The sequence below is a fragment of the Microcoleus sp. S13_C3 genome (genome assembly GCF_036700905.1).
GTDB lineage: Bacteria > Cyanobacteriota > Cyanobacteriia > Cyanobacteriales > Microcoleaceae > Microcoleus.
Window position 1 is genome coordinate 20,693 of sequence record NZ_JAUBPT010000007.1, and the last position, 52,225, is coordinate 72,917.

General features: G+C 46.3%; 49 protein-coding genes. 21 read left to right on the top strand and 28 right to left on the bottom strand.

The features are described from left to right. The 3 genes from QUA16_RS03525 to QUA16_RS03535 all read right to left on the bottom strand — a co-directional run. Positions 1-438: protein kinase domain-containing protein (locus tag QUA16_RS03525; protein WP_333181020.1), on the bottom strand; the 438-nt coding region annotated here is incomplete at its 3' end. Between the two features lie 18 nt (positions 439-456). Next, positions 457-1,413: an Rpn family recombination-promoting nuclease/putative transposase gene (locus QUA16_RS03530; RefSeq protein ID WP_333106162.1), complete on the bottom strand. Its 957-nt coding sequence runs from the start codon at positions 1,411-1,413 to the stop codon at positions 457-459. 159 nt (positions 1,414-1,572) lie between these two features. Next, positions 1,573-2,508, bottom strand: a complete 936-nt coding sequence (locus QUA16_RS03535; protein WP_333106161.1) for an NAD-dependent epimerase/dehydratase family protein — start codon at positions 2,506-2,508, stop codon at positions 1,573-1,575. Positions 2,509-2,779: 271 nt separating this feature from the next. Between QUA16_RS03535 and dnaG the strand changes: the two genes are divergently transcribed. Both dnaG and QUA16_RS03545 read left to right on the top strand, forming a co-directional pair. Next, on the top strand, positions 2,780-4,807 hold the full coding sequence (gene dnaG / locus QUA16_RS03540) for a DNA primase (protein ID WP_333106160.1): 2,028 nt from the start codon (positions 2,780-2,782) through the stop codon (positions 4,805-4,807). Between the two features lie 159 nt (positions 4,808-4,966). After that, positions 4,967-5,191, top strand: coding sequence for a hypothetical protein (locus QUA16_RS03545; RefSeq protein WP_333106159.1), 225 nt, complete (start codon positions 4,967-4,969; stop codon positions 5,189-5,191). 26 nt (positions 5,192-5,217) lie between these two features. Here the strand turns inward: QUA16_RS03545 and QUA16_RS03550 are convergent, their stop codons facing one another. The 3 genes from QUA16_RS03550 to QUA16_RS03560 form a co-directional block, all read right to left on the bottom strand. Then, a complete protein-coding gene (locus tag QUA16_RS03550) occupies positions 5,218-5,736 on the bottom strand; it encodes an SET domain-containing protein-lysine N-methyltransferase (RefSeq protein WP_333106158.1) in 519 nt (172 codons plus the stop codon). Positions 5,737-5,757: 21 nt separating this feature from the next. Next, positions 5,758-6,762: a DMT family transporter gene (locus tag QUA16_RS03555; RefSeq protein ID WP_333106157.1), complete on the bottom strand. Its 1,005-nt coding sequence runs from the start codon at positions 6,760-6,762 to the stop codon at positions 5,758-5,760. 298 nt (positions 6,763-7,060) lie between these two features. Continuing rightward, positions 7,061-7,576, bottom strand: coding sequence for a pentapeptide repeat-containing protein (locus QUA16_RS03560; RefSeq protein ID WP_333042425.1), 516 nt, complete (start codon positions 7,574-7,576; stop codon positions 7,061-7,063). A gap of 14 nt (positions 7,577-7,590) precedes the next feature. On the opposite strand from QUA16_RS03560, the gene QUA16_RS03565 reads away from it, so the two are divergent. Next, positions 7,591-8,199 carry a YraN family protein gene (locus tag QUA16_RS03565; protein ID WP_333106156.1) on the top strand — a complete coding sequence of 203 codons (609 nt, stop codon included), beginning with the start codon at positions 7,591-7,593 and terminating at the stop codon, positions 8,197-8,199. A gap of 335 nt (positions 8,200-8,534) precedes the next feature. Here the strand turns inward: QUA16_RS03565 and QUA16_RS03570 are convergent, their stop codons facing one another. Then, a complete protein-coding gene (locus tag QUA16_RS03570) occupies positions 8,535-8,924 on the bottom strand; it encodes a hypothetical protein (protein ID WP_006632408.1) in 390 nt (129 codons plus the stop codon). Positions 8,925-9,081: 157 nt separating this feature from the next. Between QUA16_RS03570 and queA the strand changes: the two genes are divergently transcribed. Beyond that, positions 9,082-10,224: a tRNA preQ1(34) S-adenosylmethionine ribosyltransferase-isomerase QueA gene (queA, locus tag QUA16_RS03575; protein WP_333106155.1), complete on the top strand. Its 1,143-nt coding sequence runs from the start codon at positions 9,082-9,084 to the stop codon at positions 10,222-10,224. A 42-nt stretch (positions 10,225-10,266) separates the two neighbouring features. On the opposite strand, the gene rpmF is transcribed toward queA, so the two are convergent. Both rpmF and QUA16_RS03585 read right to left on the bottom strand, forming a co-directional pair. Next, complete coding sequence (gene rpmF / locus QUA16_RS03580; RefSeq protein ID WP_006632406.1) at positions 10,267-10,440, bottom strand: 50S ribosomal protein L32; 174 nt, start codon at positions 10,438-10,440, stop codon at positions 10,267-10,269. Positions 10,441-10,616: 176 nt separating this feature from the next. Next, positions 10,617-11,093, bottom strand: a complete 477-nt coding sequence (locus QUA16_RS03585) for a TM2 domain-containing protein (RefSeq protein ID WP_333106154.1) — start codon at positions 11,091-11,093, stop codon at positions 10,617-10,619. Between the two features lie 445 nt (positions 11,094-11,538). Here QUA16_RS03585 and acsF point away from each other — a divergent pair, with 445 nt between their 5' ends. Then, positions 11,539-12,615: a magnesium-protoporphyrin IX monomethyl ester (oxidative) cyclase gene (gene acsF / locus QUA16_RS03590; protein WP_333102992.1), complete on the top strand. Its 1,077-nt coding sequence runs from the start codon at positions 11,539-11,541 to the stop codon at positions 12,613-12,615. Positions 12,616-12,757: 142 nt separating this feature from the next. On the opposite strand, the gene QUA16_RS03595 is transcribed toward acsF, so the two are convergent. Both QUA16_RS03595 and QUA16_RS03600 read right to left on the bottom strand, forming a co-directional pair. Next, a complete protein-coding gene (locus tag QUA16_RS03595) occupies positions 12,758-15,823 on the bottom strand; it encodes a tetratricopeptide repeat protein (protein ID WP_333102946.1) in 3,066 nt (1,021 codons plus the stop codon). A gap of 25 nt (positions 15,824-15,848) precedes the next feature. Further along, positions 15,849-16,082 carry a hypothetical protein gene (locus tag QUA16_RS03600; RefSeq protein WP_333102948.1) on the bottom strand — a complete coding sequence of 78 codons (234 nt, stop codon included), beginning with the start codon at positions 16,080-16,082 and terminating at the stop codon, positions 15,849-15,851. A gap of 87 nt (positions 16,083-16,169) precedes the next feature. Here QUA16_RS03600 and QUA16_RS03605 point away from each other — a divergent pair, with 87 nt between their 5' ends. Beyond that, entirely contained in the window at positions 16,170-17,684 is a 1,515-nt protein-coding gene (locus tag QUA16_RS03605; RefSeq protein WP_333102949.1) for a phospholipid carrier-dependent glycosyltransferase, read from the top strand. 200 nt (positions 17,685-17,884) lie between these two features. Here the strand turns inward: QUA16_RS03605 and trmB are convergent, their stop codons facing one another. The 4 genes from trmB to csaB form a co-directional block, all read right to left on the bottom strand. After that, entirely contained in the window at positions 17,885-18,517 is a 633-nt protein-coding gene (gene trmB / locus QUA16_RS03610) for a tRNA (guanosine(46)-N7)-methyltransferase TrmB (RefSeq protein WP_333102950.1), read from the bottom strand. A gap of 159 nt (positions 18,518-18,676) precedes the next feature. Further along, entirely contained in the window at positions 18,677-19,417 is a 741-nt protein-coding gene (locus QUA16_RS03615; RefSeq protein ID WP_333102951.1) for a Uma2 family endonuclease, read from the bottom strand. Between the two features lie 74 nt (positions 19,418-19,491). Beyond that, entirely contained in the window at positions 19,492-20,307 is an 816-nt protein-coding gene (locus QUA16_RS03620; protein WP_333102953.1) for a Uma2 family endonuclease, read from the bottom strand. Between the two features lie 22 nt (positions 20,308-20,329). Then, entirely contained in the window at positions 20,330-21,367 is a 1,038-nt protein-coding gene (gene csaB, locus QUA16_RS03625) for a polysaccharide pyruvyl transferase CsaB (RefSeq protein ID WP_333102954.1), read from the bottom strand. A 406-nt stretch (positions 21,368-21,773) separates the two neighbouring features. Here csaB and QUA16_RS03630 point away from each other — a divergent pair, with 406 nt between their 5' ends. After that, entirely contained in the window at positions 21,774-22,088 is a 315-nt protein-coding gene (locus QUA16_RS03630; protein WP_006632397.1) for a DUF2499 domain-containing protein, read from the top strand. 16 nt (positions 22,089-22,104) lie between these two features. Next, positions 22,105-22,524: a lysozyme inhibitor LprI family protein gene (locus QUA16_RS03635; RefSeq protein WP_333102955.1), complete on the top strand. Its 420-nt coding sequence runs from the start codon at positions 22,105-22,107 to the stop codon at positions 22,522-22,524. A gap of 140 nt (positions 22,525-22,664) precedes the next feature. Here QUA16_RS03635 and QUA16_RS03640 read toward each other — a convergent pair whose 3' ends face one another. Continuing rightward, complete coding sequence (locus QUA16_RS03640; RefSeq protein WP_333102956.1) at positions 22,665-23,534, bottom strand: DUF4037 domain-containing protein; 870 nt, start codon at positions 23,532-23,534, stop codon at positions 22,665-22,667. Between the two features lie 260 nt (positions 23,535-23,794). Here QUA16_RS03640 and QUA16_RS03645 point away from each other — a divergent pair, with 260 nt between their 5' ends. The 3 genes from QUA16_RS03645 to QUA16_RS03655 are packed head-to-tail and all read left to right on the top strand — an operon-like array spanning position 23,795 to position 28,887. After that, positions 23,795-26,455, top strand: coding sequence for a DNA polymerase III subunit alpha (locus QUA16_RS03645; RefSeq protein ID WP_333102957.1), 2,661 nt, complete (start codon positions 23,795-23,797; stop codon positions 26,453-26,455). Between the two features lies 1 nt (position 26,456). Next, complete coding sequence (locus QUA16_RS03650; RefSeq protein ID WP_333102959.1) at positions 26,457-27,245, top strand: LAGLIDADG family homing endonuclease; 789 nt, start codon at positions 26,457-26,459, stop codon at positions 27,243-27,245. Next, positions 27,229-28,887, top strand: a complete 1,659-nt coding sequence (locus QUA16_RS03655) for a helix-hairpin-helix domain-containing protein (protein ID WP_333102960.1) — start codon at positions 27,229-27,231, stop codon at positions 28,885-28,887. Before QUA16_RS03650 ends, QUA16_RS03655 begins: the two co-directional genes overlap by 17 nt. On the opposite strand, the gene QUA16_RS03660 is transcribed toward QUA16_RS03655, so the two are convergent. The 3 genes from QUA16_RS03660 to QUA16_RS03670 all read right to left on the bottom strand — a co-directional run bounded on the left by QUA16_RS03660 (position 28,864) and on the right by QUA16_RS03670 (position 32,723). Then, a complete protein-coding gene (locus QUA16_RS03660; RefSeq protein WP_333102961.1) occupies positions 28,864-30,951 on the bottom strand; it encodes a serine/threonine-protein kinase in 2,088 nt (695 codons plus the stop codon). The genes QUA16_RS03655 and QUA16_RS03660 overlap by 24 nt on opposite strands. A 533-nt stretch (positions 30,952-31,484) precedes the next feature. Then, positions 31,485-31,823, bottom strand: coding sequence for a DUF3593 domain-containing protein (locus tag QUA16_RS03665; RefSeq protein WP_333102962.1), 339 nt, complete (start codon positions 31,821-31,823; stop codon positions 31,485-31,487). Between the two features lie 297 nt (positions 31,824-32,120). Next, complete coding sequence (locus QUA16_RS03670) at positions 32,121-32,723, bottom strand: ATP-binding protein (protein ID WP_333102964.1); 603 nt, start codon at positions 32,721-32,723, stop codon at positions 32,121-32,123. A gap of 220 nt (positions 32,724-32,943) precedes the next feature. On the opposite strand from QUA16_RS03670, the gene QUA16_RS03675 reads away from it, so the two are divergent. Together QUA16_RS03675 and QUA16_RS03680 are read left to right on the top strand one after the other, a co-directional pair. Further along, a complete protein-coding gene (locus QUA16_RS03675; RefSeq protein ID WP_333102965.1) occupies positions 32,944-33,153 on the top strand; it encodes a hypothetical protein in 210 nt (69 codons plus the stop codon). A gap of 205 nt (positions 33,154-33,358) precedes the next feature. Next, positions 33,359-34,102: a pentapeptide repeat-containing protein gene (locus tag QUA16_RS03680; RefSeq protein ID WP_333157550.1), complete on the top strand. Its 744-nt coding sequence runs from the start codon at positions 33,359-33,361 to the stop codon at positions 34,100-34,102. Between the two features lie 104 nt (positions 34,103-34,206). Here QUA16_RS03680 and QUA16_RS03685 read toward each other — a convergent pair whose 3' ends face one another. Further along, positions 34,207-35,274, bottom strand: coding sequence for an alpha/beta fold hydrolase (locus QUA16_RS03685; protein ID WP_333102967.1), 1,068 nt, complete (start codon positions 35,272-35,274; stop codon positions 34,207-34,209). Positions 35,275-35,392: 118 nt separating this feature from the next. Further along, positions 35,393-36,853 (bottom strand): Asp-tRNA(Asn)/Glu-tRNA(Gln) amidotransferase subunit GatA, encoded by a 1,461-nt coding sequence (gatA, locus tag QUA16_RS03690; protein ID WP_333102993.1) that lies wholly within the window; start codon positions 36,851-36,853, stop codon positions 35,393-35,395. Positions 36,854-37,828: 975 nt separating this feature from the next. On the opposite strand from gatA, the gene QUA16_RS03695 reads away from it, so the two are divergent. From QUA16_RS03695 to QUA16_RS03715, 5 genes are all read left to right on the top strand, one after another. Further along, on the top strand, positions 37,829-38,002 hold the full coding sequence (locus tag QUA16_RS03695) for a hypothetical protein (protein WP_333181021.1): 174 nt from the start codon (positions 37,829-37,831) through the stop codon (positions 38,000-38,002). Between the two features lie 108 nt (positions 38,003-38,110). Then, on the top strand, positions 38,111-38,566 hold the full coding sequence (locus tag QUA16_RS03700; protein ID WP_333102968.1) for a helix-turn-helix domain-containing protein: 456 nt from the start codon (positions 38,111-38,113) through the stop codon (positions 38,564-38,566). A gap of 157 nt (positions 38,567-38,723) precedes the next feature. Continuing rightward, the gene (locus tag QUA16_RS03705) at positions 38,724-38,894 is read left to right on the top strand and encodes a hypothetical protein (protein WP_333181022.1); all 171 of its coding nucleotides are present in this window, start codon (positions 38,724-38,726) and stop codon (positions 38,892-38,894) included. Then, positions 38,857-40,083, top strand: a complete 1,227-nt coding sequence (locus QUA16_RS03710; protein WP_333181023.1) for a serine hydrolase — start codon at positions 38,857-38,859, stop codon at positions 40,081-40,083. Before QUA16_RS03705 ends, QUA16_RS03710 begins: the two co-directional genes overlap by 38 nt. Positions 40,084-40,139: 56 nt before the next feature. Further along, entirely contained in the window at positions 40,140-40,976 is an 837-nt protein-coding gene (locus QUA16_RS03715) for an alpha/beta hydrolase (RefSeq protein ID WP_333102971.1), read from the top strand. Positions 40,977-41,104: 128 nt separating this feature from the next. On the opposite strand, the gene QUA16_RS03720 is transcribed toward QUA16_RS03715, so the two are convergent. From QUA16_RS03720 to carA, 5 genes are all read right to left on the bottom strand, one after another. Beyond that, a complete protein-coding gene (locus QUA16_RS03720) occupies positions 41,105-41,383 on the bottom strand; it encodes a DUF1816 domain-containing protein (protein WP_333102972.1) in 279 nt (92 codons plus the stop codon). Positions 41,384-41,682: 299 nt separating this feature from the next. Continuing rightward, positions 41,683-43,122 carry a 23S rRNA (guanosine(2251)-2'-O)-methyltransferase RlmB gene (rlmB, locus tag QUA16_RS03725; protein ID WP_333102973.1) on the bottom strand — a complete coding sequence of 480 codons (1,440 nt, stop codon included), beginning with the start codon at positions 43,120-43,122 and terminating at the stop codon, positions 41,683-41,685. A 254-nt stretch (positions 43,123-43,376) separates the two neighbouring features. Next, positions 43,377-43,832: a ribonuclease III domain-containing protein gene (locus tag QUA16_RS03730; RefSeq protein WP_333102974.1), complete on the bottom strand. Its 456-nt coding sequence runs from the start codon at positions 43,830-43,832 to the stop codon at positions 43,377-43,379. Positions 43,833-44,216: 384 nt separating this feature from the next. Next, on the bottom strand, positions 44,217-44,573 hold the full coding sequence (locus tag QUA16_RS03735) for an STAS domain-containing protein (protein WP_015176627.1): 357 nt from the start codon (positions 44,571-44,573) through the stop codon (positions 44,217-44,219). A gap of 188 nt (positions 44,574-44,761) precedes the next feature. Next, positions 44,762-45,919, bottom strand: a complete 1,158-nt coding sequence (gene carA / locus QUA16_RS03740; RefSeq protein WP_333102975.1) for a glutamine-hydrolyzing carbamoyl-phosphate synthase small subunit — start codon at positions 45,917-45,919, stop codon at positions 44,762-44,764. A 147-nt stretch (positions 45,920-46,066) separates the two neighbouring features. On the opposite strand from carA, the gene QUA16_RS03745 reads away from it, so the two are divergent. Beyond that, positions 46,067-46,219: a hypothetical protein gene (locus QUA16_RS03745; RefSeq protein WP_333102976.1), complete on the top strand. Its 153-nt coding sequence runs from the start codon at positions 46,067-46,069 to the stop codon at positions 46,217-46,219. A gap of 7 nt (positions 46,220-46,226) precedes the next feature. Beyond that, positions 46,227-46,871, top strand: coding sequence for a retropepsin-like aspartic protease (locus tag QUA16_RS03750; RefSeq protein ID WP_333102977.1), 645 nt, complete (start codon positions 46,227-46,229; stop codon positions 46,869-46,871). A gap of 303 nt (positions 46,872-47,174) precedes the next feature. Here QUA16_RS03750 and trpD read toward each other — a convergent pair whose 3' ends face one another. Together trpD and QUA16_RS03760 are read right to left on the bottom strand one after the other, a co-directional pair. Continuing rightward, complete coding sequence (gene trpD / locus QUA16_RS03755) at positions 47,175-48,290, bottom strand: anthranilate phosphoribosyltransferase (protein ID WP_333102979.1); 1,116 nt, start codon at positions 48,288-48,290, stop codon at positions 47,175-47,177. 591 nt (positions 48,291-48,881) lie between these two features. Beyond that, complete coding sequence (locus QUA16_RS03760; protein ID WP_333102980.1) at positions 48,882-49,094, bottom strand: hypothetical protein; 213 nt, start codon at positions 49,092-49,094, stop codon at positions 48,882-48,884. An 83-nt stretch (positions 49,095-49,177) separates the two neighbouring features. On the opposite strand from QUA16_RS03760, the gene QUA16_RS03765 reads away from it, so the two are divergent. After that, positions 49,178-52,159 (top strand): PAS domain S-box protein, encoded by a 2,982-nt coding sequence (locus QUA16_RS03765; RefSeq protein ID WP_333102981.1) that lies wholly within the window; start codon positions 49,178-49,180, stop codon positions 52,157-52,159. The last annotated feature ends 66 nt before the right edge of the window (positions 52,160-52,225 follow it).

Sequence of the window (52,225 nt, forward strand, 5' to 3'; positions counted from 1 at the left end):
GTAAGGGGGGGAGCCAAGTCCAGCCCCCCCTTGGTAAGGGGGGGAGCCAAGTCCAGCCCCCCCTTGGTAAGGGGGGGAGCCAAGTCCAGCCCCCCCTTGGTAAGGGGGGGTTTGGGGGGGTATAATTTCTTGACTTAAATCGTGGCCTTCTATAAATTCTTGAACAAGATAAAACTCTTGATTCTCTTCAAAAAAAGCAAAAAGTCGGGGAATGCGATCGTGATTTCCCAACTTGTACAAAACTTGTGCTTCGGTATCGAATAAACGTCTTGCTACCTTTAGAGTTTCGGGATCTGTTGCGTGAGGTTTAAGCTGCTTTACGACGCAGAGGTGATTGCCTGGTAGCTGCTTATCTTCAGCTAAATAAGTTTGAGCAAATCCGCCGCCTCCCAAGTGACGGATAATACTGTAGCGATTGCCGAGTGTTATTCCAAGCATGAGATTTACCTAATATTCCTAGTCTTTTGGAGAATTAGCTTCCAACCAAGCTGTTAAATCTTCGGCATTAGAAAAATCTAACATGGCTTCTGCAAGATTCTCTAATTTGTCGATCGGCAATTGGCGAATGCGGCTTTCAATATCCGGGTTTATTTGACCTAAACGGCGACTCAGCAAACGCATAATTAACCCTACTTGTCCTTCTTGTCTGCCTTCTTGTCTGCCTTCTTGTCTGCCTTCTTGTCTGCCTTCTTGTCTGCCTTCTTCCCGACCTAAAGCCACTGAACCCTCTTGATCTTGAGCAAAAAACTCTTGCTGTTGTAATATGTTAAATTCCTCCTGTGTCAAACTAACTTGATTGGCAATTTCAAAAGCTTTCTGAATTTCCGGGACTGTGACCATTGTTTGAGGTACTTCATCCAAAGTGCCAGTAGTTTTGATAAAGTAAATCCACTTATCCGTAAGAGTTTCCAGTAGATCCAATTCTTTCTTAAATTTTGGCAACTCTACAAATACTAACTCAATGTCATTTTGTAGATAATCAGACAAGCGAGTTCTTTCTTTGAATACAAAATGCGAAATCACATCTTGCTCGCCACGAAACATTTCAAAATCAGTGATAGTCAAAGCAATCACAGGTCGCAGTTGCTTGTATAGTTCTCCCCTTGTTAATTGGAGTGCATAGGTTTTTGCTGCATTGTACAAAACTCGCTTGCCAAAGGCCTGTACCTTCAAAACTTGCATTTCGATAATCACATATGTGCCGTCATTAAGTAGCGCTTTGACATCTAAGTAGCTGTTTTTTACTCCCGCTATTTGAGGGCCAAGATAAGGGTCAAGGATTTCTAAACTTTCAATTATCGATCGCCCTTCATAGAGTAGGGCATTCAAAAAACTAATCAGAATGTCGGTACTCTGGGCGGAGCCAAATATTTTTTTGAAGGCAAAATCAATTTTGGGATTGATAAATCTCATGTTATTTTTCTCCTTCGACATTTGTACTTAACACGGCTGCCAACCTTACTGTGACAGTCTGTTTGCTTTCTTTCTTGTTCCCTCCCCTTACTAAGGGGAGGGTTAGGGTGGGGTTCTAGATTGTGGCTGGCATGGGGATGCTCCCACTATAACTTAACTTCAAACGGCTTTCAAAATCTCGTCATCGACTGAAAAATCTATCTCAGCTTTGTCCCGCCCCGAAACTACATAATCATTCTGAAAAGAATCTTTCAATCCAGAAACTAAGTCAAATTCCGGCTGCCAGTTAAGATCGGTGACAGCTTTATTAACTGAAGCGAAAAAGTGCTGCAATCGCATCGGAAAAGCTTTCTTCTTGCCGAAGTCAAATTGTTTCGGATCGTAGTGTACAATCTTAATAGCATCAGGGGATTTGCCTGCCGCTTGAATGCAGGCGCGGGCTAAACCGTCAAAGGTGACAAATCGATCGCCCGAAACGTTGTAAATTTGCCCGATCGCCCTAGAGTTCCCCAAAACCGCCGCCATTGCTTTAGCCAAATCCTGACAGTGCCCCAACTGCGTGAAGTGCATTCCGTTACCGGGAATCGGAATCGGTCGATCGCGCACAATGCGATCGAAAAACCAAGCCTCTAAATCGTTATAATTTTGAGGGCCGTAAATGTAAGTCGGGCGAATCGAAGTCCAAGGCAAACCGGACTCGGCCAAGTAATTTTCGGTTTCGCATTTACCCAAATGTCGGCTTTTAGGATCGGTAGCGTCCCCTTCAATATGAGGCATTTGATCCGATTTCAAATAAACCCCCGCAGAGCTCATGTAAACAAAGTGCTGCACCCGCCCTTTAAATATTTCAGCTAAAGGCTTTGTATCGCTGAGTTCACGGCCGTTGTTGTCAAAAACCGCGTCAAACTCGACCGTCGATAACTTGTCGTGCAATTGTTCAACATTTGTGCGATCGCCCTGAATCTGTTTTACGCCCGCAACCGGTACAGGCTTGTTGCCCCGGTTAAACAACACCACTTCATGCCCTTGTGCTGCTAAAATCTTAGTAAGATAAACCCCAATAAACCGAGTACCGCCCATCATTAAAATTCGCATTATTTTCGATGCTCCTTACAGTTAGTGTAAATATCTTACAATAAAGTTATGCCCTAGGGCGTGTTTTCTATCCCCGGAGACCCCCCTAAATCCCCCTTAAAAAGGGGAGTAGGGGTTGACTTTGACACTGATTATTTCACCTTTTTAAGGGGGCTGGGATTTTGAATCTCATGAGAAATCACTCAGACTAGATAATTCATCCGTGTATCCGTGTCCTCATCCGTGTAGTGCTTTCCTTCTCCAATAATTTCAATTTGCCTAAAATAGCCCTATGCAAGTTCCCCGGCTGCATCCAGAAACAATCGAAGAAGTCAAACAAAGAGCAGACATAGTAGACGTTATTTCCGGTCGCGTCGTCTTGCGGAAACGCGGGAAAGAATTCGTAGGTTTGTGTCCCTTTCACGACGAAAAATCTCCCAGCTTTACTGTCAGTCCCGGCAAACAAATGTATTATTGTTTCGGCTGCGGTGCAGGCGGCAATGCTTTTAAGTTTCTCATGGAATTGGAGAAACGCCCTTTCAGCGAAGTAGTATTAGAATTAGCTAAAACTTATCAAGTCCCCGTCAAAACAGTCGAACCAGAACACCGACAAGAATTGCAGCGGCAAATTTCTCTGCGGGAACAACTCTATGAAATCTCAGCACTAACAGCCAACTTTTACGAACACGCTTTGCGACAAACCCAAGGAGAAGAACCCTTAGCATATCTCAAATCCGAGCGCCAGCTAAGCGAAGAAACTATCCAACAATTTCAATTAGGTTATGCACCCCAAGGTTGGGAAGCACTTTACAGTTATTTAGTAGAACAGAAAAACTATCCGGCGCAATTAGTAGAACAAGCTGGATTAATTGTACCCCGAAAAAATGGCGGCAGCGGTTATTACGATCGCTTCCGCAATCGCATTATGATTCCCATTCGCGACACCCAAGGCAGAGTCATCGGTTTCGGCGGCAGAGCTCTCGGCGACGAACAGCCGAAATACCTCAATTCTCCCGAAACAGAACTCTTCGACAAAGGCAAAACTTTATTCGCCTTAGATACGGCGAAAACAGCCATTAGCAAAGCCGATCGCGCAGTGGTTGTAGAGGGGTACTTTGATGCGATCGCACTTCAGGCCGCCGGCATCTCCAACGCCGTCGCTTCCCTCGGCACAGCCTTAAGCTTAAACCAAGTGCGGCAGTTATTGCGGTACACGGACTCCAAACAAATTATCCTCAACTTCGACGCCGACAAAGCAGGAACTCAAGCAGCAGAACGCGCGATTGGAGAAATAGAAAAACTCGCTTATCAAGGAGAAGTGCAACTGCGGGTGCTCAACATTCCCGACGGCAAAGATGCCGACGAATATCTCAAAACCTACTCCCCAGAACAATATCGAGAATTGCTCGAAAATGCTCCATTGTGGCTCGACTGGCAACTGCAACAAATGCTCGTCAATCAAGATTTGAAGCAAGCCGATACTTCCCAGCAAGTCACCAAAAAAATTATTAATTTATTAACTAATATCACTGACGACAATCAGCTAGCACATTATCTGCAAAAGTGCGCCGAAATTCTCAGCAAAGGAGATTTTAGACTCACAAAAATGATTGCTGAAAACTTGCTCAATCAAGTAGTCAGCGATTGGGCAAAGCGCCAGAGTCAAGACGAATCTTTGACAATGCCCCTGTTAATTAGAAACAAGCTGAAGCCGAGCAAACAATATAAAAAGCAGCGTGCAAGCGGCGAAAACAAAAGCTCAAAATCAAGCTTATCTGCCGTAGCCCGCAGTCTTTTAGAAGAAGCCGAAGCGCAATTATTGCAGATTTATTTGCACTGTCCCGAATACCGCCAAGATGTCAGAGAAGCAATAGAAGCTAGAGACGTGCAGTTTAGCCTTTCTCACCACAGATTTTTGTGGCACCAGATTGTAAATGCTGAAATATTGCACAAAATGTCTTTACAAGTAGCGCCTTCTGAGTTAATATTGAAATTGCAAGATAGCTTCATTGAATATCCGAATCAACTCAATCAAATCTCGCATTTATTTCACTTAAATGAGTTCTCAGAAAGAAATGTTTATCGCGCACCTCTAGTAATTAGATCAGCCCTCGCCTGTATCGAGCAAATTATCAGCATGAAGCGCCGCCGAATTGCACTCAATATGTGGGAAAAAGCCAAGGCCGCTAGCAGTGGCGAAGAGGCTATAGAATATCACCAACTCTTCTGTGCCGAACAAGAATGGCTCAAGGAATTAGAGAGGCTGCGTCAAGTTAACTTTTACGATTTAACCTCCGTACCTTGGAGTGGAAATTTCTAGGAGCTAAGGACTTTAGTCCCTACTACGAACCAAAATCAGCTACCAACGAAACAGCCAGAAGATGGAAATGGAAGCAAACTTAGATGGGATATGCGATCGCCATTAGCATTGTTGTTGTTCGAGGATGACGAGTAGTTAGATCCTTGGGAGTCTGGTTCGGTGGTTGTCCAGGTTTTGTCTGCCACTCCGGCGAAATGGAAAGCTTCAACAAAGCGTACTTTGGAGAAGTTTCCAGTTCAAAGTTTTCGGACGTTAGTGACTAATTTATCGACGATCGCTAAAAATCGAGTTCAGCCTAAACTAGCGGGTGTTTCAGTTAGTTTCGACCTGACGACCCCAACTCCTTTACAGCAGAAAGCTTTCGATTTGCTGGGGTTTCGCTGACATTCTAGTCATGTATCCGGCGGGGGCTAAAGCCCGATCGCCCTACTGATGGGGGGAATACTAGGAACTTTAAGATCGCGCGGGGGAAGTTCCGCTTCAGGTGGCGTTACTCTGAGGTAATCGGCGATAAACTCACCATACGTTTTCCTGATTTCGTCAGGGAGAAATTTATATCCAAGGAGCTTCGATCGACATTCGGTGGAGCCACAACAACATTTGGGAATGTCAATGAAACTGTACTCTGTTGTAGAGTAATCCCATGTAATCTCGCTTCCCGAAGGAATATCAACCAATGCCACGAAATCGTAGGCTCCGAATTGATTATTCCTCACCCCTGTGTTTGGGCTACAAGAATGATTGATCAATAATCCCGGTTCATCTATGTCTATATGCAGGTCAAAGTCCATCTGAATGGAGTGAGTAGTTCTTTCGGGCAAGATTTCGACTCGGCGTCCAACCACCACAGTCTCACCTTTACGGAAGCCTCGGCTGGCAAAAACGCCTCTACCTTTCTCTGTTTGCTGGATGAAATTATCGAAACCCATTTTCCTCACTCTTAATACCAATTACAAATCTAATTCTAATTCCACGAGGTTAGGGCTCGGAAGCGACACTGGAGCGTTAATGGGCTCAGTATCCGAATCTGACAGCGCTGCGACAATCGACTCGTTAACCTGGATTTCGCCATTGTGCTCAGTGTCCTGAGATTTGCTTTGACCAAAAACCATTGCCACCACTACAAGAGCTGCGCCAATCACACCGCGTATTCCAAGTTTCTCTCCCAGTAGTAGAAACGAGAAAACCGCTGCGAAAATCGGATCGAGCGTATAAATTAGCGCCGTCTGGTAAGCGTTAACCCATCGTTGAGCCACTACTTGAAGCACAATCGTAGCAGCAGTATCAAATAACCCAATATATAAAAGAATACCAAGATTCGCGCCAATTGCTTCCTGTTGTGTAAGCATATCTGGAGCGGCCCAGATTACAGAAAATATTGTTATCACCCAAAGCTGGATCGCAGCGAGTGGCAAAATGGGGTGCCGCAACGTGGTGGACTCAAGCTTAAGAGTGTAGATCGAGTAGAGGAAGGCGTTGCCCAAGATCAACAGATCGCCGAGCACTAGCTGTTCACTCTCCCAACACATCACTCCAATGCCAAAGATGGCAATTCCTGCGGCGAGGAAAGTTTTTGGGAACACCTGCCTACCTAGCAGTTGCCCTAGCAGAGGAACTAGGATGACGTTGAAACTGGCAATGAATGCAGCACGATCGGCAGAAGTCGTCTCAAGGGCAAGGGTTTGGAGGACTGATGCAGGAAACAGTATGAGTGATAAGAAGACTCCATCCCGTAGCAGGGAAAAATTCAGGAAGCGCAAATAGGGGGTAAACGGCAACGCTGCTATTACGTAGCGGGTTGCAAATATTGCAGAAGGAGAAAGACTGCTGAGAGCTCCCTTGATAACCGGATAGCTTGTACCCCAGATTAGGGTGACAAGGATCAACACTGCTATACCCCAAGCATGGAGAGTGTTTGGCGATCTTTGAGAACCAATATTTAATTCTGTAGTCATTGAGTAGCCTAATCGATTAGCAATTTAACTAAATTCAGTTAGTTAACCGTAAAGAGGTTGACTAGAGTAAGAAATCTCAATATTTTAAACTCTAATTCAGCCTAAACTAGCGGGTGTTTCAGTTAGTTTCGACCTGACGACCCCAACTCCTTTACAGCAGAAAGCCTTCGATTTGCTGGGGGCTCCGCTGATATTGTAGTCATGTATCTGGTCGTGGCTCAAGCCCGATCGCCCGACTGCCAGAGAGTTTACATGAAACTTACCCCGCCTACGGGGTAAGTTTTGTTTAATTAGCCTTTTAATAGTCGCAAAAAAGAGTTTCGCGAGTATCTCTACCCGTCACCGGATTAGTACCTTTTGCCACTTTACAAAGTTTTTCTATCATATCGTCTCGCAGCAGTGTCTCAGTAAAATCAGCACCGTCAATAATAGCTCCTTCGAGTCTGGTATTGTAAGCGAAAGCACCCTCAAGGATAGCATTAGTTAAATTCGCTTTCATCATGCGAGCTAAATCTAAAGTCGCACCCGTGAAATTCGCGCCTTCTAAATTTGCTTCTTCCATATTGGCCGCAAAAAAGCTGACACCCCGCAAATCTGCATTAGTAAAATTGCTATTGCGAAGATTGGCTTTATTAAAGCTGTCGTCAGTCAGAACTTGGCCAGTAAAATCAGCGCCGACTAGGATTTCTTTGTCGTGATCCAAAGCGAAAGCAGGTGCGGGATTAATGCCGATCGCCCCAGCGGCAATTACTGCTAAAATAACAAAACTCAGCAAGAAAGTATAAATATGTTGGCGAATTCGAGAAATCATCATACAAGTTCAAGCTAATGGGCAGTCGTGACAGTTCAGAAGTGAATTCTACCAGAAAGCGCGTCAAGCGTAGCTATCCCGTAGGGAATCGCCCGCTCGCCACGGCTGACTCCAATTCCCCCCAATCCCCAAACTCTAGGGATATCGGCACATTGGGAGAAAACTTAGTCGCCGACTGGTTGCAGCAGCAAGGCTGGGAAATTCTGCACAGACAGTGGCACTGTCGCTGGGGAGAGATTGACATTATCGCACTCGGAAGAGATGAAGAAAGCGAAATCAACAGAGGTAACGAAAATTCCCCATTCCCCATTCCCCATTCCCAAACATTAGCATTTGTAGAGGTGAAAACTCGCCGCCGGGGAAATTGGGATGCTGGTGGAATGCTAGCTGTTAGCACAACAAAACAAGCCAAACTTTGGCAGACAGCCGAAATATTTTTAAGCACTCACCCAGATTTAGCAAATAATTCTTGTCGCTTTGATGTCGCCTTAGTCAGGTGCGAACCTTCACGACCAAACACTAAACAAATATTACCACCATTAACTGCAGCGAATTCTCTATCCGCCGTTGCCGGAAACTACCGACTCACCCTGCAAGAATACATTCGCTCGGCTTTTAGCATTTAAAAGTATATAATTAAAATTTAGAGGGTAAAATCTCAAAGCAAGGCCACTAGGTAATTTTTAATTGTTAACTTGCCTAGGCTGTCGCGCAGTTCTCTCTTGAGCTTTAACGGAGCTGAAAAAAGCGTTAAATCTTCTCCCGCTTTCCCCTTCTCTCCCTCTCCTGTTCTGTCATATAGCGATTCTCAAGCGTTGTGAGGTATGGGGGCTTTGTCCTATGCCCTATGCCCTATGCCCTATGCCCTATGCCCTATGCCCTATGCCCTATGCCCTATGCCCGCCAGAGCACCTCATGTTACTGAGAAAGGCTATAAGAGTTAATTTATATGCGTAGCAATCTAGGCGAGAGTTTCCGGGCAATACCCCAGGCCCTTGACAAACTGCTGGCGAAACGCTTCAATTTCTTTGCGGTCAGGGCTGCCGTGACAAACCACTGCCACCTGGTAGCGGCGCATCACGCTCAGTGGCGACTGTCCGGTTTCCAAACTCCAAAGTGCCATTTGCAAGCGAATTTCAGGATCGTAAGGAATCCCGAGTTCGTTCATAAAAGCCCGAAAATCCCCGTGCATTTCGGGAGTTAAATATTGGCTCATTTTCACCTTTACCACCCAGCCGTCAATTTGGTGAATAACAGTGATAAATTGCAAGGGAAGATGATGAGCCGTGCGTAGGTAATCCACGACTCTCAGAGTAAGGCTAGTATTGGCGATGTAGTAGAGGTATTCCATAACGATCCTTATGAGCCTTATGAGCAAAGCTGATGCTATACCTCTATCGTCGCGGACTCTACCCGCCACCACAAGGGGAAAAGCACCCGACTTTGAATGGGGGTTTTTACCCAATTTGTTACCCAGTTGACAGATCGATCGCACAGGAATTCACCCGATGACAGAGATGGACTGGTCTTTGGACGGCTACGACTACGAACTTCCGCCCTCGCGCATTGCCCAAAATCCCGTAGTGCCGAGGGACAGTTCTCGCTTGCTGGCTGTAGATTCTCCCAGCAGCCACCAACACCGGATTTTTAGGGATTTACCCGATTTGCTGCAACCGGGCGACTTGCTGGTGCTCAACAACACCCGCGTGCTGCCAGCGAGGCTCTACGGGCACAAACCCAACGGCCCGGCTGTGGAGATATTGTTGATGGAAGAACGGCAGCACAACTGTTGGCTGGCTTTGGTTAAACCGGGGAAACGCTTAAAGTTGGGTTCAAAAATTGAGTTTGATCCCATCGCCCCTGCCTGTGAGGACTCGACCACAACTCCTTGCTGTTGCCTTCCCGATGCCACGATGCCCCCCCATCGTCGTCGATTGACTGCAACAGTTATAGAGAGGGACGACGCAACAGGAGGACGGCTGCTGGAGTTTGACATCCCCACAGATGAGAATCTGGTGAAGTTTTTGGACGAATACGGCCACGTACCCCTGCCGCCCTACATCGAAAATTCCCAAGCTTCAGCGGAACAGTACCAGACTGTTTATGCCGATCGGCTTGGGGCGGTGGCTGCCCCCACAGCAGGCCTGCACTTCACCGAAGAATTGTTCAGCCGCTTGGAACAGCGGGGAATCGAAAAAACTTTTGTCACCTTACACGTCGGAGTAGGGACGTTTCGCCCGGTGGAGGTGGCAGACGTAACGACTCACAAAATGCACGGCGAATGGGTGGAAGTACCCGCCGCCACCGTCGAGAAAATCCGGGAAACTCAAGCCCGAGGCGGGCGGATCATTGCCGTGGGTACCACAGCAGTGCGAGCTTTAGAGGGAGCCGCCGCCGCGAGTGGCGATTTTTCCTTGCAACCTTTTTGCGGCCCGACCAATTTGTTTATCTACCCTGGTTACAAGTGGCGGGTTGTAGAGGGGATGATTACCAATTTTCACTTGCCCCGCTCTACTTTGATGATGATGGTAAGTGCCATGATTGGAAGGCCTCGGCTGTTGGATTTGTACCGAGAAGCGATCGAGCATCAGTACCGCTTTTATTCCTTTGGCGATGCCATGCTGATTTTACCAGCAGCAAAAAAGGATTGATCGATCGGGCATCGGGTTCGCCCCATGCCCGGTATGCCGTTTCTATTCTTCCTCCTCTTCTTCATTGCCGGGATACACAAAGCTGTTGGAACGCCCAGTCAGAACAGATTTGCCCAGAGACAGAGCTTTCTGAGCTGCCACTACAGCTTTGCGCTTCCATGTGGCCTTACGCATATTCTTCTTGGATTTGGAGGTTTTCTTCTTAGGGACTGCCATGACGCTAAATACTTTCTGCTTATATAGACAAACAAACATTCTAGCCGATTTTGTCGGCAATGCTTACTCGAAAAACGGCAACAACTGCTCGGTCAGCCATATCAAGTAGTAGGGTGCGTCAGCCATTAGCTTATGGAAAAATAGACAAAATCCCCTAGGTAACGCACCCGCAGCAGCTAAAGTTCGTGAAAGTGGTAGATCACGACGCCAGTGACGGCATCGTTCTCGATACTCACATAACCCGTTTTGAGCAGTGCCGTGAAAGCCTCTTCCACTTCGGCAAAAGTAGCGCCGGTTGCCATCACCCCTTGGGTGACAGATAATCTTCCGTTCTTGGTATAAGCTGCCTTCAGGAGTTTAACCCCTAACTGGTCTGGAGTTGGCTTGGGGTATGTCGCGGCGATCGCCCCGCTGACTGGATATAGCGGTATACCTTCGGGAGATACGCCGAGTTTGCCCCTGAGACTGGCATTGTGTTCGTCCACCATGTTCGGCAGCAGCAGCAAGTCAAACAATTGCCCAAACCCACACAAACCAAAGGTAAACAGCCACAGCAAACCCGTACCAATCTTGCCGTTGTAGAGGCGGTGGAGTCCGAATGGGCCGAAAAAACAAGCTGCCCATAAAAGGTAACTAACACCTAAATTGCTCATTTTCTGACCGTCCTGCCTGATTATTCTAAGAATTGGAGTCCCTCTATACATTTTGTACTTTCTATCTCGTGTTTAAACAGCTTGACACCAGCAGATATTTGTGAATTGTCCGAAGTTATTGGTTATTTACTACCAATTCCCCATGCCCCATGCCCCATGCCCCATGCCCCATGCCCCATGCCCCATGCCCCATGCCCCATGCCCCATGCCCCATGCCCAGTGAGTAATTTTGCGTAGCAATTCTTAACGCCAGCAACATATTTGCGCGGGCGAGAGCTTGGTAAACTGGAGGGCGTGGAAATTACAGCAGCTTAGACTTAGATTCCACACGGAGCGCCAAACCAAGCGCGCCGCCAGCGCTGGCCGGAAATACACGAGCGCGATCGCCCGCAGTACCCGACAATGGAAACAAGCGAGTAGTTATAAGCAGAAATCCAATAAAAATATGGTAGATTCCCTCAAAAAACCCACTTTTGAAGAACTGCGGCCGGGAGTGAAAGCCCCAGCCAAAGAAACTATTCTCACGCCGAGATTTTACACAACCGACTTTGACGAGATGGCCAAAATGGACATCTCGGTAAATGAAGCCGAACTAGAAGCAATTATCCAAGAGTTCCGCGTTGACTACAACAAAAACCATTTCGTGCGGGATGAGGAGTTCGCTCAATCTTGGGATCACATTGACGGCGAAAAACGCCAGTTGTTCATTGAGTTTCTAGAACGTTCATGCACCGCTGAGTTTTCTGGGTTCTTGCTTTACAAAGAATTGGGACGCAGGCTCAAAGACAAAAATCCAGTGCTCGCCGAGGGTTTCAACCTGATGTCGCGCGACGAAGCGCGGCACGCCGGATTCCTCAACAAAGCGCTGTCCGACTTTAATTTGTCCCTGGATTTGGGTTTCTTGACAAAGAGCCGCAGTTACACATTCTTTAAGCCGAAGTTTATTTTCTACGCGACTTACTTGTCTGAAAAGATCGGTTATTGGCGCTACATCACGATTTATCAGCACTTAAAAGCCCATCCTGAAGACCAGATTTATCCGATTTTCCGATTCTTTGAAAATTGGTGCCAGGATGAAAACCGCCACGGAGATTTCTTCGATGCGGTGATGAGAGCTCAGCCTCAGATGTTGAACGATTGGCGCGCTAAGCTTTGGTGCCGTTTCTTCTTGCTGTCAGTGTTCGCGACAATGTATCTCAATGATATCCAGCGCGCCGGTTTTTATCGATCGCTCGGTCTCGATGCTCGCGAATACGACATCGAAGTGATTAAAAAGACCAACGAAACAGCAGGCCGCGTATTCCCCGTGATGCTGGACGTGAACAATCCCGAATTTTATGAACGCCTGGATATTTGCCTCAAGAACAATCAGAAGTTGACTGCAATTGTTGAGTCTAATACTCCGAAATTCTTGCAATTATTCCAAAAATTGCCTTTGTATCTGTCGAACGGCTGGCAGTTAGTGAAGCTGTACTTCATGAAAACAATTGAATCACCTTCAGTACAGGGCGCTGTGCGTTAAGTTTTGATTTTTCATCCTCTGTGACGGCGGTTCTGCGACAAGCAGAACCGCTTTTTTTTGGTATCCAGATTCACCGCAAAAAGTTCTCGCCAGACTTACACTCGCCCGGAATGGGAATTGATGCTGGTTTTTTTCATACACTTTATCGCCATTCCCCCTGAAGGTTAAAAGCCGCCCAATAATAGGGAAACTTCCACTTTTCCTGCTTCAACATTTCCAGTTGTGCCGCCCTTAAAGCCGCCGCTGGCGTTAACCCTTTTTTCAGCATTCCCTGATAGAAACTCGACATTAACGTAGCCGTTGCTTCATCGTCCACAGTCCACAAACTCACCACCACTCGCTGAGCCCCTGCATACATAAATCCCCGTGTCAATCCTACCAAGCCCTCGCCTTGAATGTTCTGCCCCATTCCGGTTTGACAGGCACTTAACACTACTAAATCGGCTGCTAATTTGAGATTAAAAATATCAGTAAGTCTCAGAAATCCGTTTAATGGATTCCCCTTTTCGTCTACCAGCGACATGACAATTCCCGACAGTTCCGGGTGAGCGCTATTGGCGAAACCGTGAGTGGCAAAATGAATGATTTTATATTGGCTTAAATTTGGGCTAGTTGCTGTGGCACGACTGGCTGCAAAATCCAAGGATTCAGTGCGAGAATTAGCCGGGAATAACGCTCGAATAATGTGAGATTCTTGGCGACTAAAATTTAAACGCTTAAACTGTCCGTTATTGTCGCCTCTGGAGCGACTTAAACCGGGATTTGCTGATTCTACCGCTTGCTGAGTGGTGGCTGAAGAAGAATTTTTAACTCGTTCATCGTTAGCGCTAAAAACTGGGTCGGCGAGTATTGCTAAACTCCGATTAGGAGGTTGTCTGTCATTGTAGTTTTGTCTTAATATTCCCAAGGTAGAAGCTGAAGGCAGGATCACGATTTCATGGTCTACTATTAAAGGCGGGTTCCCATTTTCACCGGATTTCCCGGGGAGCGAAAGGGCAGCAAAGGGGATGGAATTCAAAAGGCCATCGCCAACAATCAGCAGGCGCTTTTGACCGAGTTGGGCAGCAACGGGCTGTAAGATAATTTGACTGATAGCATCGTTGGCTTGGGCGATTTGAGCGGGGCTGTATCGGGAACTTGGAGCGGTGACAGCATCGCGAAAGTTTTTGGCAGTTTTCTCGATGTCGGCAGCTTTTGGTAATTCATAAGTGGTGATGCTGGTTTTGGTGACAGCCCAGAGATAGCTGCGCTCTTTCCCTAGAGAATACTGGAGTAAAATTGTATTCTCATCGAGGATTTGTTGTTGAATTTGTGAAAGGGTTAAAGGTTGGGGTTGGGTAAGGGCGGCGTAGCGGGGGCTGGTGGTGCGGATTTGGGTTTGAATGTCCTGATATTGTGCTAGTAAAGTTTGCCGTTGTTGTTCTAATTCTGCTTCTTGGGTGCGAGTGTAGTTGGGGCGATTGAGAACTTCGACGCGCCGTTTTTCAAGGGCATCGAGTTGCTGTTGCACACTGCGTTCTTTTTGCAATAATTCTGGGGCGACACCTTGTCTAATATCGGCGTTTGCTTCTTGCAAAAGTTCGAGGAGACTACGGGCGCGGGAACGTTCGCTGGCTTCAAAGGCTTTGGTATCATAACCAGATTTGGGTTGCGTTTTGTGCAACTGCATTAACAGGTCGATATAGAATTGGTAATAGTTTTGTACGGTGGCAAAGTAAGAGGTGCGGAGTTCTGGGCTGGCAATTTTGGTGCGGAGGCTTTCGATGATTTTGATCGAGGCTTCAATGTTAGTGAGGGCTTCAGTAAGATTGCCTTGAGCACGTTTGGCATCAGCAATGTTGTGAAGGGTGACAGCTTCCCCAGTGCGATCGCCAACTGCCCGTTTCAGGGGAAGGGACTGGCTGTAATACTCTAGCGCTTTCTGTTGTTCTCCCAAATCTGAGTAGATTCTGCCGATGTTGTTGAGGGTGATAGCTTCCTTACTGCGATCGCCTACTGCCCGAAACAGGGGAAGGGACTGGCTGAAATACTCTAGCGCTTTCTGCTTTTCTCCCAAATCTGAGTAGACTTTGCCGATGTTGTTGAGGGTAGTGGCTTCCCCACGGCGATCACCGGTTGCCCGACTCAGGGGAAGGGACTGGCTGTAATACTCTAGCGCTTTCTGGTTTTCTCCCAATTCTGAGTAGACTTTGCCGATGTTGTTGAGGATGACAGCTTCGCCACTGCGCTCGCCTACAGCCCGACTCAGGGTCAGGGACTGGTTGTAATACTCTAGCGCTTTCTGTTTTTCTCCCAATGCTGAGTAGACATTGCCGATGTTGGTGAGGGTGACAGCTTCCCCAGTGCGATCGCCGGTTGCCCGATTCAGGGGAAGGGACTGGCTGTAATACTCTAGCGCTTTCTGTTTTTCTCCCAAATCTGAGTAGACATTGCCAATGCTAGTGAGGGTGACAGCTTCCCCAGTGGGATCGCCAACTGCCCGTTTCAGGGGAAGGGACTGGCTATAATACTCTAGCGCTTTCTGTTTTTCTCCCAAATCTGAGTAGACACTGCCGATGTTGTTGAGGGTGATAGCTTCCCCTCGGGCGTCGCCAACAGCCCGACTCAGGGGAAGGGACTGGTTGTAATACTCTAGCGCTTTCTGTTTTTCTCCCAATGCTGAGTAGACATTGCCGATGTTGTTGAGGGTGATAGCTTCCCTAGTGCGATCGCCGGTTGCCCGATTCAGGGGAAGGGACTGGCTGTAATACTCTAGCGCTTTCTGCTTTTCTCCCAAATCTGAGTAGGCTAAGCCGATGCTGGTGAGGGTGACAGCTTCCATACTGCGATCGCCCACTGCCCGACTTAGGGGAAGGGACTGGTTGTAATACTCTAGCGCTTTCTGTTTTTCTCCCAATGCTGAGTAGACTAAGCCGATGTTGTTGAGGGTGACAGCTTCCTTATTGCGGTCGCCCGCTTCTCGATACAGCTTTAATGCTTCTTCCCATTTGGCGATCGCTTTTCTTAAAGATTCCGCTGTCCCTTGCTGGTACAGTTGCACCCCTTCTGTCAAAGCTTTTTCAGCAGGCGACGGGTTTCCCCCAGACTGCTGCGAGTTCCCTTGACTCATTTTAATAACACTCGGTGCAGCCACCGCCGGGACTCCTAGCAGGATACTCGCAGCTACAGCGATTCCGCAACGCGCCCAAACCCCAAGCGTCAGATTCATAATCACCTGCTCAAAAAAGACTTTATTAACCGCCTATCATAATCGCTATAGACGAACTTGGTTCTGGGATTGGTTTCCAACTGTCGGAAAACAGCCATTTACCGCCATTCCCCCTGAAACGTGAAAGCTGCCCAATAATAAGGAGAATGTCACTTTTCCTGCTTCCACTGTGACCGTTGTGCGGCTCGCTGTCGCTGGCGTCAACCTTCCAAGCGCGATCGCCCGCCTCTGATTTGCCTCCGCGAAGGTTAAAAGTCATAATTGTAATTTTTACGCTATTCTCAACTCAGTATTTTTAAATTAGCGATCGATCTCAAATCTAGCATCTACTATTTTCTGCTGTTTTATGAAAATCAACAAAAAACACTTCAACAGATCTACTTGGGTTTTTTGCTTAGGAATGTTCGCTGTGTTCCTCCTATCCTTAACTCTACGCTTTTGGGAACTAGAGCGATTTAACACTTTAGTGTTTGACGAGGTTTATTACGCTAAATTTGCCAACGATTATCTCACCAAAACTCCGTTTTTCAACGCTCACCCGCCTCTGAGCCAGTACATAATTGCGATCGGAATTGCGATCGGCACTCACCTTCCCTTCGGCAAAACTGCCGTCAACAGTATGGCTGGCTCCCTGCTTTCCCCTTGGGATTACCGCTGGCTGAATGCTCTCACAGGTTCCTTTATTCCCCTAGTTGTGGGAGCCCTAGCTTATCAGCTAGTTCCGCGCCGCACCTTTGCTTTTATTGCTGCTTTATTGATGGCCTGCGACGGTTTGTTTTTAGTTGAGTCTCGCTACGCGCTGAACAACATTTATCTGGTTTTATTTGGGATTTTAGGTCAGTTATTTATTTTAAAATCCGTAGAAGCAGAAGGGAAAAAGCGCTGGCTTTGGCTGCTACTAGCCGGAATAGGTTTCGGCGCATCTGCGGCTATCAAATGGAACGGATTATGGTTTCTTTTCGGTACTTATCTAATTTTAATCTGTGCTTGGGCCGTTCGTTTTATCCAGGGTAACAGAGGAAATGAAGAACAAAGCCGCGAGGTAGATTCACCTCTAATTCCTGCCGAAAGTCCCGTACAAAAACTGACTAAACTCAATTTTATAGAACTCTGCTTGAGTCTAGCTATTATTCCTATTCTAGTTTACAGCATCTCTTGGATTCCTCACCTGCACTTTAATCCAACTCCCAACTTCTGGCAGATGCAAACGGAAATTTTGACTTATCACCAGCGGATTAAAAGCGGCCCAGATGTACATCCTTACTGTTCCACGTGGTACAGTTGGCCTTTGATGCTACGCCCCATAGTTTACTTCTACAAAACTGCTAGCAGCAATGCCCAACCAGATCCGGTTTTGCCACCTTTACCTGAAGGTGCAACTAAGGTAATCTTTGACGTTCATGCGATGGGAAATCCCTTCCTTTGGTGGCTGTCAACCTTAGCTTTACTGCTAGTAATAGGAGTTTTAGTTCACCGGATTTTGGTGTGGCTGCAAACGCGCAGCGAGGCTTCTGTTGACGCGATAGAACAGCAGCGGCCGATTTTGTTTCCGCCGACTGCTGAAATGTGGCTGGCGTTATATTTAATAGTTAATTGGGCTGCTAATTTGCTGCCTTGGGTGAAGGTGACTCGCTGCATATTTTTATACCATTATATGGGCTGTTCTGTGTTTTCAGCCTTAGCACTTGCTTGGTGGGTTGACAGGTGGCTGCACAGCCCTCAAACTCGACTCCGAGGGATGGGGGTAACAATTATTTTTCTGGTTTTGGGTGCTTTTATTTTCTGGATGCCTATCTATTTGGGACTGCCTTTGTCGCAAATTGAATGGAAAATTCGGATGTGGCTACCATCTTGGGTTTAAGTTAGAAATCATTCCTTTATGAACGGGCAAGATGCCCGTTCCACAAGAAAATTAAGTTTTGTGGAACAGGCATCTTGCCTGTTCCTAACGTTCCACAAGAAAATTAAGTTTTGTGGAACAGGCATCTTGCCTGTTCCTAACCAAGGTGCAAGATGTAAGTTATAACATTTATGACAAAGGTGAGTTTGCAAAAGCTAGCATTATTTTTGATAGAGTGATCGATAAACTGGTTCCCCCCGTTTCAGAGTAGCAATTTCTCTTTCAGTAGCCACAGGCAGCGGATTTTCTGCTAGCCAGTTGTCGCCGTTTTGACGTTTAAAACTGGGGTTAGATGAAAAGCGATCGCACATTTCCCTTTCTACTTCTTCAATATCTGACTGAATAAACACTTCGCCGCCAATTGCCAGATAAATTGCCAATTCATTAACTAATTCCTGCTGCACCACCCGCCGTTTGTGGTGCTTTTTCTTGAACCACGGATCTGGAAACTGAATGCTAACTCGCTGCAAAGTGCCTGCGGGTAAAGTTTCTAAAATTGGTTTTAGGGAACTATTCGCATTGCAAAACAAATAGTGCAAATTGGTCAAAGCTGTTTCGTCCCGCCAAAGATTCGCCTCTTCTACCAGAGGTTCCCGAATTTCTAATCCGAGAAAATTCCAGTCAGTTTGGATTTGTGCCATGTGCCATAAAAACCGTCCTCTGCCGCAGCCGATATCTAAATGCAGCGGTAAATTTAAGTCGGAATAGATTTTAGTCCAATCCGGGGGACTTGCAGATGCTTGATATCTAATTGATAGGGGATTGACGTGTTCCCGCACTCTTACTCTGGCCAATTTTGCTGTCTCCTGAATGTAATTTTGAACCGCTGATGAAGGCAGATGAACGTGGATTAACCCAGATAAATATTGATTTTTGCGAGGTTGTTCAATACTTTTTAATTAATGAGCAATATTAAATTGCAGAGGGACAATTTTAAATTGCTCATTATTGCATTAGGCTTCGGGTTCAATGCCTGCTGCTCTTAATTGCGCGGCTAGTCGAGCGGCTCGCTGTTGAACATTTGCTTTGTCCTGCCGTTCCCTTCCTACCATTTCTGCTCCCCACAATAACATCTCTCCGCTTTCATTCCACCACCGCAACCAATATCCCGTTCTTTCGGCTTTTGTTCCCTGCCAAACACCCAGAAATAACCCAAGTCCGGCAATCCAATAACGATTGTTTGCATCGGCTTGCTGTTTTTCATACTGTGCTGATGAATTCAAATGATATACTATTAAAGCTCCGATCGCAGGTTCAAAAATTACATAGATTGGAGCTTGTAATATTTGTTCGTAAAAATGCCATTTTCCGGGGATATAAGTTTGTTTTGCAGAATATTCATCCTGATAACTAGGAGGATTCTCTGGCAAAAACTCCATGACAATTGCCGGAATGTCTCCTTCTAGGTTGGGGGTATAACTGCGACGAATTTCTCGATCGGGAAGGGGGTGTACGTTGGTGGCATAAAACAGATCGGGAGTTTTTATAACTAGCTTATCGTTGAAATTTACACAAATCGCCAGATGAGGCGCAACTAATGTTCCCTCCAAAATTAGCCCCGCAATTTCTAAGCTTTCCCGTAAGGCGGCGGCGAGCAAAGGCTGGTCGATATCTTGCAGGGGGTGCTCGTCTAAAATGAAATCTTTTGGCAATTTTTCCCAGGATATTTTGAATTGAATTGGATTGAATGTCATGGTATTTTACCTCTTACTAAGAATGCGGTAGAACTGCTGGCAATGATTTTCGCTAGAATAGCATCGCCTATTTTTTAAGCTTCTGGTTCAATGCCTAATGCTCTTAATTGTGCGGCCAATATGGACGATCGTTCTCGTTCTTGTTCGGCCCGTTCCCTTTCTTGTTCGGCTTGTTGTTGAGCGATAGCCCTTTCCTGCCGTTCTTGTTCGGCTTGTTGTTGAGCGATAGCCCTTTCCTGCCGTTCTCTTTCTACCATTTCTGCACCCCACAATAACATCTCTGAACTTTCATCCCACCACCGCAACCAATATCCGGTTCTTTCGGCTTTTGTGCCATACCAAACACCTAGAAATAATCCAACTCCAGAAATCCAATAACGGCCGAAAGCATCGGGTGGTTGTACTTCATACTTTCCTGATGAATCCAAATGGTAGACTTCTAACACTCCGGCGGCTGGTTCAAAAAGTGCATAGATTGGAACTCGCAATACTTGTTCGTAAAAATACCATTTGCCGGGGGGATAAGTTTTTTTGCTAGAATATTCATCGTTGGCAGTAGCTGATAAAAATTCCATGACGATCGCCGGAATGTCTCCTTCTAAATTGGGAGTGTAACTGCGGCGAATTTCTTGACTAGAAAGCGGCTGAACGTTGCGGGCATAAAACCAATCTGGAGCTTTGATAACTAGCTTGCTGTCTACTGTCGCACAAATTCCCATGTTTGGGGCAACTAATATTCCTGCTACTATTAGCCCCGCGATTTCTAAGATTTCTCGCAAGGCAGCAGCGAGCAAGGGTTGGTCGATATTTTCCACTGGTTCCTCGTCTAAAATGAAGTCGTCTGGCAATTTTTCCCAGGTAATTTTTAAGTCGGCTGTACTGACTGTCATGGTATTTCACCTCTCAATGAGATTACTGGAGCGCGGCTCGCAATACTTCGCGATGAAAGAGCGATCGCTCTACTATAAATTTTATCCTGTCTGGCGATAAGGCGTCGCCGTTAGCATAGTGCTCGATCCAGGTTTTGCTGATTAAATAAGGATCTTCTGGCAATTCTGATAATAAGTATCCCGGCATTTCTAACTCATCCATCAATTGACTGACTTTGGGATCGTAGCTGAGAGCAAAACAGCGGCATTCTTCGGAGGCTGCCATAATTAAACTGTGGTAGCGCATCCCGATCGCCATTTCGACTCCCCGGAATACTCCTTTCAATTTTCTCGGATCGTCTAAACTGAGGATGCAGCTTCTTTTCGGCAGGGCTTCGTGCAAATGTTGGGCAATTTCTAAGTCGTGAGACGCTTGAAAAGGCAGCAGCAAAATTAAGGTGCGAGTGGCTTTTTGAAAGTCAACTAAAGCTTGAGTTAAAATTGACAAACGCGCGGGAGTTAGTGTAGGATGAGAACGCAAACAAACCGCAACTCTGGGCGCCGGTAAATCCCACAAACCCGACACTGGGGAATTCTCCAAAGCCCACACGGGATCTGGCGCTAAAGTAAAGGGAATTTGCCAATCTGCAAGTAAAGTAGCTGAACCTTTATCCCGCACGCTGACGCCGGTGCATCCAGCAAAACAGCGCTGCGATAGCTTGCGAGTGATTTCGCGCTTCAAAGGCCCAATTCCCTGGGCCCAAGCAACAGTTTTTAAGCCCATCTGCTGCGCTAATCCCATTAAACCCCCATAATAGAAAGGGCTCGCAATGCTAGTAGTGTCTTGGATTAAACTACCGCCGCCCCAGATTAGGGCGTCGGATGTGCGGAGTGCTTCGATAACTTGGAAGGCATTCATGCGATCGCGCGCTGCTACCCCGTACCGCTGATTTGTCTCGACAGGATTGCCAGACAGGACGATCGGCGTCACGCCATCTGGTAACATTTGCAGTAGCGATGCCAACAGCGCCTCGTCGCCGCCGTTGCCTTTACCGTAATAGCCGCACAAAATTGCTCGCATTTCTACTCTTTTATTTGTTTGTGATGGGGAATCTAACGATTTTAGATTTTAGATTTTAGATTTTAGATTTTTTTGATGTTTGAGATTTGATCCTACTACCAAAAAACTGCTACTGTCATCAAGCTTCAAGGCTTTACGTCATCAGTCAGCTCAAATCGCAAATCTAATAAAATCTCGAATCGCTAATCTAAAATTGTATGACCAGCCCAAAAACAGGTACAAGCCCCGACTTAAGTCGTGGATGCTCCTAAAATTTTAGACCAAAGCTCAAGCTCCAAGATTCATCTGTGGAGTAAATCTAAAATCTAAAATCTAAAATCTAAAATCGACTGACTCATCATACTTTATATGACAGTTGCGTAAGTCCCGATCGATAAATCTTTCATCTTCGTTCACCATACAAAAAATGCACGCTTTGTCAATTCCCACCTGGATTATTCACGTCTCTAGCGTCGTCGAGTGGATTGCCGCCATCTGGTTAATTTGGACTTACGGCGAAGTCACTCAAAACCGAGCTTGGTGGGCCCTTTCCGCCGCAATGCTGCCCGCTCTTGTCAGCGCTATGTGTGCCTGTACATGGCACTATTTTGACAACTCTCCCGCCCTAGAATGGATCGTTACCCTGCAAGCCGCGATGACTCTCATTGGCAATTTTACTTTGTGGGCTGCAGCTTGGTGGATTTGGCGATCGGCTCAGCCAGCAGAGAAAATTAAAGATTAAAAAAAGGAGAAACTAAGTGAAAAATAGCACTATTTTGGTAAAATTTGTCGCAAGTTTGCTGTTGTTGACAGCGGGATTCTTGCTTCCCAGCAAAGCCAGCAACATTCCCGTACAAGTCGCCCAACAACCTAACTGCAAAAGTCCTCAAACCACGCTAGACATGAATATGTGTTCTAGTCAAGAGTTTGAGGCTGCCGACAAAAAGCTCAATCAAGTCTATCAGCAACTGCAAGCAAAAATCAGCACTAAACAAAAGCAGAGATTGACGGTGGCCCAGCGTACTTGGATCAAATTTCGAGATGAAAATTGTGAGTATGCAAAAGGGCAGTTTGAAGGCGGTAGTTTGGCTGCTTCTACCTACGGTTATTGCAGGGCAAGAGTGACGCAAGAACGGATTAAAGATTTGGAAGGTTATTTGAAACAAGCAAATTTGTAAAAGTTCGGTTTGTGGAACAGGCGTCCCGTCTGTATTTGTGGCACAGGCGGGACGCCTGTATTTGTGGCACAGGCGGGACGCCTGTATTTGTGGCACAGGCGGGACGCCTGTGTTCGTAAAAAAATCTAAATCACAATCTTTCAGAATTGCAACGCCACAGAATTAGTAGCAATTAAACCTGCCTCCATCAACAATCGATCGAGACTCTCAACCAGTGCATCAAGATAATGTAAAATTTGGCGATCGCCTGCTGGTAAGGAAATAGAATTAGTTAGACAGTGAATTTGGCTTTCCAAATTTTCAGGCAATTTTGAACACAAAGCTGTTGCCCTTTCTACCAGACGCTTTTCGCCCGGATGAGGGATAGAATTAATAGCAAAAACAATATCAAAATAACTGCCTAAAAAAGCGGCTGTTCGATGGATAATACTTGCTAAATCGCGGCGCAAAACAGCGGATTCTAGCTGGTGGCGAAATGAAAAAATCTGGTCGCGCAAAATCGGATAATTTTTGGCAATTATCGCTTGACGGAGTTGTTCGGGATAAGGTCGATGGAGATTGGCTTGCAATTGCTGAAACCAACCGTCTCTGTCATATAATGATACTGAGGTGAGAACGTTCCACCAAAAACAGGTTGAGTAACCTACTGATGCTTGATGTTTGACCAGGACGCGATCGAGTTCTTCTTCGATCCATTCGGGCTTGCGGTACATAATATCTATACCGCAACCAGTGTTAATATCTATCCACTCGTCACCGGGTTCCCAAAATTGATTGTTGATGGCGATGCGAGCGGAAAATTGTCTCGCTATCGCCTCCCGTATGTCAACAGGAATTTCCTCTTCAACATACACGTAAAAATCAAAATCCGACGACTCATCCGTAACTATCGTGGTTCGAGAACCTGCTAAAACGACGGCTACAACTTGAGGCAAACTGCTAAACTGCTCCCCAATAGTTTGAGCCAGTGGGGGAATTTCTTCGAGAGCTAATTGATAATTGTGCAGCATTTAATTACCTTGCTTGGCACTTAAAAAATTCCAGCTAATGCTTAACTCTAGCACTCAATATTTTAACGCATAACTTTGAACTCGTAACTCAACAATTGATAATTGTTAACAAATACGGCGGAGGCGAACTGATGCGTTGCGACATCGTATCCCCACCAAAATTATCTCAAAAGTAACATAAAAATTTGTTTTTTTATTTTACCCTTTGACACGCGGATAGTGTAGAATCTAAAATCTAAAATCTAAAATCTAAAATCCCTATGTCCTTCGTTGGTTTGCACATTCACAGCGATTATAGCCTGCTAGATGGGGCTTCTCAGCTACAACAGCTCGCAGAACGGGCGGTGGAATTGGGGATGCCCGCGATCGCCCTTACAGACCACGGGGTGATGTACGGGGCGATCGAGCTAATCAAAGTTTGCCGAAATAAAAATATCAAGCCGATTATTGGCAATGAAATGTATGTCGTCAACGGCGACATTGAAGTAAAAGTTCGAGGTAGAAGAAAATACCATCAAGTTGTTTTAGCTAAAAATACCCAAGGTTATAAAAACCTCGTCAAACTAACCACAATTTCCCACTTAAAGGGAATGCCAGAAAGAGGTATTTTTGCCAGACCTTGCATCAACAAAGAACTGCTAAAACAATACTCCGAAGGTTTAATTGTTACCAGTGCTTGTTTGGGTGGCGAAGTTCCCCAAATGATTCTGCAAAACAAGCTAGATACTGCCCGTGAAGTAGCCACATGGTATAAAGAAGTATTTGGGGAAGATTACTATTTAGAAATTCAAGACCACGGTTCCCCGGAAGACCGGATTGTTAATGTTGAAATCGTCAAAATTGCCCGCGAACTCAAGATTAAAATAATTGCCACCAATGATTCTCACTATATTTCCTGCAACGACGTAGAAGCACACGATGCTTTGCTGTGCATTAACACCAACAAACTGATTGAAGAAGACAAGCGGATGCGCTACAGCGGTACTGAATATCTTAAGTCCGCAGAGGAGATGGCGCAACTGTTTCGAGACCATTTGGATGATGAAACAATCAAAGAGGCCATCGAAACCACTTTGGATGTCGCAAATAAAGTATCGAGATACGAGCTCACAGGAGAAGCTCGGATTCCCACAATTCCAATTCCCCCAGAACATACAGCCGATACTTATGTAGAAGAAATATCCTGGCTGGGACTCTTAGAACGCCTCAAAGCCCGCACCAGAAATGAAATTCCCCCCGTCTACAAACAAAGACTAGAATACGAACTGAAAATGCTTCAGCAGATGGGCTTTTCGGAATACTTTTTAGTAGTTTGGGACTACATAAAATATGCTAGAGACAACGATATTCCCGTAGGGCCAGGACGCGGTTCTGCCGCAGGTTCTCTAGTTGCCTACGTCCTCAAAATCACCAATATAGACCCTGTACACCACGGACTACTATTCGAGCGATTTCTCAATCCCGAACGCAAATCTATGCCAGATATTGATAGCGATTTCTGCATAGAAAGGCGGGACGACATGATTAAATACGTTACAGAAAAATATGGTAGCGAGCGCGTAGCGCAAATTATTACTTTCAACAGGATGACATCAAAAGCTGTCTTGAAAGATGTTGCCAGAGTGTTAGGTATTCCCTACAAAAAAGCAGACGAGATGGCAAAATTAATTCCCGTGTCTAGGGGTAAACCGGAAAAACTTAAAGTGATGATTTCCGATGACACACCTGCACAGGAATTTAAAGACAACTATGAAAATACAATTTGCATAAATGCAGAAACTGGTACTGAAGTCCCAGTTCGTCAGTGGATTGACATGGCAATTCGCATTGAAGGAACCAACAAAACCTATGGTGTTCACGCGGCAGGTGTGGTAATTTCTTCAGAGCCGTTGGATGAAATAGTACCGCTACAGAAGAATAATGAGGGTGCTGTAATTACCCAATATTTCATGGAAGATTTGGAATTTTTGGGGCTGCTGAAAATGGACTTTTTGGGATTGAAAAATTTAACAACTCTCCAGAAAACTGTTGATTATATTAAGCAAACCCAAAATCTAATTGTCGATCCAGAAATGCTACCTTCTGATATAGAGCGCAGAGCTCAAGAGACTTTTGGCAGAATCAAAAAGTTACCCGATGATGTAGATAAAACATATAGACTTTTAGAAAGAGGAGATTTAGAAGGTATTTTTCAGTTAGAATCATCTGGGATGCTGGATGTAGTGAAAAAACTCAAACCTTCCTGTCTGGATGATATTTCTTCTATTTTGGCACTTTACCGACCTGGGCCGCTGGATGCAGGTTTGATTCCTCAGTTTATTGACTGCAAGCACGGTAAAACAGTTGAGTACGATCATCCGCTATTAGAACCGATTTTAAAAGAGACTTACGGAACGCTTTGCTTTCAAGAGCAAATTATGCGGATGGCTCAAGATTTGGCGGGCTATTCTTTGGGGCAAGCTGACTTGCTGCGGCGCGCAATGGGCAAGAAGAAAGCTGATGAAATGCAGAAGCAAAAAGAAACGTTTATCGATGGGGCAACTAAGAATGGAGTAAGTCAAAGAATTGCTGAAAAGTTGTTCGCGCAGATGCTACAATTCGCGGAATACTGCTTGAGCTATGACACGAAGATATTGACAGTGGAATATGGGCCGATGGCTATTGGCAAAATTGTTGAGGAAAAAATTGAATGTACTGTTTATAGTGTTGATAGCAACGGTTATATTTATACACAGTCAATTGCACAGTGGCATCGCCGGGGGCAGCAGGAGGTCTTTGAGTATTGCCTGGAAGATGGCTCGATAATTCGCGCCACAAAAGATCACAAGTTTATGACTGTTGGGGGTCAAATGCTGCCCATTGACGAAATCTTTGAACAAGGATTAGACTTAAAACAAATCAACTCTAGCTCAGATATATAAAATGGATCTCGACTATAGGCAGCTAAAATCGGAACACAAGGAACAAATCATTTCTGCTTTGAATCAGGGCATGGAGTGTCGAGACATTCCTAACTACCTTGGTGTGAGTGAAAGAGCAGTTTCAAGGGTTTTAAAAGAAGCCGACATTAATACTAAGCGGCGCAACCGCTATACTTTAAATGAGAGCTATTTTGATGTAATTGACTCTCAAGCTAAAGCTTATTTATTAGGATTGATAGCTGCTGATGGCTGCGTTACTCAAACTAATTATGTAGCTTTTGAATCTATTGACAAAGAACTTACAGAAATGCTCAGCATAGAGCTACAATACTCTGGTGAAATTAGAGTTATTCAGCCTCAAAATTATGCTCCTCACTACCGAATAAATTTTTCTTCTGAAAAGCGGGCAAGCTCTTTACATGGCTACGGCATCATAACAGGAAGAACTTTTTCGGAAGTTACCTATTTCCCTAACTTAAACTATTTAGGGTCTTATGTGTTAGGCTATTTTGACGGTGACGGTTGTGCTTATGCAAACAAAGGTAGAAGTGGCGGTTTAGTCTGCATTGTTGGTTCCTTTGAATTTGCCCGCGAACTAGCAATGCACCTAGGGATGGGTTCTGTACAAGAGCATCAATTAAAAAAAGTTTATTATTGGAGAATCTTTAGTCGAAAAAATATACAAGTATTCTATGATTTTGTGTATCAATATCCCCAGTTGGGATGGCAACGAAAGAAAACTAAAATAGAGGCTATTCTCAGGAGTTACAAACATGGTAAAAATTATTAGTCGAAAATCACTGGGAACTCAAGAAGTCTATGACATAGGCGTTGAACGAGAACATAACTTTATCCTAGAAAATAGTTTGGTGGCATCTAACTGTTTTAATAAATCCCATTCAATGGCCTATGCCTATATCACTTATCAAACTGCCTATTTAAAGGCGAATTATCCTCTAGAATACATGGCTGCACTGCTGACTGCTAACAGGGGCGATCAGGATAAAGTACAGAAATATATTGCCAATTGTCTCAAGCTGGGTATTGAGGTTGAGCCGCCCGATGTTAATAGCTCTGAACTTACTTTTACACCGATGCCGAAACAGATGACTGGAGGTGCAAAAGATAAAATTTTGTTTGGAATTTCGGCTGTTAAAAATGTGGGAGAAGCGGCAATTGAAAATATTTTGGCGGCGCGCCAGGAAGGGGGTAAGTTTAAGTCGCTGGCTGATTTGTGCGATCGCGTAAATCTCCATGCTGTCAACCGCCGCGCTTTAGAAGCATTAATTCAATGTGGTGCTTTTGATAAAATTGAACACAACCGCAATCAATTAGTACAGGACCTCGAAGGGGTGATGAAATGGGCCGGGGAGCGCAAAAGAGACCGAGAAAGCGGCCAAGGTAATCTTTTTGACTTGTTAGGTGCGAATAGCTTTGGCAAGTCGGTCAATACCTATGAGTCTGCGCCCAAATCTAAAGTGGTAAAAGATTTTGAAAAACAAGAGAAATTGCGTTTAGAAAAAGAACTGCTTGGCTTTTATGTGTCAGAACATCCCCTAAAGTTTCTCATGCAAGTAAACGAAGACCCCGATGTTGTGACTCTCGAACAGTTAGCAGATAAAAAAGGGAAAGTATCAGTTATTGTCATGCTCAGCGCTATCAAAATGGTAGTGACCAAAAAAGGCGATTCGATGGCAATTTTGCAATTAGAAGATTTGACAGCTCAAATAAAAGCTGTGGTGTTCCCCAAGGCTTACGAACAAGTGAAACCTTACATTGTAGAGAATGCGATCTTACTGATTAGTGGAAAAATTGAGAAAGATGGGGAGGAAATTCAGATAATTGTAGACACTGCAAAGCCCGTTGAAACAGTACAGGTTGAAGAGGAAATCGAGAGGGTTCAACCGGAAACACCAAACTCTTGGGCGACGGAACCGGAAACACAAAACTCTTGGGCGGCGCAACCGGAAACACAAAATTCTTGGCCGGCGGAACCAGTCAACGTTGTACGATCGACAAAACCTGTCGAAGTTTTAGAAATGGTGATTGTCAAGCTGACACCCCAGCAAGTACAAGACGGGAAAAAACTCAATTCCCTCAAAGCTATTTTGCAAGAACTTTCCAATCGTGGAGAAGGTGCTAGCGTTTCGGTGGGGGGAATTGTTGTCGGTGAATATTCCTGTCAACCCCTTCGCATTAACCCTCAATTGTGGGTGCAAGATGGCGAGGGAACTGTTAGCCGTCTTAAGTCGGCTGGATTTGATGCTGGGGTTTTTCCTCTAGACAATCGCGGGGATGCTGCGGTATTTCGAGAAATGCGATCGCAACTTAATGTACATTCTTGGGCCAGTCGTTTACTTGACACTGACACCGATCGCCTTCACAAGTATGTCACTTATATCGCCCAACTAAACCGACGCACGCCAAATTAACACTTCGCCGCCATCCCCACCGGTGGCTAAAGTTTGACCGTCAGGACTAAAAGCCACCGGATTGCACCCAGCAAGAGAGCACAAACATTCTCCTGTTTCCAGGTTCCAGAGTTTAACCGTACCGTCTCGACTGCCGCTAGCCATAATTTCGCGATCTGGACTAATCGCCACCGAAATCACCGCATCAGAATGCCCCCTCAAAGTATTAATTAATTCCCCTGTATCGGCATTCCACAATTTAACAGTAGCATCGGCACTTCCACTGACAATCATTTTGCCGTCTTGACTAAATGCGATCGCATAAACCCAATCTGAATGACCGACAAAAGTCCGTACACTCTCCCCAACACCTACCAGCCACATCTTGATAGTTGTGTCAGCACTGCCGCTGGCCAGCATCATACTTTGAGGGCGAAAACTAACAGATAAAACCTTGTCAGAATGTCCCGAAAGTTTTTGAACCAATTCTCCGTTGCGCTGGTTCCACAATTTAATACTCTTGTCGCCGCTGGCACTCGCAATCGCTCCCGAGTCGCAACTAAAAGCCACAGAGTACACGGAGCCGTAGCGATGACTGTACGGCGAACCAAAATCGCTGTAAAATTCGCGAATCATCGCCTTTTTATCCAGCTTCCACTCAATAACTTTTCTGTCAAAACTGCCACTAACCAGCATTCTCCCGTCTGGGCTGATTGCCACAGCATCTACCGTTGCGGAATGGCCGAAAAAAGTATGGATGAATTCACCTGTTTGCAGATTCCACAGCTTAATTGTTTTATCGTCGCTGGCGCTAGCGAGAATATTGCCTTGAGGATTAATAACCACAGCATTAACCGAGGCTGAATGGCATTGGAGAATGCGATCGCACCGCCAGTTATTAGACGACAATAATTTCGGATTGCCTGCGGATGGCACAACATGAATCTTCTGGCGCGGCGCGGCGGAGACGGCGGTTGCTGTATTTGGCTGCGAGTTAGTTACTGGCGAATTAATAGCGATTTTGGCGGGCGAATTATAACTGATTTGAGAGCGGGGATATTGCCCCACATTTACCAAGTCTTGCAACACTTGGGCAGCGGATTGATATCGATCTCGTACCGAATCTTTGAGCAATTTATTCAAAATAGTTGCTAATTTTGGGCTGACTTTTATGCCTTTTTGCGCCAAGTGCGATCGCCAAATCCATTTGCATTCCAAAGCATCGAACAAATCCTTCAAAACCGCCCCAGTTAGCAGGTGAATGCAGGTAACACCCAAACTGTAAAGGTCGCTCGCCGGATACGCCTTGCCACTGCGAATTTGTTCGATGGGCGCATAGCCCGCAGTTCCAGTTATCGTCCCAGTTTGCGCCTCAGAAAAGCCGGTAATGTGCTTAGCAACTCCAAAATCAACTAGCACAAACTGACCCCCCCTGGCATTCCCCTGTACAGCAGGAGATTCAGCGACAATTAGCCCTTTCATACCAGCAGAAGATTGAGGTAAATTTGCCCCTCCTTTTCGTTTACCAGGAGTCGAATTGGGATATCCCGCCGCCCACAAGGTTTGGGGAGTTCTCCGCACAATATTTTCCGGCTTAATATCTCGATGAATCACCTGCTGCTCGTGAACAAATTGCAAAACAGGCAACAAATTGATCAACAATTCCCAAATCTGTTCCTCGCTAAAAGCTCCCTGCTGCTGCAACTCCTGAAACAAATTATTTCCCTCGATTAACTCTTCCACAAGATACAGACGTTTGGCTTGTTCAAAAGAAGCCAGCAAACTTGGAATCTGCGGGTGCTCTCCAAGTTCGTGCAGTCGGTGAGCTTCTTGTTTGAACAGTGCAGTTGCCTTTTCTAATTCAGCTTTTTCTTGTACTTGGGGGAAAAATTGTTTGATGGCGCAGGGAGTTTTCAACCTATCTTCATCGACAGCTAAAAAAGTTCTGCCAAATGTTCCTTCACCGATAGGTTGAATGGCGCGATAACGCTCTTTCAGTAGCAATTTAGAGCCGCACGCCAGACAAAACTTGGTTGAGTCAGGATTCTGCGGCTTTTGGCAATGGGGATTGAGACAATAGCTCATCTTTTTTTCTGCCTGGAGATTCCCACCACTGCTAAACTTAGCAACATGGTAGTCTGTTTCCACTCACGCCCAGAGCACCATTCTCGATAATACCTGAGAAACTCGCTTTCTTAACCCAAAATCTCGGCTCTCAGGTTGAGCCCGTGGCAAGAAACCAAGGTGAGGACACTAGAAGTGCTTGATGTGAGTTTCCATATATTCTAATGCTTTCGTAAAATTTTGCCGGGTGGCGGCTCGCAAACTGGTATAGCAATCCTAAATCATTTGTGAATTTCTTACTCCCTCCCCGCGGATTCGGGGAGGGTTGGGGTGGGGTAAAAATTTGACGACTCCTGCAAGGATTGTTATAAGCTGTGGAGCATTTAAATTGGAAATTCGGGACAGGCTAGAAGCCCGTCCCACAAGAGTTTTATTGATTTTTGACACACAGTTTAATTTAAATGTAGAACAGCTTATGTCAACAGTTAACTGTTAACTACGGCTATTCGGGAGCATTTATGCGGAGAGCAAATACAAAATTGAGATGATCCCGGCTATTCTCCCGCGTCTAAAAGACACTCTTGCTCCTCGCCGCCCTTCTGTGAGCATTCTTTGGCTTTAATCACCGCTTCTCTAAAGCCTAAAACTAATAAAATATTGGCAAGTGTTAAGAATAGTTCCGCAGAACCGTGCAGCCAATCGACATTTGCTAGTGACTCATTGTAGGCAACTTTTGCGTAAATTGCGGCGGGAATCGTCACCGCTACAAAAACGAGAGTGCCGTAAAATCCCATCAGAGCTAAACGGGGTGTTTTTCCCGATCGAGTCAAAAACCAGAGAAATCCCAAGTAGGGAAATAGAGACAGAACAAATAAAGTTTCTTTGGAAATCATTAGTAATTGGCGAGCGACCAAATACTATGATAAATTAAAAGCTCAAAAATTAGTGTGAATAATTTTTAACTTTTAATGTTGAGTTTTTAATATTTAATTAGACAGATGCACCCGTTTCTATCAAACCGCTATAGCATCAGCCAAGACCATAGCTCTTAACCCAAGCCGCGGCAGGTGGGCAGTATTCAAAACCCCTCACCCACGCGGAGACAAAACCCGTAACTTTTCCCCTAACACCGTTTTTAGCCTAACACACTTTTTACCGTGCCAGTGTGTTAATTGTCCCTCACTCCCAAGCTACCCAGCAATTAGAAAGAGAGACGGTTCCAAAGTTTTTTGTCTGCTAGGCATCAAGCAACCATCGTTCAAAACCTCTAAATCCAAGTACCCTTTTCTATCTGCTGCCCTAATTTCCTTTAGCTTAGCATCAAAATCAAAACACGGGCCGCAATCCCAGACTTTGAGTTCCAACCGTCCGTTAAACACCCTAATTTCCAGTTGGACAGGAGTTTCTACTGGCAGATTTTTGTGAGCGTGGCGAACTGCATTAGTGAAACCTTCAGCCAACGCCAACTGAAACTTCCAGCAAAGTTCATTGGGGAGCGATAAATCTTTCAACTGCTCAAACCACAACAAAACTTGACTTAAAGCATTGACATCTGTGGGGACTTGCAGGCTAATATGTTGAATACAAGTTTCATGCAGCTCTTCTTCCTGCTGTTTTTCACTCTGCCAATCCCAGGTGTTTAATAAATTCATTAACCCATCTAAAACGCTAGCTTTTTTTATAATATTTTGGGAGCGATTGCGACCTTCTACTTCGTAACTTTTGCTCAGCGACAAACAATTTCGATTGTCGAGAGTCCGGGTGTAACTGATCTCGTCTGCAATCTGCCACATGAGTTTGATCCCCCGGCCACCTTCTGCAAGTTGATCTATGCTGTTAGACATCATTTTCCTCGTCTGAAAGTATTAGCTGTACCCTATTTTCCCACCCGCCGAGACATTTGGTATTTTTTTTATACTTGCTTGCTCGGTATTATTTCGGGGATCACATAAAAATGCTATCTTTTTTAGAGAAGGCAACGCATCAGCAATATGTCTTAAGAGTCTAAGCCAATTGGCTTATTTACCGATCGCCTGTACGGAGAACGATCGCCCTCGGCAGCAAAATCCAACTGCATCGATTACAAATACTTATCCGTTGTCGGAGTCGGCCACTTGCCGCAGCCGTCGCCAGCTTCAGAATTCCTGGTATTTAGCGCCTCCGGGCGTTCGCCGTTCGCTGCAGGGGAGCCTTGATGTGCGGGCTTTCATCCCCAACGCCTAAGTAATATCCGTGAGGGCGAGCGAACCTTACACCGTCGAGTCGCGTCCATCCACTAGACTAGGACTTACGCAAACAACCCTGTTTCTGCTCAGAATATTGGGTTGGGCAGCGAGGAATTAACAAGGAAACCGGGTTTTTGGTCCCCCGCGCGTAAGTCCCACAGACAAATCGGTGATGAAAGGCAGTTACAGAACTTACCCATACTATGACCAAAATCCAACTGAAAATTCTGACTGCAGCGATAATGCTACTCCCATTTTGCGCCGCACTTCCCTTGCAAGCTCAAAATCTGTCTCTAGTCAAGCGACTGCTAGAAACCAGAGGATGTCCCGGATGCGACTTATTTGGCGCTTCCTTGAGCCGTGCAGATTTGTTTGGCGCTTCCTTGAGCCGCGCCACTCTCAACAGGGCCGACTTAGTTGATGCCGACTTGACTGCGGCTGACTTAATGGAAGCTAATTTAAACAACGCCAACATGAGAAACGCCTTTTTGGCTGACGCCGACCTCAGCAAAGCTGACATGAGCAGGGCAGACATCAGGGGAGCCAACTTAGAAAATGCCAACCTCAGCGAGAGTTTTCTGCGAGACGCATCGCTCCAGTTGGCTAATTTAAAATGCAGTAATTTGAGCGCCGCTAAACTAAGTAGAACCGACCTGAGAAATGCCGATTTAAGCGGTGCAAATCTCAGGGGTGCCGACCTCCAAGAAGCCGATTTAAGCGGTGCAAATCTTAGCGGTGCCGACCTACGATCTGCCGACTTGAGGGATGCGAGATTGAACAAAACTAATCTTACAGATGCCAATCTCTGCGGCGCCAGGATGCCGGATCGAAAAACATCTCGGCGAGGCTGCGAAGTTAAGAAAGAACAAGCTATAAGCGCGAACAATTACTGTAATTACTGCTATGCCTTAAATGACTGGTGGCTGAATGTATTAAGGTTATACTAAGCGGTATCATCGGGATAACTGCTCCGCTTTAGATATCTACTGTTAGAAGGGCGAGCAGGCGGTACAGATATCAAACTTAACCTGTTACCGCCAATAGCTTTTATCTACTTTGAAGATCCTACAAATTGGCTCAGTATTTGCAGATATTCTGCGCCCCCGATCTGTGCCACATTAGTGTGACCTCCATCAGGAACTATGTACAACTGTTTGGGTTCAGGTGCTGCATCAAACAGTTTTTTGGTCATTTCCACTGGAACTACATTGTCAGCAGCCCCGTGAATAAACAGCACAGGCATTTGCAGGCGATCGACTTTTGAAAGAGAATCAAACCGCTGTGTCAGCAAAACATCGATCGGAAACATCCAAAACAGCCCTTTTTGGAAATTCACCATCGCCCGCGTGGAAGTAAAAGAGCCTTCTACAATTACCCCTGCCGCCTCCGGGTGACGCACGGCTAGATCGATCGCGATCGCCCCTCCCAAAGAATGACCGTAGATATAAATTTGATTCGGGTTAATCCCCCGCTGTTTCACCAAATAATCCCAAGCAAGTTGAGCATCCTCATAAACCTGAGATTCACTCGGAAAATCGCCCTGGCTTTTTCCATAACCACGATAATCCATCACAAATACCGACAAACCTAACCCATGAAATCGATAAGCGTGTTCGACATTTGATCCCACATTTGAAGCATTGCCGTGCAGGTACAAAACTACCCCCCCTAACCCCCCCTTGTTAAGGGGGGGAACCGGAGCGACTGCCGGTCTCTCACTTTGCGGGGACGTTCCGACTCCTCTAGCTCCCCCCCTTGGCAAGGGGGGGCTGGGGGGGGTATCCGAGTCTCCGGTGTTAACAGTGTTAACAGAGGGAACAGCCTCCCCCTTTCTTGCTCCCCCCCTTAGCAAGGGGGGGCTGGGGGGATTTTCCGAGGCAGGAATCCACCACCCGTGCACGCTGTCCACCGCGCCTGTTTTAGTTGGAATTGGCAACCAAACATCTTGATATTTCAACTGAAAATCATCTGGCGTAGTTTCGATCGCGCGCGCGGGAAAAAAGATAAACTTACCTTGCGCTACAAAGAGGAATACACAAGCAGCAGAATAAGCAACGGCCAAAACTATCCCAAAAGCTATTAGCGATTTAGACAAAAGGAATACTAGCAGATTGTTCATAGATAGAGCACGCGGGAAATTAGATATCGCTCAAAAGCTAATGGCAAATTATTAATTCAGACAATTAGCCAAGATCGATTACTAACCTCCGCCACCGTATTCCGCCGAGTTTCAAAAATTAATGCAATTCGGGGTGGTGTAAGTGCCAATTCGTAGACTGTTCGTAAGCGTGAGCCACCTGAAACAGCCGAGATTCTTGCAAAACATTACCAATCAGTTGTATACCCACGGGCAGTCCTTTATCATCAAATCCGCAGGGCAAACTCAACGCTGGCAAACCAGCAAGATTCACGGGAATAGTCATCAAATCTGACAAATACATACTCAGGGGGTCATTGAATTTTTCGCCTGCCTTAAATGCGGTAGTAGGAGCAGTGGGACAGACTAAAACATCAACTTGAGAAAAAGCTTTTTCAAAGTCTTCTTTAATCAAAGTCCGAACTTTTTGAGCTTTTAGATAATAGGCATCGTAATATCCAGCCGACAATACGTAAGTGCCGATCGCAATCCGGCGTTTAACTTCCGCACCGAACCCTTGAGAGCGGGTTTTGGCATACATATCCAAAAGATTATCGGAGTCGGGAGACCGGAAACCGTACTTAACTCCATCATATCGCGCCAAATTTGCCGAAGCTTCCGAGGGAGCAATAATGTAGTAAGTGGGCAAACCGTAGCGGAACCGGGGACAAGAAATGACTTGAATTTCTGCGCCCAATTGTTGAAATTGCTCGATCGCCTTAGTAACAGCGTCTTTAACCCCGGAGTCCAGCCCTACACCAAAAGTTTCTTTAATTACACCAATTCTAATCTGACCCTTCGGTCGCAAACTGGGTCTTAAAGCTTGAGCGTAGTCAGGAATTGGGACATTAAGACTCGTGGAATCTCTCGGATCATAACCGGCGATCGCTCCCAACAAAATCGCCGAATCCTCAACAGTCCGGCCAAAGGGCCCGATTTGATCGAGAGAAGAAGCATAGGCCACCAAACCGTAGCGAGAAACCAACCCATAAGTCGGTTTCAGCCCCACCAAACCGCAAAAAGCAGCAGGTTGGCGGATCGAGCCCCCAGTATCCGAACCCAAACTCACGACGCATTCTCCCGATGCTACCGCTGCGGCAGAACCGCCAGAAGACCCTCCGGGCACGCGCTCCAAGTCCCAAGGATTCGCGGTAACTTGATAGGCAGAAGTTTCCGTCGAGCTCCCCATTGCAAACTCGTCCATATTCGCCTTACCCACAATCACCGCACCGGCTGCTTGGAGTTTCGAGACGACAGTTGCATCGTAGGGAGGCACAAAATTCTCCAAAATCCGAGAGGCGCAGGTTGTGGGAACGCCCTCGGTACACATATTATCTTTAACGGCGATCGGGATGCCGGCCAACAGACCAATTTGCTCTCCGGCTGCGATTTGGGCATCCACTTTATGGGCCTGCGCCAATGCGCTGTCTGCTGTCACGCACAGAAAGCTTTTCAACTTCGGCTCTAGCTGGGTAATTCGGTCTAATGCTTCTTGAGTAATTTCCACAGCAGAGCGTTCTTTATTGACCAGTTGTCGGTGCAACTCGCGGATGGATGCCATGCTCGTACCTTTATCATTTCTACTTTGAGACAATACAGTTAATATAACTGGCAATTGTACCTGCTTACAGCCCGAAGGCAAAGTCGGCTATTTTTGTGGCGAAAGTTCGAGCCTCGAAGAGGGCTCCGCTAACGGGCGATCGGTCATTTTATATACAATAGATTAAATTACCCAAATCCCACGGGCCACCAAATAGCGATCGAGTTTTTTACCTAATTTTTTAACAAACCAAGAATGCAACTGTATCAGGACTGATGCAAAAAGTGGTTTAACGCGAGATTTATATGAGTAAGGGGTAAGGTGTGCAATGCGACCCCTACATAATTAGGTTCGGTCTTCAAGAATGTCTATGCAAGATCGCAATCATTAGGAAATCAGTCATTCCCAATTCTGTCATCTAAATTCAAAAATATTACAGCCCAGTTTGTCCTCGATGCAACCCAGGATTTATGGTAGAAAAAGATAGTATTAAAAATCAACTCATCCTAGATTACGACTGCTTTGTTCCGGGAACTATTCAGACTCTAATAAAATTTTTGTTTTAACAAATTCCCAATTGTGTTAGATTAGATATATTTAATGTAGCATATAATCCTGATTTTTTAGGCAATTAATCGCGTCCTGAAACTTACGCCAAAGATGAACAAAAAAGAGAAAATGATGCTAATAAAATATTAGAGTATAGCGGTCGATACCCTAATAATTAGGGTCAGATTATGAAGAGCAGTTTTTTAGTCAACAATGACTGAAAGTTATCAGTCAGCCGAGTGAATTAATGGCGGCGGCGCGATCGAAGAAAATAGCGATCGACCTTTTCCGATCCGCGCCCATTGTGCCAAAGGTCAATCGATTTTAGATTTTAGATTTTAGATTTTAGATTAAAGAATTGAAGCATGGACCCCACGGATAAATTCGGGGGGCAAGTTTCATCGGATACAGGTTTTTTATTTCACCGGTCCTGAGTCTGCTTTCGGAATGAATCCGGGGGCTCGTATCCTTGATGCTTTCGGTCAAAAAGGCTGCCAGAAATCTGGGGTTCACAAAAAAGCTCGGAACGCTCACCGGCACGCCGAAGTCTCCTGTTGCGCGCACCTGCAAAAAAACAGCACTCCTTCCTCAAATGCGACTAGCGGCGTGCCTCTGGGGTAAAAAAAGCTACTTATTTGCCCGAACGATCCCCAGGAAAATAATTTCATCCGGAATTATCCCCAAAACCAAAGATATATGGTAAGAAGTTCCCGATGCCCCGTTGGAGGAATGCCACCTAAAGCTCACTTAGAATCCCACCTGACGGCAGAGGAACTCAAAATTCGCTACCGGCAGGCACAAAACACCACAGAGTCGCGCCGCTGGCACTTGCTGCTGTTAGTGTCCCGAAATTGGACTATCAAACAAGCAGCCCAAGTCGTAGGCCTCAACTACGACTACGCCAAAGAAATTGTCCAGCGCTATAACCGAGAAGGGCCTAACTCTGTGAGAAATCGCAGCGGAGACCGCCAGCCCCCTCCTGCGAAATCCTTGCTGAATCCTGAACAGCAAGAAGAACTGCGACAAGCCCTGCTAGGCCCTGCCCCCGACGGCGGAGACTGGACAGGCCCCAAAGTCGCTCGCTGGATTGCCGAAAAGATTGGTAGCGATCATGTCTGGCCCCAACGCGGCTGGGATTACCTCAAGCGGTTGGGTGCTGACGGGCGACGGCGGCGCAGAAAGTAGATAGTTCCCAATATTTTAGAGGGGGTTGATTGCCTTCGTGCGATCGCTCCCTTTATTTTAGTTATCTTGCCACATTGGCGCGATCAAAACCCTTTTAGATTTTAGATTTTAGATTGAAGAAAAAATCTAAAATCTAAAATCTAAAATCTAAAATCGTTTGACTGATGTAACAATAGCTGCTTATATTGAATGTGGTGGTGTTGAGGATGTTAAAGATGCGAGATATCAGGTGTTTTTTGTCGATCGCCAACAAGATGGCGGCAGTAGTAGCCGGCATTGGACTGGTTCAGATGTTAACCATCGCAAGTTCATTCTCTCAATCATCTAACCCGCGTTCCCTAGACGAACTCTACAAAATTCGCGATGGGCTAATCGCCGAATTAGAACAACCCTCTTCTCCCTCCCCAGAACCAACCCTCCTCTCCCGCTTAGTTCCCCTCACCGCCAATCCTCAAGAACAACTGCTACAGCAGTTGCAAGCGGTGGAAGCTCAAATATTAGTAGAACAGAGGGCTAACGACGACTTACAGCAAGCAGTCCGTTTAGCCAACAGAGCCTTAGAAACTAAAGGGCAGCAAAATAAGTCGATCGCATCTTCGCAGCAAACTCAATTTTTATGGCATCAGGCCCTCAACAACTTGCAGGAAGTTCCTCAAAATTCATTTTTAGCTTCCCTCACTGCCTCAAAAACTCAAGAATACCGGGAAAATTTAACAGCAGCAACCTTTCAAGTGCAGCAAGCAAAATCGGATTTTTTGGCGGAGGTTGCCCGGGAAAGCGGTTTGTCGGCTCAAGCTTCGATCGGCATTTGCCACCTTTCTAGAGAATGCGTAAACATCCGGGGCGATGTGCCTCCTGTCAGTCCGGCTAGCTTAATTAAATTGCCGATTGCTGTCGCCCTGATGCAAAAAGTGGAAAAAGAGAAAATAAGTTTGAATAAGGAAGTATTTGTCAATAGCGGTAATTTTACCGAAGACTCATCGACGCAGATTTTGTCCCCTAAAAATTACCCGCTACAGCTACTGTTAGAAGAAATGATCGATCGCAGCAGCAATACCGCCACCAATCAACTTATTGATTATTTGGGTTCCGATTACATCAATCAATTCTTAGAAAATCGCGGCTACCAAGTCACCCGCGTCAACTTCAAATTAATGGGGGAAAAGATTATGCCAGCCAACCCCGGTTCCGGCCCCAACCGCTTGACTGCTAACGAACTCACCGAAATGATGGTGCAAATTTACAATGGCGAAACACCTGGTGCTAAACTTTTAATAGAAACTCTCAACCGCCAGTACGATCGCGCTCTGGGATTTGCCGCCTTGCAAGGAACTAAAGCTCAGTGGTTGGGCGAAAAAACCGGTCAAAATTCCCTGGTTCTGGGCACAACTTTAGCGATGAGCATTGATGGCGAAGCCTATGTGATGACTGTGATTGACACCGGCAGCGGCGATCTGCAAATGCGCCAGTCTATTTCTAAAATTGCTGATTACATTAGTAATAATCCCAGCTTTTAACGGTTGGAATACACAATTTATAGCGGGGGACAACGCACCGCCCAAACAGTTAAAAAATGCCGCATCAACAACTCAGCGTTTCCGTCAAAGGCAAAGGATTTCCCATCCTCTGCTTACATGGCCATCCAGGTTCCGGCGATTGTATGTCGGTATTCACAGAACACCTATCAAAACGCTTTCAGACGATCGCCCCAGACTTGCGTGGATACGGCAACAGCCGCACCTCAACTTTTTTTGAAATGACCGATCATCTGGTCGATTTAGAAGCACTATTAGACAGATTAGGAGTCGATCGGTGTTTGGTGATCGGATGGTCTTTGGGAGGGATTTTAGCCCTGGAATTAGCCATGAAATATCCCCAGCGAGTCACAGGTTTGATTCTACTCGCATCCGCAGCAAAACCGCGAGGAAGTCATCCTCCCATCTCTTGGCAAGATAACTTTTACACCGGTTTAGCCGGAATTATCAATTGGGTGATACCGGGTTGGCAATGGAATATTGATACTTTTGCTAGGCGATCGCTCTTTCGCTACTTGATACAGCAGCATACAGCCACCCCTTACCGCTACTTAGCACAGGCAGGTACCCCCGCCTACCTCAAGACTTCCAACACGGCCACCAAGGCGTTAAATACCGCTCTGAGGGCTGGATACGATCGACTGCTGCACCTGGGCGACATTCATTGTCCGTGCTTGGTGTTGGCCGGAGATGGCGATCGGCACATCACCTCAGCATCTAGTTTAGAAACCGCCCGCCACCTCCATGATTGTCAGTGGCAGTGTTATCCCAATACAGCCCACTTGTTCCCTTGGGAAATTCCCGATCTGGTAATCGCAGACATCGATCGCTGGATTGAGAGTCATCCCGAAGCAGTTGGCAATTGCGAGTGTTGAGTTTTGAGTGTGTCACAACTAATTTATCACCCAACAGTCAAGTGTTTTGAAGTTACAACTCACAACTCAAAACCGCACAGCGTTGCGAGGGAAGCGTAGGCCTCTCAAAACTCAAAACTTCCCTGTTTCTACTGACCGCTCAAAACCGGCCACAGCCCTCCATCACCAAGCTTTCCCAAATCTTCTGCAACCGTCAAAGTAATTGGTTTGCAGCGGTGAATCGAAACACTAACACCTTCTGCCCCTTCATTTTCTATGTCTTCTACATATCCTGCTTTTGCAGTTGCCGCCTCTTTCTCGGTTAAGAACGGGCCAAAATAGTAAATGCACCGCGGCGCTGAAGTTTTAACTTCAACCCACCAAGCCAATCCGAAAAAGTTGAGCAAGCTAATCAAGAATTCTTTCATCTGCTTTTCTTCTAATGTATTTGACGGTGTTTTCAGGGTGCTGCGAACACGCCTAGGCTTTTGTTATTTACACGTGGCTGACTGCTACCAAGAACCGATCCAAACCTATTTAAAGCTGATATCTAAATAGATTGGTGTCGAATTCCTGTTTGAACCTAGGGGCCAGGCCCCTTCTACTTTTGCCTGAACAAGTAACGACAGTCGATCGGCTATCCTTACTTGTTCCGGGTGTGGTGCTGCTCCATTCTGGGCAGCATTCACAATAAACTACTCTGTTGTGCTCTTTTTTTCAACCACCTTTACGATCCGTGTACGTGAAACTTTTTGGGCCCGCGCTGACGGTAAATTTCGTATAAAGCCATCCCCGTTGCTACCGAGACATTCAGACTAGGAGTATTGCCCCTTAAAGGAATTGAAACTAATCCGTCACATCCGCGCTGTATCAAAAGGCTCAAACCGTCAGCTTCACCACCCACAACTAAAACAGTGGGCCCGGAGAACTTGACTGTCTCTATAGATTGACCGACGCCTGCTGCAGTCCCATAAATCCAGAATCCAGCCTCTTTGAGTTCTTCCAGCGCCCGGTTAAGATTGACAACCCTCGCCACGGGCAGGCTTTCCAATGCCCCTGCTGCCACTTTTCTCACTGCTGAGGTAATCCCAACAGCCCGTCGCTGCGGAATCACCATGCCCTGAGATCCCAATGCTTCTGCGGTGCGAATAATCGCCCCTAGATTGTGTGGGTCGTTGAGTCCTTCTGCTACCACAATTACTGGATCTTCGCAAGCCGACTTAGCCTTTGCGATCAGTTCGCTCAAATCCAGGTATTCGTAGGCTGATACTTGGGCGGCTACGCCTTGGTGGTTTGCTTTGCGCGTGATGTAGTCGAGGCGCAAATCGTCAACTTCGTCAATGATGCTGCCGTTGGCTTTGGCTTCGGTTAGCAAGCTGTGAAAGCGGGGATCGTAGCGCAGGTGGGGGACAACCCAGATCCGGTTGAGGACTTGGTTTGTTTCTAAAGCTGCTTGCACCGCATGGCGGCCGTAAATCATGTCGTCTGTGTCTGCGTCTGGTTGCACGACTGTATTTGAGGCAGTGTCAACAGGGCGAGTGTCTCTGTCTTTGTCTCTGTCTCTGAAATGGTTGCCCCGGAATTCCTGCGGGCTATTGTCTTTGTCTCTGTCTTTGTAATAATTGCCCCTCGATTCCTGCGGGCTGCTGTCTCTGTTTCTGTCTCGGAAATTGTTGCGGGCCGGCTGCGGGCTGCTGTCTCTGTCTCTGTCTCTGTCTCGGAAATTGTTGCGGGCCGGCTGGGGGCTGCTGTCTCTGTCTCTGTCTCGGAAATTGTTGCGGGCCGGCTGGGGGCTGCTATCTCTGTCTCTGTCTCGGAAATTGTTGCGGGCCGGCTGCGGGCTGCTATCTCTGTCTCTGTCTTGGTAATAATTGCCCCTGGATTCCTGCGGGCTGCTGTCTCTGTCTTTGAAATGATTATTTCTGCGAATTTCCGGTTGGCTGTCGGCATCGACTCTCCGTTTGAAAATTGCTCTCACGGGCATTTCTCGCGATTGTGGGGCGAAGGTCGATCGCTTTTGAGGCGCATCTACTCCGCGAGTATCGGGACGGGGCTTGCGTTCAAAGCGGGGAGAGGATGGTTGTGAGTCCTGACGGCGGCCTTCGCTTTTGAATGGCTTGCTGTCGGAATTCGATCGCGAAAAGTTGGGTTTGGTAAATTTTCTCATTGGTTTCTTGTGGTCAAAAGGTTTTGGCTGAAGGCTAGTCGATTGTAGATTGTAGATGTGAGATTCTTGATTGAGGGAGCAATCTTTGGGCTTTGAGATTTGAGATAGTCTAGCGAGGGAGCAAGGATTTTGCTCTGTTCAAATAGCTAGTTAATAACTGATAAATCTTGTTTTGCAGATCGAGATTTTTGCGGTTTTATGTTGGCCGTGCCAGGATGGTTAATTAATCCCTCCTCATTCCCAACTCTTAACTGCTAAATCATTTCATTCTCAAGTTCTAAAAGTGCCAGAATCTCGGTCAATCTTTCGGGATCGGTGAGGTACAAATATCCGATCAAAGTTTCTAAGCTGCTGGCTTGTTGGTATATCTCTGGATCTGCTCGCTTAGAACGGCCCGCTGCAGCATTGCGGCCGCGCTTGACAATTGCTAATTCTGTACTGTTCAAGTAAGGAGAGAGCGATCGCAAGTGACGCGCTTGAGTTTCGGCTCGTACTTGCCCCACCACCAATTCGTGATAAGCTTGCAATCTTCTGGGCGGGACTAAGTACGAACTCCGAATGTAGAGTTCGTATACTGCATCTCCCAAATATGCCCAGGCTGCGGGCGAAATTCTTTCTATTTCTGCTGGTGTAGCCCTCGCAGGATGCACTCGATTTAAACTGATATCCGTCAGACTCAGTTTGAGTCCGTCATCTGCGATCGGCGACATACTTTTTTAAATAAAACTTCCGCACAGCTTGGTTTTTCTAGTCACTTACTTATTGCGTCTTTCGCTACTTCAGCAATTATAGCTTTCCCAGGAGTGTTCGCTGTCCGATCGCGAAACGAGATATATAGGCAAAGCTTGGCGCGACGATCGCACTCCTAAAAAAGGCTTTTTACAATCATCGGGATGCTCTACTTCTTATACCATTTTTCCGCGTGTTTGCCACACATATTTTACTGCCCCTCCACCTAAACTCTCAGCCTCCGGGAAAGGGTGGCTGGCGCGTGTCGCAGCTTCTGGGAAAATCGGTATTATTTTACCACCCCAAAAATAAAAATTTGCTATCCAGCGTTGAGAACCGGATAGCTAATTTAATTCACTTTGGCGTCAAGCATCCTTGACGTTTTTTACCGCCTCATCAACCGAAGGCTGCAAAGACAAAAATTTCTCTAAGCGAACCAGTTTAACAGTCTGAGTTACGCGGGGATTTGAGACAATTTGCAATGTCCCTTCCAAGGTTTGGGCTTTTTTGACAAGTTGCACAAGTGCGCCCAAGCCTGAACTATCCACAAAGTCTATCTGAGACAAGTCCAAAATTACGTGTTTTGGGCCCTCGTCAATACATTTGCTTATTACCTTCCGAAAAGTTGCCTCAGAAAAAGCGTCCAGCAGGCCAGTCAGGCGAAATAACTGACAGTTATTCCTGACTTCGCGAGTGCCTCTGAGGCTAACGGTCAGGGTCAATGACTCAGAAATGACACCCTCCTAGCTAGATATGGCTTAAAGTCGAGGCTTCATTATAGGAGTTTTTTGGTATTTTGTCTACAGTTTTTTAGTCATTAGTCATTAGTCATTGGTCATTAGTCATTAGTCAGAAGCGATCGACACAAACAGCCTCTGAGGACTACTGACTAATGACTGCTGACTGCTGACTACTTACTGCTGGCTACTTTCTGATTGTCTCGCATGGACTGCACGAATCGATCGAATAAATAATCGGCGTCGTGCGGGCCCGGACTGGCTTCTGGGTGGTACTGCACTGAGAACAGCGGCAGAGTTTTATGCTTCAATCCGGCTACGGTGCGATCGTTCAAATTGAGATGAGTAATCTCTACTTCGGGGGCTAGGGAATCGGGGTCGATCGCAAAACCATGATTTTGGCTAGTAATTTCTACTTGCTGAGTTAAACCCGCTGGATGATTCAATCCCCGATGGCCGAACTTAAGTTTAAAAGTTTCTGCACCCAAGGAAAGTCCCAAAATTTGGTGTCCCATGCAGATACCGAATACGGGTTTGTCCGACTTTAACAAAGCTTTCGCAGTCGCGATCCCTTCCGTTACCGCCGCCGGATCTCCGGGGCCGTTGGACAGAAAAATGCCGTCCGGGTTGTATTTGAGGATTTCCTCCGGCGACGTGTCAGCGGGGACAACGATGACCCGACACCCGTAACTCGCCAGACGCCGCAGGATGTTGCGCTTGATCCCAAAGTCTAGCGCTACCACCGTCCACATTTGGCCTCCTTCAGGTTTGACTGTAGGACTGAACTCCCAAACCGAGTCCGTGGCTTCAGACCACTCGTAAACCTCGCGGGTGGTGACTTCCTGCACCAGATTCAGCCCGTCCATGCTGGGGGCATCTTGCACTAGCTCCAAAAGCTCCGCCTGGTCGAGAATCGTGGTCGAAATGCCACCGTTGATCGCTCCCACCGTGCGAATTTTGCGAGTCAGGGCGCGGGTGTCGATCCCGTAAATTCCGGGGATATCGTACTGTTTCAGGTAGTCTTGCAGAGATTGCGAACAGCGCCAGTTGCTGGGGCGGCTGCATACATTCCGGGCGATCGCACCCCGAATTTGCGGGCGCGAGGATTCTTCGTCTTCAAGATTTACCCCGGTATTGCCCAATTCTGGATAAGTAAAAGTTACAATTTGCCCACAATAGCTGGGATCGGTCAATACTTCTTGGTAGCCCGTCATTCCAGTATTAAATACTACCTCGCCAACGACGGTGGCGTCAGCGCCAAACGACCAGCCGCGGTAAGCAGTACCGTCAGCCAGGACTAGGAGAGCGGGTTGTGCAGTTGAAAGTGACATGGCATCCTTAATTACTTTCGTTTGGTTTCATTCTTACCACTGCCAGGGATTTGATGCTAGTCGGCAATATACAGATATTATTTTAATTTGTGCAAGGGTTCGCAAAAGCAAGGCACTTATGCCGGAAGCCCGATGCCGGAGGCACTTATGCCACAGGTAATCAAGAAGCAGCAACAAGTGCAAACTCTCCATCTCCCCCGCGCCAGCAATTTATCTGCCAGCAACTTAGGATGCGGGCGAAAATTCTATATCTATACCAAAAGGCAGTTGTCGCTGTTACGATCGAGCTACAGCGTTTAATCAACCTATGGCCAGCAAATCTCCCTTGCCTTTACTCTCAAACTCAAAAAAGCCTCTACCGATTCCTGACAACCTGCGCCAACCTTTACTGGTTTTAGCAGGGATTATTTCTCTGAGCAGTTCAATTTTAGTAGGGAGTGTTGCCAACTCCTCGCCAGCAGTGGCTCAAGAAAGTGAGGGATGCTTCATGCGGAGTTCGTCAGGCCGAACCGTCAACCTCAGCCAATCAGTCTGCGGTTTTCTCCCCAAAGAATTGACTCCGCCCACTTCGGCGGCAGCAAAGTCGGGAGTGTTTCAGGCAAAAATCAAACGCCGAGAGGCTAATATCCCCGTCATAGAAGTCACGTTTAACGGCAAACAAAAGTTCGAGATGATGGTAGATTCGGGAGCTAGTGGCACAGTAATTACACCAGCAATGGCTAAAGCCTTGGGGGTTGTTCTCCAGGGAACAGTGCAAGCACAAACTCCCAACGGAGTGGCTACTTTTCCCCTCGGTCGCCTGAATTCTATTGAAGCAGGTGGTCTGGCTGTTAACAATGTAGTTGTCGCAGTCTCGCCATCCCTAGAAATCGGACTGTTGGGTCACGACTTTTTTGGTAATAAAGATGTGACTATTAAGCAAGATGTCATTGAATTTCGATCGCGGTCTTAAAAAGAAGTTAGTGGTTAGTTGTTAGTGGTTAGTTGTTATTTGTTATTGATTACTGGTTATTTGTAGCAACTGCTTTCCTAACAACTACCAACTGCTTTCGGGTCAACTAACAACTAATATCATGTCCGAGCGATCGCGCATCATACATAGTCGGGGCGGGTTTTTGAGATTGTCGGTTTTTGGCGACTATTGCTGGTGAACCCGCCCCTACAGGAATCACGGTCAATCGACCGAATATGATATAACAACTGTCAACTGTCAACTGTCAACTGCCAACTGCCAACTCCCAACTGACAACTGACTTCATTTCAAAAACTCAATCAACTGCTGCAACTTCAACCAAGATTCACCGCTCAATAAAATGTCCTTAGCCAGAGAAACTCCTGCGGCGTGAGAACCCATAGGAATTACACCTCCCACCTGAAAAGCCAAAGAGGCATTCAAAGCTACAACATCCATTTGTGCGGGCGTACCTTTGCCTTGCAAAATGTTCCGCAAAATCTTGGCGTTTTCCTCAACATTTCCGCCTTTTAACGAGCCGATCGCACTTGGTGTCAATCCTACCTTTTGGGGGTCTAAAGTAGTGAGTTCGACTTTGCCATCAGACAAAACCGCCAAATCAGTCACATCTCCCAACCCCGCCTCGTCCAATTTTTCTCTGCCGTGAACGACTACAGCTAACTCAGTCCCCAACTCGCCCAAAGCTTGAGCAATAGTTGATACCAGACTAGAATCGAACACCCCGATTATCTGCCCTGTAGGGCGCATAGGATTGACAAGGGGCCCTAATAGGTTAAAAATAGTCCGCACCTTCAAAGTGCGCCGGAGCGACGCTACAGCCTTAAGCGCGGGATGCCACCCAGGCGCAAATAAAAAGGTGATGCCCACCGAGTCTACCGCAGCTTTTACCTTCGCGGGATCGGCGTTGAGGTTGACTCCCAGTGATTCCAACACGTCAGCAGAACCCACTTTGCTCGATGCGGAGCGATTTCCGTGTTTCGCGACTCGAAGTTTGCCCGCGGCGGCCACAAAGGCTACAGCAGTGGAAATGTTAAACGTGGAAGCGCCGTCGCCGCCGGTGCCGCAAGTATCAATTAATTTGAGATTGGAGATTGAGGATTTGGGATTGAAAATGCTCTCCGACTCGCCTGCAAGCGACTGAGAATACAATACCTGAGCCATTCCTGCCAATTCTTGGGCACAGATGCCTTTGGCTTGGATGGCCGCTAAAATGGCTCCTGAGAGGATGGGGGGAATAGCTTCTGCTAGCCATCCCTGCATTAAGTCGGCTGCTTGGGCGCGTGAGAGAGATTGTCTGTCTAATAGTTGTTGCAGGAGGGCTGGCCACACAGGAGAATCCGCCGTCTGGGTTGAAGCAGGGGATAACTCTGGCGTTGCTAGTAGAGAAGAATCTGTCATTTATTAGTTTCTAGTCAAATTTAGCCCGATCGAGCTTTGTAACCAAACCGAGAATCATCGGGATTTTACCAGACTTGCCGACCACATTTTGCGCGATCGGGCCCTGATTTTTGCCCAAATGCCAGCACCGCTAGAGAATTTTTCCGCCCGCAATAGCAGAATATGAATTTTTTGATACAACAATTACCCTATTGTTGTGCCAACTTTACATAGAAACCCCAGATCGTACAACTGCTAGCAGTCTGGTGTATTATCTATCAGCAAGAATACTTAACAGTAACTCTGAGCAGCCAAAGACCGATAAAAGTTTCCGACAGGAGTTGTGGAGAGGAAAAAATTTTAGACATTAGGAGAGTCCCAGATTCATCTGTGGAGTCAACTTTAATCTCAAATCTCAAATCTCAAATCTCAAATCTCAAATCTCCTGACAGCAAGGACAGCGAGCATTTAGCTCTTGCAGGCGGGTTAGTTGCCTAGGGTAAGAGTAGATCGCACTCTCACCCAAATCCTAAAAATAGAGTCTTGCGGTTGTAGAAGTCGCTGCCTTTTATTATTGTAACAACATCCTTGCTACTAACTTATTTCAGGGTATTAAACTGCTAATATATTCAGGGAGATTTCAAGGAGCGGGTTTTGATCGAACACCTGCACCGCAGGTCGATCGCTCTGCCAATGCGATCGTGACAGCCAGTCAAGCATCAAATAAATACCCGATCGACTAAACTTTCTGCTGCAACCACTAACAACTAACAGCCCCGTAGGACAGATGAAGAAACACACTCCTCTCCGGCTGCGACACACCATATTTCAGCCTAACTAACGGCTCAAATTTAACAGGCGGTAGACCAAAAATATTCAACTCACACACAAGAGCAGGGTATTCACAAGTGGGAAATCAAAAATTAGGAAATAAAGCTATAGAATGCCTGAATGTCGCGGAGGCACTGCACCAAATGGAAGCAAAATATTATAGTATGTTTGAAAATGCTGTGTCTGGTATTTTTCAAACAACCCAATCCGGTCGCTACATCAGCGCTAACCCAGCTTTGGCTCGCATCTACGGATATAATTCCGCCGAAGAATTAATGGGCTGTTTGACTGATATCAGCGATCAGCTTTACGTCAATCCCGATCGGCGCGATCAGTTTGTTTATGCTTTGCAAGAACAGGGCATCGTATCGGATTTTGAGTCGCAGATTTATCGGCGAGACGGAACAATAATTTGGATCGCTGAGAATGCGCGGGCTGTCTGCGATGAAGCGGGTAAATTGCTGTACTACGAAGGTTTTGTAGAAGATATCACCCAGCGCAAGCAAGCAGAATCTGCACTTCGAGAAAGCGAAGAACGCCTGCGCTTAATAATTGAAGGGGTTAAGGATTACGCTATATTCATGTTAGATCCTGATGGGTATGTGGCTAGCTGGAATTCTGGTGCCGAACGCATTTTGGGATACAGAACTCATGAAATAGTCGGCAATAATGCGGAGTGTTTTTTCACGAAAGAAGATCTTGAAATTGGCAAGCCCCAAGAAAAATTAATCAGGGCAGTGGCAGAAGGTCGATACGAAAATGAAGGCTGGCGGCTTCGCAAAGACGGATCGCGATTTTGGGCGAATATTATTGTTACTCCTTTGCGCGATGAAAGGGGAAAGTTGCAGGGCTTTTCTCAAGTAATGCAGGATATTACTGACCAAAAGCGGGCGGCTGAGGAAAAGATGCAGTTGATTGCTTCTTTGCAGGCATCGGAAAAAAAGTTTCGCACTTTGTACGAATCGACGACTGATGCGGTAATGCTGCTAGACGAAGAGGGTTTTTTGGATTGCAATCCGGCTACTTTAAAGTTATTTGGATGCAGCACTGAGTCGGAGTTTTGTGGCAAGCATCCTTCGGAGTTCAGCCCGCCGTTGCAACCGGACGGACAAGATTCTAGGAGTCTTTCTCAAGAGCGAATTAATACGGCTATGCGATCGGGAAATTGCCGCTTTGACTGGCGGCACTGCCGTTTGGATGGTTCTGAGTTTCCGGCGGAAGTGCTGCTAACTTCTATGGATATCGGCGGCAAAATAGGGCTGCAAGCCGTGGTGCGCGATATCACTTATCGGGTGCAGGCTGAGGAAGCGCTGAAGCAGGCTAATGAGGTATTGGAATGGCGGGTTAAAGAGCGGACAAGTCAGTTGGAAGAGGCTATTAAAAAGTTGAGTTTATCGGAAGAAAAGTTTTCTAAGGCTTTTCGCTCTAGTCCAGATCCGATGATTATTACTACTTTTGCTGAGGGTCGTTTTATTGAAGTTAATGATAGTTTCTTGTCGATGACTGGTTACGATTTAGAAGAAACGACCTGGAATACAGTACCGGGGTTAAATATTTGGGTAAGTCCTGAAGACCGACTTAATTTTAGACAAATTTTGCACGAACAAGGTGTTGTTCGCAATCAGGAATGCGAGTTTCGGATGAAGTCGGGATCGGTGGTGGTGTGTTTGCTGTCAGCAGAGTTGATTAATTTGGACGGCGAACTCTGTATGCTGGCGGTGATGACGGATATTACCGATCGCAAACACGCCGAAGAAGCCCTACGGGAAAGCCAGCGGGCCTTGGCGACGCTGATGAGCAATTTGCCGGGAATGGCCTACCGTTTTCGCAACGATGCCGATCGCAGTATGGAGTTTGTCAGCGAAGGTTGCTATCAGTTAGCCGGCTATTCTCCTGAAGAATTTATCGGCACTCGGGAAGTTTCTATATCGGAATTGACTCACCCGGACGATCGCGAGAATTTGTGGAATGCCGTGCAAGTTGCCTTACAAGAAAATCGACCCTATCAGCTAAATTACCGAATTACTTCTAAAAATGGCGAATTAAAATGGGTTTGGGAGCAAGGTTTGGGTGTGTTTTCCGACTCTGGAGAATTGATAGCTTTGGAAGGGTTAATTACTGATATTTCCGAGCAGAAACGCAGTGAAGAAGCTTTGCGGCGATCGCAAACAGAGTTAACCCAACAAAAACTTCAACTCGAAAATACTTTGCACGAATTACAGCAAACTCAAGCGGTATTGATTCACACTGAGAAAATGTCTACTCTCGGTCAAATGGTAGCTGGTGTTGCTCACGAAATTAACAATCCTGTTAGCAGCGTGTGCGGCAATCTCGTCCACGTCGGCCACTACACGGAAGATTTGCTGAATTTGATCGATATGTACCAGAAGCACTGCCCACAGCCACCGGCAGAAATTCAAGATAAAATTAAGGATATCGAATTAGAGTTTCTGCTAGAAGATTTGCCGAAAGCGATGTCTTCGATGCAGGTTGGGGCCGATCGCATTCGGGAAATCGTGCGATCGCTCAGAAATTTCTCTCGCAAAGACGATTCTCAAATGAGCAAAGTTAACCTGCACGAAGGGATTGAAGGAACGTTGCTGATTCTGCAAACCCGTTTGAAAGCCAGAGGCAACTATCCCGAAATTGCGGTAATTAAGGACTATGGAAATTTGCCTTTGGTTGAGTGTTATGCTGGGAAAATCAATCAGGTATTTATGAATTTGATCGGAAATGCGATCGACGCGATCGAGGAATACAACGAAGGGCGTTCAGTTGCCGAAGTCAAAGCTAACCGCAGCAAGATTAAAATTAGGACTGAAGTCCAAAACTCCAATGCTGTAATTAGGATTTCTGACAACGGCCCCGGTATGCCAGAAGAAGTTTCCCAGCAGTTATTCGAGGCTTTTTTTACCACCAAACCCGCCGACAAAGGCACCGGTTTAGGCTTGTCTATTTCCTACAAAGTTGTCCAAGAACACGGTGGCAAACTGACTTGCGTGTCTGCACTCGGCCACGGAGCCGAGTTTATCATAGAATTGCCGATCGAACAACCGTAGTCAGTAGTCATTAGTCAGTAGTCATTAGTCATTAATCAATAGTCAGTAGTCAGTAGTCAGTAGTCA

What these genes read in the sequence shown, in the direction of transcription:
- QUA16_RS03530 (WP_333106162.1), bottom strand. Translation starts at nt 1,413, where the DNA reads ATGAGATTTATCAATCCCAAAATTGATTTTGCCTTCAAAAAAATATTT.
- QUA16_RS03700 (WP_333102968.1), top strand. Translation starts at nt 38,111, where the DNA reads ATGCCACCTAAAGCTCACTTAGAATCCCACCTGACGGCAGAGGAACTC.
- QUA16_RS03730 (WP_333102974.1), bottom strand. Translation starts at nt 43,832, where the DNA reads ATGTCGCCGATCGCAGATGACGGACTCAAACTGAGTCTGACGGATATC.
- QUA16_RS03630 (WP_006632397.1), top strand. Translation starts at nt 21,774, where the DNA reads ATGCACGCTTTGTCAATTCCCACCTGGATTATTCACGTCTCTAGCGTC.
- QUA16_RS03640 (WP_333102956.1), bottom strand. Translation starts at nt 23,534, where the DNA reads ATGCTGCACAATTATCAATTAGCTCTCGAAGAAATTCCCCCACTGGCT.
- QUA16_RS03680 (WP_333157550.1), top strand. Translation starts at nt 33,359, where the DNA reads ATGACCAAAATCCAACTGAAAATTCTGACTGCAGCGATAATGCTACTC.
- QUA16_RS03655 (WP_333102960.1), top strand. Translation starts at nt 27,229, where the DNA reads ATGGTAAAAATTATTAGTCGAAAATCACTGGGAACTCAAGAAGTCTAT.
- acsF (WP_333102992.1), top strand. Translation starts at nt 11,539, where the DNA reads ATGGTAGATTCCCTCAAAAAACCCACTTTTGAAGAACTGCGGCCGGGA.
- queA (WP_333106155.1), top strand. Translation starts at nt 9,082, where the DNA reads ATGACAGAGATGGACTGGTCTTTGGACGGCTACGACTACGAACTTCCG.
- QUA16_RS03570 (WP_006632408.1), bottom strand. Translation starts at nt 8,924, where the DNA reads ATGGAATACCTCTACTACATCGCCAATACTAGCCTTACTCTGAGAGTC.
- QUA16_RS03715 (WP_333102971.1), top strand. Translation starts at nt 40,140, where the DNA reads ATGCCGCATCAACAACTCAGCGTTTCCGTCAAAGGCAAAGGATTTCCC.
- QUA16_RS03615 (WP_333102951.1), bottom strand. Translation starts at nt 19,417, where the DNA reads ATGACATTCAATCCAATTCAATTCAAAATATCCTGGGAAAAATTGCCA.
- QUA16_RS03745 (WP_333102976.1), top strand. Translation starts at nt 46,067, where the DNA reads ATGCCACAGGTAATCAAGAAGCAGCAACAAGTGCAAACTCTCCATCTC.
- QUA16_RS03620 (WP_333102953.1), bottom strand. Translation starts at nt 20,307, where the DNA reads ATGACAGTCAGTACAGCCGACTTAAAAATTACCTGGGAAAAATTGCCA.
- QUA16_RS03595 (WP_333102946.1), bottom strand. Translation starts at nt 15,823, where the DNA reads ATGAATCTGACGCTTGGGGTTTGGGCGCGTTGCGGAATCGCTGTAGCT.
- gatA (WP_333102993.1), bottom strand. Translation starts at nt 36,853, where the DNA reads ATGGCATCCATCCGCGAGTTGCACCGACAACTGGTCAATAAAGAACGC.
- QUA16_RS03685 (WP_333102967.1), bottom strand. Translation starts at nt 35,274, where the DNA reads ATGAACAATCTGCTAGTATTCCTTTTGTCTAAATCGCTAATAGCTTTT.
- rlmB (WP_333102973.1), bottom strand. Translation starts at nt 43,122, where the DNA reads ATGAGAAAATTTACCAAACCCAACTTTTCGCGATCGAATTCCGACAGC.
- QUA16_RS03695 (WP_333181021.1), top strand. Translation starts at nt 37,829, where the DNA reads ATGAATCCGGGGGCTCGTATCCTTGATGCTTTCGGTCAAAAAGGCTGC.
- QUA16_RS03600 (WP_333102948.1), bottom strand. Translation starts at nt 16,082, where the DNA reads ATGACTTTTAACCTTCGCGGAGGCAAATCAGAGGCGGGCGATCGCGCT.
- QUA16_RS03750 (WP_333102977.1), top strand. Translation starts at nt 46,227, where the DNA reads ATGGCCAGCAAATCTCCCTTGCCTTTACTCTCAAACTCAAAAAAGCCT.
- QUA16_RS03585 (WP_333106154.1), bottom strand. Translation starts at nt 11,093, where the DNA reads ATGAGCAATTTAGGTGTTAGTTACCTTTTATGGGCAGCTTGTTTTTTC.
- QUA16_RS03665 (WP_333102962.1), bottom strand. Translation starts at nt 31,823, where the DNA reads ATGATTTCCAAAGAAACTTTATTTGTTCTGTCTCTATTTCCCTACTTG.
- rpmF (WP_006632406.1), bottom strand. Translation starts at nt 10,440, where the DNA reads ATGGCAGTCCCTAAGAAGAAAACCTCCAAATCCAAGAAGAATATGCGT.
- QUA16_RS03550 (WP_333106158.1), bottom strand. Translation starts at nt 5,736, where the DNA reads ATGGGTTTCGATAATTTCATCCAGCAAACAGAGAAAGGTAGAGGCGTT.
- QUA16_RS03605 (WP_333102949.1), top strand. Translation starts at nt 16,170, where the DNA reads ATGAAAATCAACAAAAAACACTTCAACAGATCTACTTGGGTTTTTTGC.
- QUA16_RS03565 (WP_333106156.1), top strand. Translation starts at nt 7,591, where the DNA reads ATGGGCAGTCGTGACAGTTCAGAAGTGAATTCTACCAGAAAGCGCGTC.
- QUA16_RS03760 (WP_333102980.1), bottom strand. Translation starts at nt 49,094, where the DNA reads ATGGTGTGTCGCAGCCGGAGAGGAGTGTGTTTCTTCATCTGTCCTACG.
- QUA16_RS03710 (WP_333181023.1), top strand. Translation starts at nt 38,857, where the DNA reads ATGTTAACCATCGCAAGTTCATTCTCTCAATCATCTAACCCGCGTTCC.
- csaB (WP_333102954.1), bottom strand. Translation starts at nt 21,367, where the DNA reads ATGCGAGCAATTTTGTGCGGCTATTACGGTAAAGGCAACGGCGGCGAC.
- QUA16_RS03535 (WP_333106161.1), bottom strand. Translation starts at nt 2,508, where the DNA reads ATGCGAATTTTAATGATGGGCGGTACTCGGTTTATTGGGGTTTATCTT.
- QUA16_RS03560 (WP_333042425.1), bottom strand. Translation starts at nt 7,576, where the DNA reads ATGATGATTTCTCGAATTCGCCAACATATTTATACTTTCTTGCTGAGT.
- dnaG (WP_333106160.1), top strand. Translation starts at nt 2,780, where the DNA reads ATGCAAGTTCCCCGGCTGCATCCAGAAACAATCGAAGAAGTCAAACAA.
- carA (WP_333102975.1), bottom strand. Translation starts at nt 45,919, where the DNA reads ATGTCACTTTCAACTGCACAACCCGCTCTCCTAGTCCTGGCTGACGGT.
- QUA16_RS03650 (WP_333102959.1), top strand. Translation starts at nt 26,457, where the DNA reads ATGGATCTCGACTATAGGCAGCTAAAATCGGAACACAAGGAACAAATC.
- QUA16_RS03645 (WP_333102957.1), top strand. Translation starts at nt 23,795, where the DNA reads ATGTCCTTCGTTGGTTTGCACATTCACAGCGATTATAGCCTGCTAGAT.
- QUA16_RS03670 (WP_333102964.1), bottom strand. Translation starts at nt 32,723, where the DNA reads ATGTGGCAGATTGCAGACGAGATCAGTTACACCCGGACTCTCGACAAT.
- QUA16_RS03720 (WP_333102972.1), bottom strand. Translation starts at nt 41,383, where the DNA reads ATGAAAGAATTCTTGATTAGCTTGCTCAACTTTTTCGGATTGGCTTGG.
- trpD (WP_333102979.1), bottom strand. Translation starts at nt 48,290, where the DNA reads ATGACAGATTCTTCTCTACTAGCAACGCCAGAGTTATCCCCTGCTTCA.
- QUA16_RS03660 (WP_333102961.1), bottom strand. Translation starts at nt 30,951, where the DNA reads ATGAGCTATTGTCTCAATCCCCATTGCCAAAAGCCGCAGAATCCTGAC.
- QUA16_RS03555 (WP_333106157.1), bottom strand. Translation starts at nt 6,762, where the DNA reads ATGACTACAGAATTAAATATTGGTTCTCAAAGATCGCCAAACACTCTC.